The sequence below is a fragment of the Streptomyces sp. R44 genome (genome assembly GCF_041053105.1).
Classification (GTDB): Bacteria; Actinomycetota; Actinomycetes; order Streptomycetales; family Streptomycetaceae; genus Streptomyces.
The window spans coordinates 4,949,944-5,006,461 of record NZ_CP163444.1; the positions used below are offsets into that span (position 1 = coordinate 4,949,944).

The 56,518-nt window shown below is 72.3% G+C and carries 50 protein-coding genes (1 of these 50 cut by a window edge); 23 read left to right on the plus strand and 27 right to left on the minus strand.

What is annotated here, in order from left to right:
- From AB5J54_RS23110 to AB5J54_RS23120, 3 genes are all read left to right on the plus strand, one after another.
- A protein-coding gene (locus AB5J54_RS23110; protein WP_369145815.1) for an acyl-CoA dehydrogenase crosses the window boundary here: on the plus strand, positions 1–198 show its final stretch. It extends 936 nt beyond the left edge of the window; 198 of the gene's 1,134 nt are visible here — the last part of the coding sequence; its start codon lies off the left edge, out of view; the stop codon is at positions 196–198.
- 7 nt (positions 199–205) lie between these two features.
- Positions 206–1,105, plus strand: a complete 900-nt coding sequence (locus AB5J54_RS23115; RefSeq protein ID WP_369145816.1) for an acyl-CoA dehydrogenase family protein — start codon at positions 206–208, stop codon at positions 1,103–1,105.
- A gap of 352 nt (positions 1,106–1,457) precedes the next feature.
- Positions 1,458–1,901: an ATP-binding protein gene (locus AB5J54_RS23120; RefSeq protein WP_369145817.1), complete on the plus strand. Its 444-nt coding sequence runs from the start codon at positions 1,458–1,460 to the stop codon at positions 1,899–1,901.
- Between the two features lie 184 nt (positions 1,902–2,085).
- Here AB5J54_RS23120 and AB5J54_RS23125 read toward each other — a convergent pair whose 3' ends face one another.
- The gene (locus AB5J54_RS23125) at positions 2,086–3,012 is read right to left on the minus strand and encodes a cyclase family protein (protein ID WP_369145818.1); all 927 of its coding nucleotides are present in this window, start codon (positions 3,010–3,012) and stop codon (positions 2,086–2,088) included.
- A 101-nt stretch (positions 3,013–3,113) separates the two neighbouring features.
- Between AB5J54_RS23125 and AB5J54_RS23130 the strand changes: the two genes are divergently transcribed.
- The 3 genes from AB5J54_RS23130 to AB5J54_RS23140 all read left to right on the plus strand — a co-directional run bounded on the left by AB5J54_RS23130 (position 3,114) and on the right by AB5J54_RS23140 (position 6,612).
- Positions 3,114–4,046 (plus strand): SDR family NAD(P)-dependent oxidoreductase, encoded by a 933-nt coding sequence (locus tag AB5J54_RS23130; protein ID WP_369145819.1) that lies wholly within the window; start codon positions 3,114–3,116, stop codon positions 4,044–4,046.
- Positions 4,043–5,098, plus strand: coding sequence for a Zn-dependent alcohol dehydrogenase (locus tag AB5J54_RS23135; RefSeq protein WP_369145821.1), 1,056 nt, complete (start codon positions 4,043–4,045; stop codon positions 5,096–5,098). Before AB5J54_RS23130 ends, AB5J54_RS23135 begins: the two co-directional genes overlap by 4 nt.
- 293 nt (positions 5,099–5,391) lie before the next feature.
- Entirely contained in the window at positions 5,392–6,612 is a 1,221-nt protein-coding gene (locus AB5J54_RS23140; RefSeq protein WP_369145823.1) for an MFS transporter, read from the plus strand.
- On the opposite strand, the gene AB5J54_RS23145 is transcribed toward AB5J54_RS23140, so the two are convergent.
- Positions 6,564–7,553, minus strand: a complete 990-nt coding sequence (locus AB5J54_RS23145) for a GlxA family transcriptional regulator (RefSeq protein ID WP_369145825.1) — start codon at positions 7,551–7,553, stop codon at positions 6,564–6,566. The genes AB5J54_RS23140 and AB5J54_RS23145 overlap by 49 nt on opposite strands.
- A 57-nt stretch (positions 7,554–7,610) precedes the next feature.
- Here AB5J54_RS23145 and AB5J54_RS23150 point away from each other — a divergent pair, with 57 nt between their 5' ends.
- The 3 genes from AB5J54_RS23150 to AB5J54_RS23160 all read left to right on the plus strand — a co-directional run bounded on the left by AB5J54_RS23150 (position 7,611) and on the right by AB5J54_RS23160 (position 10,824).
- A complete protein-coding gene (locus tag AB5J54_RS23150; protein WP_369145826.1) occupies positions 7,611–8,882 on the plus strand; it encodes an MFS transporter in 1,272 nt (423 codons plus the stop codon).
- A gap of 104 nt (positions 8,883–8,986) precedes the next feature.
- Positions 8,987–10,291 (plus strand): MFS transporter, encoded by a 1,305-nt coding sequence (locus AB5J54_RS23155; RefSeq protein ID WP_369145827.1) that lies wholly within the window; start codon positions 8,987–8,989, stop codon positions 10,289–10,291.
- Positions 10,292–10,350: 59 nt separating this feature from the next.
- Positions 10,351–10,824 carry a hypothetical protein gene (locus AB5J54_RS23160; protein ID WP_369145829.1) on the plus strand — a complete coding sequence of 158 codons (474 nt, stop codon included), beginning with the start codon at positions 10,351–10,353 and terminating at the stop codon, positions 10,822–10,824.
- A 259-nt stretch (positions 10,825–11,083) separates the two neighbouring features.
- Here AB5J54_RS23160 and AB5J54_RS23165 read toward each other — a convergent pair whose 3' ends face one another.
- The 5 genes from AB5J54_RS23165 to AB5J54_RS23185 all read right to left on the minus strand — a co-directional run bounded on the left by AB5J54_RS23165 (position 11,084) and on the right by AB5J54_RS23185 (position 19,840).
- Complete coding sequence (locus AB5J54_RS23165; protein WP_369145830.1) at positions 11,084–11,680, minus strand: flavin reductase family protein; 597 nt, start codon at positions 11,678–11,680, stop codon at positions 11,084–11,086.
- A gap of 67 nt (positions 11,681–11,747) precedes the next feature.
- On the minus strand, positions 11,748–15,179 hold the full coding sequence (locus AB5J54_RS23170) for a hypothetical protein (RefSeq protein ID WP_369145831.1): 3,432 nt from the start codon (positions 15,177–15,179) through the stop codon (positions 11,748–11,750).
- A 261-nt stretch (positions 15,180–15,440) separates the two neighbouring features.
- Positions 15,441–16,265, minus strand: a complete 825-nt coding sequence (locus tag AB5J54_RS23175; protein ID WP_369145832.1) for an enoyl-CoA hydratase/isomerase family protein — start codon at positions 16,263–16,265, stop codon at positions 15,441–15,443.
- Positions 16,266–16,273: 8 nt separating this feature from the next.
- Positions 16,274–18,496, minus strand: a complete 2,223-nt coding sequence (locus AB5J54_RS23180; RefSeq protein WP_369145833.1) for an acetate--CoA ligase family protein — start codon at positions 18,494–18,496, stop codon at positions 16,274–16,276.
- A gap of 183 nt (positions 18,497–18,679) precedes the next feature.
- On the minus strand, positions 18,680–19,840 hold the full coding sequence (locus AB5J54_RS23185; RefSeq protein ID WP_369145834.1) for a flavin-containing monooxygenase: 1,161 nt from the start codon (positions 19,838–19,840) through the stop codon (positions 18,680–18,682).
- Between the two features lie 183 nt (positions 19,841–20,023).
- On the opposite strand from AB5J54_RS23185, the gene AB5J54_RS23190 reads away from it, so the two are divergent.
- On the plus strand, positions 20,024–20,473 hold the full coding sequence (locus AB5J54_RS23190; RefSeq protein WP_369145835.1) for a DoxX family membrane protein: 450 nt from the start codon (positions 20,024–20,026) through the stop codon (positions 20,471–20,473).
- Positions 20,473–20,862 carry a Zn-ribbon domain-containing OB-fold protein gene (locus tag AB5J54_RS23195; RefSeq protein WP_369145836.1) on the plus strand — a complete coding sequence of 130 codons (390 nt, stop codon included), beginning with the start codon at positions 20,473–20,475 and terminating at the stop codon, positions 20,860–20,862. The genes AB5J54_RS23190 and AB5J54_RS23195 overlap by 1 nt, the downstream gene beginning before the upstream one ends.
- Here the strand turns inward: AB5J54_RS23195 and AB5J54_RS23200 are convergent.
- The 5 genes from AB5J54_RS23200 to AB5J54_RS23220 all read right to left on the minus strand — a co-directional run bounded on the left by AB5J54_RS23200 (position 20,859) and on the right by AB5J54_RS23220 (position 29,248).
- Positions 20,859–22,832 carry a protein kinase gene (locus tag AB5J54_RS23200; protein ID WP_369145837.1) on the minus strand — a complete coding sequence of 658 codons (1,974 nt, stop codon included), beginning with the start codon at positions 22,830–22,832 and terminating at the stop codon, positions 20,859–20,861. The genes AB5J54_RS23195 and AB5J54_RS23200 overlap by 4 nt on opposite strands.
- Before the next feature lie 116 nt (positions 22,833–22,948).
- Positions 22,949–25,225 (minus strand): VCBS repeat-containing protein, encoded by a 2,277-nt coding sequence (locus AB5J54_RS23205; protein WP_369145838.1) that lies wholly within the window; start codon positions 25,223–25,225, stop codon positions 22,949–22,951.
- Positions 25,226–25,291: 66 nt separating this feature from the next.
- A complete protein-coding gene (locus AB5J54_RS23210; RefSeq protein WP_369145839.1) occupies positions 25,292–27,418 on the minus strand; it encodes an FG-GAP repeat domain-containing protein in 2,127 nt (708 codons plus the stop codon).
- Between the two features lie 155 nt (positions 27,419–27,573).
- Positions 27,574–28,137 carry a nitroreductase family protein gene (locus tag AB5J54_RS23215; protein ID WP_369145840.1) on the minus strand — a complete coding sequence of 188 codons (564 nt, stop codon included), beginning with the start codon at positions 28,135–28,137 and terminating at the stop codon, positions 27,574–27,576.
- 46 nt (positions 28,138–28,183) lie between these two features.
- On the minus strand, positions 28,184–29,248 hold the full coding sequence (locus AB5J54_RS23220) for an LUD domain-containing protein (RefSeq protein ID WP_369145841.1): 1,065 nt from the start codon (positions 29,246–29,248) through the stop codon (positions 28,184–28,186).
- A 152-nt stretch (positions 29,249–29,400) separates the two neighbouring features.
- On the opposite strand from AB5J54_RS23220, the gene sigJ reads away from it, so the two are divergent.
- Positions 29,401–30,285, plus strand: a complete 885-nt coding sequence (gene sigJ / locus AB5J54_RS23225) for an RNA polymerase sigma factor SigJ (protein WP_369145842.1) — start codon at positions 29,401–29,403, stop codon at positions 30,283–30,285.
- Here sigJ and AB5J54_RS23230 read toward each other — a convergent pair.
- From AB5J54_RS23230 to AB5J54_RS23240, 3 genes are read right to left on the minus strand one after another with little or no spacing between them, the layout of a single operon-like run.
- Complete coding sequence (locus tag AB5J54_RS23230; protein WP_369145843.1) at positions 30,278–30,901, minus strand: HAD family hydrolase; 624 nt, start codon at positions 30,899–30,901, stop codon at positions 30,278–30,280. The genes sigJ and AB5J54_RS23230 overlap by 8 nt on opposite strands.
- Complete coding sequence (locus AB5J54_RS23235) at positions 30,898–31,143, minus strand: DUF397 domain-containing protein (protein ID WP_369145844.1); 246 nt, start codon at positions 31,141–31,143, stop codon at positions 30,898–30,900. The genes AB5J54_RS23230 and AB5J54_RS23235 overlap by 4 nt, the downstream gene beginning before the upstream one ends.
- Positions 31,140–32,003 (minus strand): helix-turn-helix domain-containing protein, encoded by an 864-nt coding sequence (locus tag AB5J54_RS23240; RefSeq protein ID WP_369145845.1) that lies wholly within the window; start codon positions 32,001–32,003, stop codon positions 31,140–31,142. Before AB5J54_RS23240 ends, AB5J54_RS23235 begins: the two co-directional genes overlap by 4 nt.
- A 91-nt stretch (positions 32,004–32,094) precedes the next feature.
- Here AB5J54_RS23240 and AB5J54_RS23245 point away from each other — a divergent pair, with 91 nt between their 5' ends.
- On the plus strand, positions 32,095–32,538 hold the full coding sequence (locus AB5J54_RS23245; protein ID WP_369145846.1) for an ATP-binding protein: 444 nt from the start codon (positions 32,095–32,097) through the stop codon (positions 32,536–32,538).
- Here AB5J54_RS23245 and AB5J54_RS23250 read toward each other — a convergent pair.
- The 5 genes from AB5J54_RS23250 to AB5J54_RS23270 all read right to left on the minus strand — a co-directional run bounded on the left by AB5J54_RS23250 (position 32,499) and on the right by AB5J54_RS23270 (position 40,419).
- On the minus strand, positions 32,499–34,721 hold the full coding sequence (locus tag AB5J54_RS23250) for an FG-GAP repeat domain-containing protein (RefSeq protein ID WP_369145847.1): 2,223 nt from the start codon (positions 34,719–34,721) through the stop codon (positions 32,499–32,501). The genes AB5J54_RS23245 and AB5J54_RS23250 overlap by 40 nt on opposite strands.
- Before the next feature lie 37 nt (positions 34,722–34,758).
- Positions 34,759–36,993 carry an FG-GAP repeat domain-containing protein gene (locus tag AB5J54_RS23255; RefSeq protein ID WP_369145848.1) on the minus strand — a complete coding sequence of 745 codons (2,235 nt, stop codon included), beginning with the start codon at positions 36,991–36,993 and terminating at the stop codon, positions 34,759–34,761.
- 121 nt (positions 36,994–37,114) lie between these two features.
- Entirely contained in the window at positions 37,115–39,367 is a 2,253-nt protein-coding gene (locus tag AB5J54_RS23260; protein WP_369145849.1) for an FG-GAP repeat domain-containing protein, read from the minus strand.
- 107 nt (positions 39,368–39,474) lie between these two features.
- Positions 39,475–39,984 (minus strand): DUF664 domain-containing protein, encoded by a 510-nt coding sequence (locus tag AB5J54_RS23265; RefSeq protein WP_369145850.1) that lies wholly within the window; start codon positions 39,982–39,984, stop codon positions 39,475–39,477.
- Between the two features lie 36 nt (positions 39,985–40,020).
- Positions 40,021–40,419, minus strand: coding sequence for a DUF1992 domain-containing protein (locus AB5J54_RS23270; RefSeq protein WP_369145852.1), 399 nt, complete (start codon positions 40,417–40,419; stop codon positions 40,021–40,023).
- A 130-nt stretch (positions 40,420–40,549) separates the two neighbouring features.
- Between AB5J54_RS23270 and AB5J54_RS23275 the strand changes: the two genes are divergently transcribed.
- On the plus strand, positions 40,550–41,386 hold the full coding sequence (locus AB5J54_RS23275) for a M23 family metallopeptidase (RefSeq protein WP_369145853.1): 837 nt from the start codon (positions 40,550–40,552) through the stop codon (positions 41,384–41,386).
- A gap of 90 nt (positions 41,387–41,476) precedes the next feature.
- Here AB5J54_RS23275 and AB5J54_RS23280 read toward each other — a convergent pair whose 3' ends face one another.
- The gene (locus AB5J54_RS23280) at positions 41,477–41,680 is read right to left on the minus strand and encodes a cold-shock protein (RefSeq protein WP_030208785.1); all 204 of its coding nucleotides are present in this window, start codon (positions 41,678–41,680) and stop codon (positions 41,477–41,479) included.
- Positions 41,681–41,941: 261 nt separating this feature from the next.
- Between AB5J54_RS23280 and AB5J54_RS23285 the strand changes: the two genes are divergently transcribed.
- The 3 genes from AB5J54_RS23285 to AB5J54_RS23295 all read left to right on the plus strand — a co-directional run bounded on the left by AB5J54_RS23285 (position 41,942) and on the right by AB5J54_RS23295 (position 44,934).
- The gene (locus tag AB5J54_RS23285) at positions 41,942–42,814 is read left to right on the plus strand and encodes a menaquinone biosynthetic enzyme MqnA/MqnD family protein (protein WP_369145854.1); all 873 of its coding nucleotides are present in this window, start codon (positions 41,942–41,944) and stop codon (positions 42,812–42,814) included.
- 313 nt (positions 42,815–43,127) lie between these two features.
- Positions 43,128–44,327 (plus strand): cyclic dehypoxanthinyl futalosine synthase, encoded by a 1,200-nt coding sequence (mqnC, locus tag AB5J54_RS23290; RefSeq protein ID WP_369145855.1) that lies wholly within the window; start codon positions 43,128–43,130, stop codon positions 44,325–44,327.
- 7 nt (positions 44,328–44,334) lie between these two features.
- Positions 44,335–44,934, plus strand: a complete 600-nt coding sequence (locus AB5J54_RS23295; protein ID WP_369145856.1) for a hypothetical protein — start codon at positions 44,335–44,337, stop codon at positions 44,932–44,934.
- Positions 44,935–44,945: 11 nt separating this feature from the next.
- Here the strand turns inward: AB5J54_RS23295 and AB5J54_RS23300 are convergent, their stop codons facing one another.
- Positions 44,946–45,707 (minus strand): hypothetical protein, encoded by a 762-nt coding sequence (locus AB5J54_RS23300; protein ID WP_369145857.1) that lies wholly within the window; start codon positions 45,705–45,707, stop codon positions 44,946–44,948.
- 38 nt (positions 45,708–45,745) lie between these two features.
- A complete protein-coding gene (locus AB5J54_RS23305) occupies positions 45,746–46,288 on the minus strand; it encodes a SigE family RNA polymerase sigma factor (protein WP_369145858.1) in 543 nt (180 codons plus the stop codon).
- 136 nt (positions 46,289–46,424) lie between these two features.
- On the opposite strand from AB5J54_RS23305, the gene AB5J54_RS23310 reads away from it, so the two are divergent.
- Positions 46,425–47,117 (plus strand): demethylmenaquinone methyltransferase, encoded by a 693-nt coding sequence (locus tag AB5J54_RS23310; protein WP_369145859.1) that lies wholly within the window; start codon positions 46,425–46,427, stop codon positions 47,115–47,117.
- Positions 47,118–47,137: 20 nt separating this feature from the next.
- Positions 47,138–48,469, plus strand: coding sequence for a geranylgeranyl reductase family protein (locus AB5J54_RS23315; protein WP_369145860.1), 1,332 nt, complete (start codon positions 47,138–47,140; stop codon positions 48,467–48,469).
- Positions 48,470–48,475: 6 nt separating this feature from the next.
- Here AB5J54_RS23315 and AB5J54_RS23320 read toward each other — a convergent pair whose 3' ends face one another.
- The 3 genes from AB5J54_RS23320 to AB5J54_RS23330 all read right to left on the minus strand — a co-directional run bounded on the left by AB5J54_RS23320 (position 48,476) and on the right by AB5J54_RS23330 (position 50,599).
- Positions 48,476–48,874, minus strand: a complete 399-nt coding sequence (locus AB5J54_RS23320; protein WP_369145861.1) for a response regulator transcription factor — start codon at positions 48,872–48,874, stop codon at positions 48,476–48,478.
- Between the two features lie 221 nt (positions 48,875–49,095).
- Entirely contained in the window at positions 49,096–50,034 is a 939-nt protein-coding gene (locus AB5J54_RS23325; protein ID WP_369145862.1) for a hypothetical protein, read from the minus strand.
- A 151-nt stretch (positions 50,035–50,185) separates the two neighbouring features.
- Positions 50,186–50,599, minus strand: coding sequence for a hypothetical protein (locus AB5J54_RS23330; RefSeq protein ID WP_369145863.1), 414 nt, complete (start codon positions 50,597–50,599; stop codon positions 50,186–50,188).
- A 294-nt stretch (positions 50,600–50,893) separates the two neighbouring features.
- Here AB5J54_RS23330 and AB5J54_RS23335 point away from each other — a divergent pair, with 294 nt between their 5' ends.
- Genes AB5J54_RS23335 through AB5J54_RS23350 form a run of 4 tightly spaced genes read left to right on the plus strand, consistent with a single transcriptional unit; the run spans position 50,894 to position 54,939 of the window.
- Positions 50,894–51,424: a hypothetical protein gene (locus tag AB5J54_RS23335; protein WP_369145864.1), complete on the plus strand. Its 531-nt coding sequence runs from the start codon at positions 50,894–50,896 to the stop codon at positions 51,422–51,424.
- Positions 51,417–52,970: a peptidoglycan-binding protein gene (locus AB5J54_RS23340; protein WP_369145865.1), complete on the plus strand. Its 1,554-nt coding sequence runs from the start codon at positions 51,417–51,419 to the stop codon at positions 52,968–52,970. Before AB5J54_RS23335 ends, AB5J54_RS23340 begins: the two co-directional genes overlap by 8 nt.
- Entirely contained in the window at positions 52,967–53,668 is a 702-nt protein-coding gene (locus tag AB5J54_RS23345) for an ABC transporter ATP-binding protein (RefSeq protein WP_369145866.1), read from the plus strand. Before AB5J54_RS23340 ends, AB5J54_RS23345 begins: the two co-directional genes overlap by 4 nt.
- Before the next feature lie 56 nt (positions 53,669–53,724).
- On the plus strand, positions 53,725–54,939 hold the full coding sequence (locus tag AB5J54_RS23350) for an ABC transporter permease (RefSeq protein WP_369149432.1): 1,215 nt from the start codon (positions 53,725–53,727) through the stop codon (positions 54,937–54,939).
- 67 nt (positions 54,940–55,006) lie between these two features.
- On the opposite strand, the gene AB5J54_RS23355 is transcribed toward AB5J54_RS23350, so the two are convergent.
- Positions 55,007–55,864: a C40 family peptidase gene (locus AB5J54_RS23355; RefSeq protein WP_369145867.1), complete on the minus strand. Its 858-nt coding sequence runs from the start codon at positions 55,862–55,864 to the stop codon at positions 55,007–55,009.
- Positions 55,865–56,518 lie beyond the last annotated feature (654 nt).

The window sequence follows — 56,518 nt, forward strand, 5'->3', positions numbered from 1 at the left end:
AAACTGCACTACTCGCACGCCCGCCAGGAGCTGTACGACGCGGCCGCCGCCGTCCTCGGACCCGACGCGCTCGACCTCGGCCGCGACTGGACCCTCGACCGGCTGTCCTCGCTCTCGTACACGATCGCGGCCGGCACCTCCCAGATCCAGCGCAACATCGTCGCCGAGCGCATCCTCGGCCTGCCGAAGGGGCGGTGACTCTGTCGTGGACTTCCGACTCACGGAGGACCAGCGGGCGCTGCGGACGGGGGTGCGGGAGCTGCTCGCGCGGCTCTTCGACCGGGAGGCGCTGCGGAGCGCCGTCTCCGCCGGGCGGCTCGACCGGGACCTCTGGCGGGAGCTCGGCGACGCCGGGTTCTTCGCGCTGCGGCTCCCGGAGGCGGAGGGGGGCGTCGGGCTCGGGCTGCCCGAGGCGGTCCTCGTCTTCGAGGAGGCGGGGAGGGTGCTGCTGCCGGGGCCGGTGGTGGCGACGCACCTTGCGGCGGGTTCCGTGCCGGGGGCGGCGGAGGGGGCTGTCGTGGTGACCTCTGTGGACGAGGGGCTGGTCCCTTGGCTGGACGAGGCCGATGTGGTGGTGGGTGATGTCACGGGTGCGGTGTCCGTGCGGTCGGTCGATCCGCTGACGCCGCTCCATCGGGTGCCCGGCACCGGGGGTTGTGCCCACCCGTTCCGCCCTGCGGAACGCCTGCCCACAACGGGGGCGGCGGAGGCCACTCTCCTCACCGCCGCCGAACAAGTGGGCAGTGCGCAGGCCACCACCGACGCGGCGGTGGCGTACGCGCGGACGCGGGCGCAGTTCGGGCAGGTCATCGGGGGGTTTCAGGCCGTGAAGCATCTCTGCGCCGGGATGCTCGTGCGGGTCGAGCTCGCGCGGGCCGCCGTGTGGGCCGCCGCCGTCACCGGTGATCCCGTCGAGATCGCCGGGGCCAAGCTGCTCGCCGACGGCGCGGCGGTCCGCAACGCGCGGGACTGTCTTCAGGTGCACGGGGGGATGGGGTTCACCTGGGAGGCCGACGTCCACCTGCATCTGAAGCGGGCCTGGGTGCGGGCCGAGCTGGGGATGACCGCCGCCCGGGCCGAGGAGACGGTGGCCGCGGGACTGTAGCGCTGCGCGTGCGACGCGTCACGGAATGTTGATATCGGGTTGTGTCCTTCGGTGGGGCCGTCACGGCCCGGAGTCGGCCTCCGCCTCCGGTACGCTCCGTGGGATGCGAGTGCTCGTTGGCCCGGATCGTCCCGGTGTCGCCCCTGTGGTGGCTCCGCGGCCGGGAATGCCCGCCGCTCGCGCCCGGCGTTCGACTACCCGCAGCGTGCGTCGCACAGTATGGACCATGCGTACTCCTTCGCGCTGGAATATGCCCGAAGCGCTTGTTGCGGTGACTGTACGTCAACCATGCTGTCCCACAAGGGAATCACGTTCCGTAAAGGTGTGTCCGCCGGTTCGGATGGTGTGAGCGGTGCAGGTGCTTCAGGTTCAGTTGGAGGTCGGGCCGGACCCGGCAGAGGTGGGACGAGCCCGGAGGTGGGCCCGGTCGCGGCTCGCCGGGTCGGGCATAGGGGACGACGAGCCGCTCGCCGAGACGCTGGTGCTGCTCATCTCCGAGCTCGTGACCAACGCCGTGGTGCACACGGGCTGCCCGGCCGTGCTGCGGATGCTGTTCGCCGCGGAGGGCAGCGGGGTGCGGGTCGAGGTCGCCGACGCGAGCGACCGGCCGCCGCGGCCCCGGCATGCGGAGGGCGACGACACCAACGGACGCGGCCTGGAGCTCGTGGACGGGCTCGCGGACCGGTGGGGCTGGCAGCCGGAGGGCGCCGGCAAGAGCATCTGGTGCGAGGTGGACCGGGTCGCGCCCGTGCCGACGACGGTGTCGACGCTGTCGCCCGGCCGGGTGCGCTGTTGACGATTCGTTCCGTTTTGCCCACTCTGTTGTGAGCGATTCGTGGCGAGGGGAGCCGAGGGCCGTGTCCCTCGGCGTGTGCGGGTCGCGGCCGGGTGGCGGCGGGCCGTGCCGTGCTCGGGGCGCGTGCGAGCGCGCCGCCGCCCGAGGGGGATCGCGTGCGAGCGCGCCGCCGCCCCGCGAGGTCCTACAGGATGGCCACCGGGGCCACCGGTGTGCCCGTGCCGCCGACGAAGGGCTCGGGCATCGCGGAGAGCAGGAAGGCGTAGCGCCCTTCTTGTGCACAGGCTGTGGACAGAGCCTCCAGATTCCAGTTCTGCCCCTGGAGCATCCCCATCTCGACCAGGTCGAGGGCGTGCACGGGCAGCCAGAGGTCCTCGATCTCGGGCGGGAAGATCTCGAACGTGAGCGTGTCGTTGGCGACAGCGGCGACGTCATGGGCGTGGAACCACTCCGGCGTACGGACCGAGAGCCCCGGTGACGGGAACGCGTAGCCGTGCTTGTCCCCGGCCAGGTAGCTCTGGATCTGCCCGGTCCGTACGAGGACGACGTCCCCGGACCGTACGGTCACCCCGCCGAACTCCGCCGCCTCGTCGAGGTCCTCCGGGGTGACGGCGTGGTCGCCCGGCAGCCGGTCCACGCCCTTCGCGGCGGCCACGTCCAGGAGCACCCCGCGGCTGACGAGGTGGCGGGCCGTGTGGATGCCGCTGAACTCGGAGCGGCCGTGCGGGGTGATGGTCGCGGCGGGGCGGCCGTTGTAGATGCGGCCCGAGTGGGAGACGTGCGTCAGGGCGTCCCAGTGGGTGCCGGCCTGGAGCCCGAGGGTCACGGCGTCGTCGCTGGTGGCGACCGTGCCGGGGCCGAAGAGCTCCTGGTTGACCTGGACCATGACGTGGAGCGGGTTGACCCTGCCCGGGATCATGCCGGTCTGCACGCCGTCCTGCTTGAGGTCGAGGGCGAGCGGGACGCGGTGGCCGGTGCGGACGGTGGCGACGGCCTCGCGCACGACCTCGTCGGTGACGAGGTTGAGGGTGCCGATCTCGTCGTCCTGGCCCCAGCGGCCCCAGTTGTTGATGCGCTTGGCGATCTCGTGGAAGGCGGCGGGAAGAGACATCGGGGCCTCCGGGGTCTTGTTTTCCGGTATCTGACGGACCGTAGAATCCTGACGACGAACGAATCTAACGGACCGTCAGAAAGTGCGGGAAGGGGCCGGGCGTGGGGAACTTCTTGGCTGGCAAGGTCGTCGCCGTGACGGGAGCGGGGCGCGGCATCGGCCGCGCCGTCGCCCTCGCCTGCGCGGCGGAGGGCGCGAAGGTCGTCGTCAACGACTACGGGGTGTCGATCGAGGGCGGCGAGCCGACCTCGGAGGTCGCGACCTCGGTCGTGAAGGAGATCGAGGCGGCGGGCGGATCGGCGGTGGCCGTCGCCGACGACATCTCCACCATGGCGGGCGGACAGCGGATCGTCGACGTCGCCCTCGCCGAGTACGGGCGGATCGACGGGGTCGTGTGCGTCGCCGGCATCCTGCGCGAGCGGATGCTCTTCAACATGTCCGAGGAGGAGTGGGACCCCGTCGTCGCCACCCACCTGAAGGGCACCTTCACCGTCTTCCGGGCCGCGTCCGCCGTCATGCGCAAGCAGGGCGGCGGGACGCTCATCGGCTTCACCAGCGGCAACCACCAGGGCTCCGTCGCCCAGGCCAACTACTCGGCCGCGAAGGGCGGGATCATCTCGCTCGTCCGCAGCGCGGCCCTCGGCCTCCACAAGTACGGCGTCACCGCGAACGCCGTCGCGCCCGTGGCCCGCACCCGGATGTCCGCGAACGTCCCCATGGAGCTCAAGGAGATCGGAGAGCCGGAGGACGTCGCCGCGCTCGTCGTCTACCTGCTGAGCGAGCGGGCCCGCGAGGAGAGGATCACCGGCCAGGTGTACACGATCGCCGGACCCAAGATCGCGGTCTGGGCCCAGCCGAGGGAGCTGCGCGCCGGGTACGCGGAGGGCGGCGGCTGGACCCCCGAACGCATCGCGGACTTCCTGCCCGGGACGGTCGGGACGGACCCCATGCCGATGCTGGCGCAGCTGGAGGAGATGGCGAGGGCGGCGGCCGCCGGCGAGCGCCCCAACACGGGCAGGGGGAACGGATCATGAGAGGCGTCGTCTTCGACGGGAAGCAGGTCCAGGTCGTCGACGACCTGGAGGTACGGGACCCGGGGCCGGGGGAGGTGCTCGTCGGCATAGCCGCTGCCGGGCTCTGCCACAGCGACCTGTCCGTCATCGACGGGACCATCCCCTTCCCCCCGCCCGTCGTCCTCGGCCACGAGGGCGCCGGGGTCGTCGAGGCCGTGGGCCCGGGGGTCACGCACGTCGCCCCCGGCGACCACGTCGCCCTGTCCACGCTCGCGAACTGCGGCGCCTGCGCCGACTGCGACCGGGGCCGGCCGACCATGTGCCGGAAGGCGATCGGGATGCCGGGGCAGCCGTTCTCACGAGCGTCGACCGGGCAGCCGCTGTTCCAGTTCGCGTCCAACTCGTCCTTCGCCGAACGGACCGTCGTCAAGGCCGTCCAGGCCGTGAAGATCCCGCAGGACATCCCGCTGACCTCCGCCGCCCTCATGGGCTGCGGCGTCCTCACCGGCGTCGGGGCCGTACTCAACCGGGCGAAGGTCGGCCGCGGCGAGACCGTCGTCGTCATCGGCACCGGCGGCATCGGCCTCAACGTCCTCCAGGGCGCCCGGATCGCGGGCGCGCTGACGATCGTCGCCGTCGACACCAACCCGGAGAAGGAGGCGGTGGCCCGGCAGTTCGGGGCGACGCACTTCCTCGCCTCCACCGACGGGGTACGGGACATCCTGCCCACGGGCGCCGACCACGTCTTCGAGTGCGTCGGTCACACGGGGCTCGTCCGGACCGCGATCGACCTCCTCGACCGGCACGGCCAGGCGATCCTGCTCGGCATGACCGCGCCGAAGGCGGAGGCGAGCTTCCTGCCGGCCGCGATGTTCCTGGACAAGTCGATCCTGGGCTGCCGGTACGGCTCCTCACGCCCGCAGAAGGACATCGCCCTGTACGCGGAGCTCTACCGCTCGGGAACCCTGCTCCTGGACGAACTGGTCACGGCGACGTACCCGGTGGAGGACTTCGCCCGAGCGACGGAGGACGCGGAGCGGGGGAGGGTGGCGCGGGGGGTCCTCACGTTCTGAGCCCACCCCCCCCGTGTGGGCAATCGTCCCGCAGGGCGGGACGGGTGGGCACACGGGACGGCGCCCTCTCGCGGCGCCTCCGCGTTCCGCGCCCTGACCCGCACCCCGTGCACCGAGCTGGTGGTGCGGGTCGGGGCGCGGAAGCCTCTGGCGCCGGCAAGGGCGCCGTCCGTGTGCCCACCCTCCCCCAAGCTCTCGGCTTCGCTCGAGCAGGGGGGACCCCCACGCCCCTTGCGGAACGCATGCCCACAACGGGGTGGGCCCAGGGCCCGCGCGGCCGTTAGCGTCCCCGCATGTCCTACCGCGAGCTCGCCACCCGCCCCGTCCTCGTCTGGTCCGCCGTCATGGTCACCGGTCGGCTGCCCGTCGCCATGGCGCCGCTCGCGCTCGTGTTCCTCGTGCGGGAGCGGCCCGGGGGCTACACGCTCGGGGCCGTCCTCGCCGCCGCGTACGTCCTCGGGGAGATCGTCGCCGCGCCCGTCCTCGGCATGCGGCTCGACCCCGAACGGGCCCGGCCGCAGCTCGTCGTCGGGCTCGCGGCCGGTGCCGTCGGGTTCGCCGGGCTCGGGCTCGCGCCCGGCGCCCACCCCGTCGTCCTCGCCGCCCTCGCGCTGCTCGCGGGCGCCGGACCCGCCGCCGTGCCCGGCGCGCTGCGGGCGCTGCTCACCAGCCTCGTCCCGGAACGGGCCGTCACCCAGGCGATGAGCATGGAGTCGATGCTGACCTTCGGGATCTGGGCGGCCGCGCCCGCGCTCACCACGGGTCTGGCGCTCGGCGTCGCCCCCGCCGTACCGCTCCTTCTCCAGGGCTCCCTGATGGGGCTTTCCGTGGCCGGGCTGTGGCTGCTGCCGGCCGGCTGGGCCGCCGCCGCGCGGGAGGAGGGTGCCTCGATGCGGCGGGCGCTGCTGCGGGCCTGGCCGGTGTACGTCCTGGGTGCCGCCGGTCTCACCCTGCTCGCACTCGCCGAGCTGATCCTGCCCGCGCTCCTCGAACAGCGCGGGATCGACATCCGCTGGGCGGGTCCGCTGCTCGCCGGGTTCTCGATCGGCTCGGCGGTCGGCGCGTTCGTGTACGGCCTCCGGGGGAGCTGGCCCGGCCCCCTGGCCGTGCAGTCCCTGGTCCTGGTCCTCGCGGTGGCCGCGGGCGTCGCCCTGGTCGCCGTACTGCCCTGGACGACGGCCATCGCGGTCGCGCTCGTGGCCGCCGGGCTGCTCCAGGCGCCCGCGAGCCTCACCCGGAACCTGGCGCTGCGGCAGGTGCTCCCGCCGGGCGCGCTGGCCGCCGGGTACTCGCTCATGTACGCGGCGGTGGGCGCGGGTTACGCGGCCAGCGGCACCCTCGCGGGCGGGCTCCTGAAGGTGGTGGCGCCGTCGACGGCGATCCTCTGGGGGGTGGGCCTGACGGTGCTGCTCACGGCGGTCGGCGCGGCGGGGGAGTGGCGGCTCGCCGGGCTCGCCCCGGCGTCTCAGACGGAAGAGTCCGCGCCCGTCGAGGCGCGGAAGGTCCGCCGGTAGGACGTCGGCGTCACCCCGATCGCCGTCATCAGGTGCACGCGCAGCGACTGGGCCGTGCCGAAGCCCGCGTCCTGGGCGACCCGGTCGACGGGCAGGGCGGTGGACTCCAGGAGGTGCCGGGCGCGTTCGACGCGCTGCTGGGTGAGCCACTGGCCGGGGCTGATGCCGACCTCGTCGCGGAAACGGCGCGTGAACGTCCGTACGCTCATCGACTCCTTCTCCGCCAGGTCCCGCAGCTGGATCGGCTCGTGGAGGTGGGCGAGCGCCCAGGCCCGCGCGGCGGTCGTGGTGTGCGTGCCGGCCTCCGGCAGGGGCCGCTCGATGTACTGGGCCTGGCCGCCGTCCCGGTGCGGCGGGACGACGGTCCTGCGGGCGACGTCGTTGGCGACGGCCGTGCCGTGGTCGCGGCGCACGATGTGCAGGCACAGGTCGATCCCGGCGGCCACGCCGGCCGAGGTGAGGACGTCGCCGTCGTCGATGAACAGCACGTCCGCGTCGACCCGCACGCTCGGGAAGAGCCGCTGGAAGTGCTCGGCGGACGACCAGTGGGTGGTGGCCGGGCGCCCGTCGAGGAAACCGGCGGCGGCCAGGACGTACCCGCCGGTGCAGATGGAGACGAGACGGGTGCCGGGCCGGATCCGCGCGAGCGCCGCCGCCAGCTCCTCGGGGAGCCTGCCCTCGTCGTAGACCGGCCCGAGCTCGTACGAGGCGGGGACGACGACCGTGTCGGCGGTGGTGAGCGCCTCCGGGCCGTGCTCGACGTGGATCGAGAAGTCGGCGTCCGTCCGCACGGGACCGGCGGCCGGGGCGCAGGTGACGATCTCGTACAGCGGTCGGCCCTCGGAGTCCTTCGCGCGGCCGAAGATGCGGTGCGGGATGCCCAGCTCGAAGGGGAGGATGCCGGGCAGGGCGAGAACGGCGACGCGGTGCGGCTGCTGCACGGGCGGTACTCCCTCCGTAAATCGCTGGTGGTCCAGACCACCTGCTGGTAGCTCTACTTGTCCGTGACGGACAACACGTACAAGTCTGAGGCCGCCGGGCGGATTCCCGCCCCGGTCGAGCCGAACGCCCCGGTCGCGCCGCCCGCGCTGTGGAACCGTAACTTCCGGCTCTTCTTCGTCGCCCGGGGCGTCGCCGTCTTCGGCGAGGGCATGGTCCCGGTCGCCTTCGCCGCCGGACTCCTCGGCGCCGGCCACCCCGGCTCCACCGTCGGCTACGCGCTCGGCGGCTGGACCGCCGCCTTCGCGCTCTTCGTGCTCTTCGGTGGCGTCCTCGCCGACCGGTTCACCGCCCGCCGCATGATGATCCTCGCCGACCTGCTCCGGCTGCCCGGCGCGGTCGTCCTCGCCGTCTCCTTCACGCTCGGCAGCCCGCCGCTCTGGGCCGTGTACGCCCTGTCCGTGCTCAGCGGGATCGGCGCCGCGCTCTTCCAGCCGGGCGTCGCCTCCACCATCCCGCGCATCGCTCCCGACGTGCAGCGCGCCAACGCCGTCCTGCGGGTCGTCGAGGCCCTCATGACCATGGCGGGACCGGCCGCGGCGGGCCTGCTGGTCGCCCTGTGGAGCGCGGGCGCGGCCTTCGCCGTGAACGGCGTCACCTTCGCCGTCAGCGCCGTCTGCTTCCTGCTGATACGCCTCACGCCGATCCCGTCCGACACCGCCCGGCGCGACTCCCTCGGCGCCGAACTCGTCGGCGGCTGGCGGGAGTTCCGCTCCCGGAACTGGCTGTGGGGCGTCATCTCCATCTGGACGGTGTACGGACTGACCGTCGCCGGACCGATGGTGCCGCTCACCGCGAGCCTGGTCACCGAGGACCACGGCTCCGCGGCGTACGGCGTGCTCATGGCCGTCAACGGCGCCGGCAGCGCGGTCGGCGGCCTCCTCGCGATCCGGCTGCGCCCGGGCCGCCCCCTCGCGTCGGGCGCGGTGGCGCTCCTGGGTCTGCCGGTGAACCTGGCCCTGCTCGGCCTGGGCGCCCCGGTGGTCCTGCTGGGGGCGGGCCAGTTCGTCGGCGGGGCGGCCTTCGCCTTCTGGCTGGTGATGTGGTCCACCTCGGTCCAGACGCACGTGCCGCAGGAGGCCCTGAACCGGATGCACGCGTACGACGTGGCCGGCTCGCTCCTGATGATGGGCGTCGGCCGCACCCTGTCGGGGCCGGTGGCGGCGGTGGTCGGTGCGGAGCGGGTGCTGCTGACGGGGGCGGGGATCGCGGTGCTCGTGGTGGCGGCGCTGCTGGTGGTGAGACCGATCAGAACGCTGCCGCGCGTGTAAGTCCCCTGTCCCGCCCCGTGTCCCGATCCGTTGTCCCGATCCGTTGGAAACTTGTCATTCGGGCCAATGGCAGGGGGAGGGAGCGGCCCGGAATGCTCAATGGCATGGCCCAGACAACCGAGACGGTTACTCGTACACCCGCGGGACAGCCCCGTACCCCCCGCATCCACCGCGCCTGGTTCGTCGCGGCGGTCACCTTCGTCACGATCATCGGCGCCGCGGCCTTCGCCTCCCTGCCGGGCCTGCTGATCGAGCCGCTGCACGAGGAGTTCCACTGGTCGCGGGGGACGATCGGCTTCGCCGTCTCGGTGAACCTCGCCCTGTACGGCCTGACGGCGCCGTTCGCCGCCGCCCTGATGGACCGCTTCGGCATCCGCAGGGTCGTGGCGGTCGCCCTGACGATCATCTCGGCGGGCTCGCTCCTCACCGTCTGGATGACGGCGGCCTGGCAGCTGGTCCTCTTCTGGGGCATCCTCGTCGGCCTCGGCAGCGGCTCCATGGCCCTCGCCTTCGCGGCGACGGTCACGAACCGCTGGTTCGTGGCGCGGCGGGGACTGGTCACGGGCATCCTCACGGCGGCCGGCGCCTCGGGCCAGCTGATCTTCCTCCCCCTGCTCTCCTGGCTGGTGGAACAGCACGGCTGGCGCCCGGCCGCCGTCACGGTGTCCCTCGCGGCCCTCGCGGTGGTGCCCTTCGTCTGGCTGCTGCTCCGGGACCACCCGGCGGACGTCCGGCTGGCCCCGTACGGCGGGGAGTACGTCGAGAAGCCGGCCCCGGTCACGGGCGCGGCGCGGCGCGCGGTCACGGTCCTCCTCAAGGCTGCCAGCACGGGCCCGTTCTGGCTCCTCGCCGGCTCGTTCGCGATCTGCGGGGCCTCCACGAACGGCCTGGTCAAGACGCACTTCGTCCCGGCAGCGCACGACCACGGCATGCCGGTCACGGCGGCGGCGGGCCTCCTTGCGGTGATCGGCGTCTTCGACGTCGTGGGCACGGTCGCCTCGGGCTGGTTCACGGACCGCTTCTCGCCGCGGCGCCTGCTGGCCGTCTACTACGCCCTGCGCGGCATCTCGCTGCTGTTCCTCCCCATGCTCCTGGCGCCCTCGGTGCACCCGCCGATGCTCTTCTTCATCGTCTTCTACGGCCTGGACTGGGTCGCCACCGTGCCGCCGACGATCGCCCTGTGCCGCGAGCACTACGGCGAGGACTCGGCGATCGTCTTCGGCTGGGTCCTCGCCTCCCACCAGGTCGGCGCGGCGGCCGTCGCCTTCGCGGGCGGCGTGGCACGTGACGTCTTCGGCACGTACGACGTCGTCTGGTACGCCTCCGGCGCCCTGTGCGCGGCGGCGGCCCTGATGGCCCTGGTCATCAGCCGACCCCGGACGGAGCCGGTGTCCCTGGCAGGAGCATGATGACCGTCAGGGGGTGATCGCCGATGAGCGGTCCTGACGGCGGGCGGAGCTTTGCCCGGATGCTGAGGGTCTCGACGCTGGCCCTGTGCCTGGAGGCCGGGGTGGCCCTGGCGGCGCTGATGACGGTCGGCCTGAGCATGGAGCCGGATCCGGGGGAGGACACCGGCGGCGGCGGGATGCTCCTGATGGCGCTGCCGTTGCTGGCGGTGGCCGGAGTGCTCGCAGCCTTCGCGGTCTCCGCCGTCCTCGTCCTGCCCGTGGTGCTGCTCGGCGAGGACCTGGGGGGCAGGTTCGGAGGCCGCCCCGTTTGGTGGCAGCTGTCCCTGGCGGCCCTCGCCGGGACCCTCCTCGCGCCGGTCGGCGGCGTGTGGGGGTGGGTGGCGGGCGGTGCGGTGCTGGCCGTGGCGGCGCTCCTCACCCGCGCGGCGCGGCGGGGTTACTTCGTGGGGCTGCTTCTCTGGGGCACGTTGGCCGTCCTGACGGCCTTCCTGACGGGCGGTCTGATCGTGGACCTGAACCTCATCGACGCCTGACCCGCACGCCCCGTGTGGGCAATCGTCCCGCAGGGCGGGACGGGTGGGCACACGGGACGGCGCCCTTTCGCGGCGCCTCCGCGTTCCGCGCCCTGGCCCGCACCACCTTGCGCGGCGCACGACGTGGTGCGGGTTCAGGCGCGGGAGCCTAGGCCCGGCAAGGGGCGCCGTCCGTTGTGCCCACCCGTTCCGCCCCTGCGGAACGATTGCCCACAACGGGGTGGGCGCCGCCCCTTGCGGAACGCCTGCCCACAACGGGCTACGCGCTGAAGCGGCCGAAGCGGCCCCGGTGGAACAGCAGCGGCTCGGACTCCTCCTCCGCGCCCAGGCTCTCCACCCGCCCCACCACGATCAGGTGGTCGCCCCCCGTGTGCACCGCCGTGATCGTGCAGTCGATCCAGGCGGGCGCGCCCGCGAGCCGCGGGGAGCCCGTCGACGGGGCCGGCCCCCACTCCACGCCCGCGAACTTGTCGGCGCCGCTCACCGCGAAGGACCGGCACAGTTCGACCTGCCCCGCGCCGAGGACGTTGACGCAGAAGGAGCCCGCCGCCGCGATCCGGGGCCAGGTGGTCGACGTCCGGGCGACCATGAAGGCGACCAGGGGCGGGTCGAGGGAGAGGGAGGCGAAGGACTGGCAGGCGAAGCCCGCAGGACCGTCCGCGTCGAGGGCCGTCACGATCGTGACGCCGCTGGCGAAGTGCCCGAGGACGCGGCGGAACTCGGCCGCGTCGACGGGTGGCCGCTCGTCCTCCCGTACGGCGCGCAGCACCGGCCGGGGCAGTGGTTCCACGGCCGTCGGCGAACCGGCCGCTCTCAGGTGTCGGACGACGGTGGCCGCCATCCCCGCGTGTCCCATCACACCACTCATTGAAACTGACGGTGCGTCAGATGGGAAGCCCTCGGGGACGACGGCCACCGATCGCCTATCCGGCGACCGTCACCGTGGCCCGGGTCCAGGCGACACCCGCCGTGTGCCCGGTCCGGTAGGCCGTCACGCGGACGGTGATCTTCAGCCCGCGCTGGGCCTTCGTCAGCAGGAACGTCGTCTTCGTGGCCCCGCTGATCGCCCGCCCGTTCGCGTACCACTGGTACGCGTACGAGGTCGGCGCCGGCGTCCACGTACCCCGGTTCACGGTGAGCGTCCGCCCGACCCGGACCGTGCCCGTGACGTACGGAACGACCGTCGCCTTCGGCGCGAGACCCACGCCGACGGTGTACGCGCCCGTCGTGTACGCCCCGTTCAGGTGCCCGGTCCGCAGCGCCGTCACGGTCACCGTCAGCTTCTTGCCGAGGACGGACGCGGCGGGCACGTACGAGACCCCGGTCGCCCCCGCGATCGCGACGCCGTTCGCCCGCCACTGGTAGGCGTACGAGGTCGGCGTCGGCGACCAGGTGCCGACGACCGCGGTCACCTTGCTCCCGACCCGCACGGTCCCGGAGACGGACGGCACCTTGGTGGGCTGGGGCGCGAGGCCCTTCACCACCACGGCGGCACTCGTCGCCGTGACGACGGGATGCCCGGCCTTCCGCGCGGTCACGGCCACGGACAGCTGCTTGCCCTGGAGCGCGGCGGGGATCGTGTACGTGGACGCCGTGGCTCCGGCGATCGCGACCCCGTCGGCCCGCCACTGGTACGCGTACGACTCCGGCGCAGGCGACCAGGTCCCGGCGTTCGCCGTGACCTTCCCGCCGATCACGGCGGTGCCGGCGACGACGGGGGCGACCGTGGTGTGGAGGGGGGCGATGACGGTGACGGTGCCGAGGGAGTACCGCTCGCCGTCGTGCGTGAGCACGCTCAGGCTCAGCGCGGTGCGCGGGGCGCTCGTCAGGTCCAGGGAGACCTCCATGCCCCGCCGGTCGGGCGTGACGGAGACGGTCGTCGACCGGGCGCGGTAGGTGCCGCCGGCGACCTCGACCACGTCCTTCTCGTGCAGCGCGGCTCCGGTGACCTTCATCGTGATCGTCCCGGCGCCGACGGTGCCGGGGCCGACGGCGGTGACCGTGCGGGTCACGGTGCCGCAGCCGTACGGGCAGTACGCCGTGGCCTGTACGTCGGTCGGGGCCTGCGCGGGAATCGACGGCAGCCCGATCACGAGGGTCGTCGGCCGGGGGTCGCCGCCGTAACTGTCCTCGGACGGCACGCTGCAGCTGTAGTACCCGCTGCTGGTCCGGTCGCAGACGCTCTGGCCGGCCGTCCCGTCGTACAGCCACGGCGTCGGCGACTTCAAGCGTTCGAGCGCGGGCGCGAACGACAGCTTGAGCCAGTCGTACGACGCCGTCGGGAGCACCGCGCACAGCGCCGGCTTCTGCTCGCTCAGCGTTCCGGCGAGCGGCCCGAAGCCGTAGGTGACGTCCGGAACCCTGACGCACTCGGGTGCGGGCCCGGTGGCCGTGCCGATGCGGAGGGCGTCGAAGCGGTAGGCGGGGGCGGTGGTGTCACCCGTGCCGACCTCGACGATCGCCTGGTAGCCGGTGGACCCGGTGACGGCGCAGCCCGAAGCGAAGTCCTCGCACGCGGCCTCGCCGTTCGCGTCGTACACCCCGAATCCGGTCGCGCGCCCCGCCGCCGTGTACCGGACGTTCAGGTGCAGGGTGTCCCGCGCGTCGGCCGTGGTCACCCGGTGGCACAGGAGCGTGCCGGGCTCGGCCGGGACACCCTCCGGGGAGGGGGCGCCCACCGCCGTGGCGGGGGTCTCCACACAGCCGCGTGCGGTGCCGGTGACGTCCCGGCGGGTGAGGGTGTGCTCGGCGGGCCTGCCGTCGCCCTGGACGAGGACCGTGTACGAGAGGCCGGGGACCAGGACGCAGTCCAGCAGGTTCTCCCCGTACGCCTGGTCGGCGCAGGCCTGCTCGCCGTGCTCGTCGAGGACGCTGATGTCGAGGGCCCGGCTGGCACCCGACACGGGGGCGAGGGTCATCAGCTCGTGCGCGGAGTGGTCGTCCGCGGGGATCGTCAGGCAGTCGGCGAAGACGTCGACGCCGGTGCTCAGGGTCGCCCGGGCCGAGTCCGTGCCGAAGTCGCCCGCGGGGAAGGCCCGGCAGTCGCTCGGCGCGTCCGTGCGGCGGACGACGAGTGCGTAGGAGCCGGTGGCCGCGCTCACGTATCCCCTGTTCACGATGGCGCGGTAGGGGGCCGTGCCGCCGAGGACGCAGGTGCCCGCGGCCAGTACCGCATCGGACCAGCAGAGCGTGGTGCCGGTGGCGTCGAGGACCGTGAAGCCGCCGGGCTTCACGCCGTCGGCGGAGGTGGCTGCCAGGATCGCCACGTGGGCGCCCTGCGGCACGGGCAGGTTCACGCAGTCGACCTCGGCGGGCGCGGTGAAGGAGCCCTGATGGGGCCGGCCGAGCGACACGTCCTCGCAGCCCTCCGCGGCGGAGGTCCGGTCGAGGATCCGCACGGTGTCGCTGGTGACCAGGGTGTACGTGACGCCTGCGGTGAGCGTGCAGGAGACCAGATACTGGCAGATCCGTCCGTTCGGCCCGTAGATGCCGATCTCGCCGATGCCGCCGGACGCCGTGCGGCTCTCCAGCCCGTACGCGCTCGTCGCGGTCGGCGTGAAGGTCTTGCACTCGGCCGGGGGCGAGACCTCGGCGGGCGCGGAACCGTAGGGCGTCACGCCGACGACCGCGCATCCCGTCGGGTGGGAGAGCTGCCGGACCGTCAGGGTGTACGGGACGGGGTAGACGCCGGCGTTGGGGTCGAGGTGCGCGAGGACGCGGTAGCCGCCGACCCCGGCGGGCAGGACGCAGTCGTAGCCGACGCTGCAGAGCCACTTGCCCGTGTCGTCGGTGATCCACGCGCTGACGTTGGCGGAAGCGCGCGGCCCGAGGGCCGTCTTGACCAGCTCGCCCTGAGCGGCGGTGAAGGGGTGGCAGACCACGCCGAGGTCACCGGAGGAGGTCCCGGTCACCGGGGCCGTGCCGAAAGCGGTGTCGGCGGGGGCGGAGCAGCCGGGGCCCGCCATCAGCGGGACGACCGCGACCTGAGCGCTCGTCGAGCCACCACGGGTGAGGTCGAGCGTGTACGTGCCGGCGGCGAGCTCGCAGGGGCTGCTGGTCAGCTCGGGGCAGGCGACACGTGTTCCGCCGGAGAGGAACGTGATGTTCCCGATCCCGCCTTCCACGAGCACCCGGTGCAGGCCCGGCTTCTCCACGGTGACCGTGAAGCAGGCGTGGCCGTCCGGGCCCACCACGAACGGGCGGGACGCGTCGCCGGGGCCGTTCAGCGGGGCGAGGGGCAGGGCGGGGCAGGGATCGGCCGTCGGGGCCGGTGTCGGTTCGACCGTCGGTGTCGGTTCGACCGTCGGTGTCGGCGCGGGCGTCGGGTCCGTCGTGGGATCCGGCGTGGGCTCCATGGTGGGATCCGGCGTGGGATCCGTGGTGGGATCCGGCGTGGGCTCGGACACCACCGAGGGCGTCGACGACGCCGCCAGCGCCGTGCCCGTCGGGAGCAGGGGGCCCAGGAGGGCCGTCAGCAGGGCGGGAACCAGAAGAAGGGATCTTCCGGATCTTCGTGATCTTTTGCGCGAGCGCGCGGAGTTGGGCATTCCGTTCCCCCCGGAGCGGTGTGTGGCATATGCGGGCCACACTCTAGGGTTCCGGTACGACAGCCTCCGCTACCGCCCCTCGTACCGCGCCTCCCGCCGCTCCACGAAGCTCGCCACGCCCTCCTGGGCGTCCCTCGTCGTCATGTTGATCTCCTGGGCCGACGCCTCCGCCGCGAAGGCGACGGTGCGGTCCACGTCCAGGGAGGCGTTGACCAGTTGTTTCGTGAGGGTCAGGGCCCGTGTCGGGCCCTGGGCGAGGCGTTCGGCCCATTCCCGGGCCGTCTTCGGCAGCTCCTCGGCCGGGACGACCCGGTTCACCAGGCCCATGCCGAGCGCCTCCGTCGCCGACACCGCATCGCCGAAGAACATCAGCTCCTTCGCCCGCTGCGGCCCGATCAGCCGGGGGAGCAGGTACGCGCCGCCGCCGTCGGGGACCAGGCCCCGGCGGACGAACACCTCGATGAAGCGTGCCGAGTCCGCCGCGAGCACCAGGTCGCAGGCGAGGGCGAGGTGGGCCCCGATCCCGGCCGCCGTCCCGTTCACCGCCGCGATCACCGGCTTCTCGCAGTCCAGTACGGCGGAGATGAAGCGCTGCGCGCCGAGCCGGATCATCCGCGCCACGTCCCCGGCCACCCTCCCCCGGCCTCCGGCCGGGGGGACCCCCATCTCGCTTCGCTCGCCCGTCGACGGCGCGCCCCGCAGGTCCGCGCCCGCGCAGAAGCCGCGGCCGGTGGCCGTCACCACCACACAGCGCACCTCCGGGTCGGCGGAGGCGTCCGCGAGCAGGGCGATGATCCGCTCCCGCTGGTCCCAGGTGACCGCGTTCATCGCCTCGGGGCGGTTGAGCGTGATCCATGAGACGCCGTTCTCGACGGTGTGCAGGACGTCGGACACAGGAGCTCCTATCGGCAGACCGCGAGGGCGTCCAGGGCCACCGCCCCCTGCCCGCGCGGCAGCACCATCAGCGGGTTGATGTCCAGTTCGGCGAGGTCGCCGTCGAGTTCGAGGGCCATTCGCTGGACCCGGAGCACGACCTCGACGAGCGCGTCGACGTCGGCCGGCGGGGCGCCGCGTACGCCGTCGAGCAGGGCCCGGCCGCGCAGTTCGCCGAGCATCGAGCGGGCCTCGTGCTCCCCGAAGGGCGGGACGCGGACGGCGGTGTCGTTCAGGACCTCGACGAGGACGCCGCCGAGGCCCACGGTGACCGTCGGGCCGAAGAGTTCGTCGTGGGTCACGCCCACCACCATCTCGACCCCGCGCCCGACCATCTGGCAGACGAGGATGCCGTCGAGGTCCACCGACTCGTACCGGGCGATGTCCGTCAGCTCGCGGTAGGCGTCCCTCACCTGGCTCGCCGAGGTCAGGCCGACCTTCACCAGGCCCAGCTCCGTCTTGTGCGCGAGCTGGGCGCCCGAGGCCTTCATCACGACCGGGTAGCCGACGAGCCCGGCGGCCCGGACGGCCGCCGCGGCGCTCGTCACGAGCTGCTCGCGCGGCACCCGTATCCCGTACGCCCGGAGCAGCTGCTTCGCCGCGTGCTCGCTGAGCCGCCGGCCGGGGCGCAGGAGGGCCTGGGCCTTGCGCAGGGACGGGGAGGGGGTGCGGGGGGCCTCGTCGAAGGGGGAGCGGTAGGCGGCGGTGAAGCGGTGGTGGTCGAGATAGGCCTTCACGGCCCCGATGCAGTTGGAGAAGGTACGGAAGGTGGCGACGCGCGAGGAGCCGAGGAGGGTCGTGCGGTACGCCTCCTCCGTGCCGACGGGGGAGCCCCAGACCACGCACACCAGCTTGTCGGTGGCCTCGGCGGCGTCGACGAGGTCCTGGGCGAGCTTGTCGCTCATCGGGGGGAAGGGGCCGGTGATGGGACAGATCAGCACCCCGACCGACGGATCGGCGAGGATCGCGTCGATGATCTTCCGGCCGCGCCAGTCGCCCACCGGGTGCCCGCCGTTGTCGACGGGGTTGGCGACGTTCAGGTAGTCCGGGATCCACTGGTGGAGTTCGTCCTGCTTGGCCTGCGGGAGCACCGGCAGGGAGAGGCCGGCCGCCGTGGCCAGGTCGGCGAAGTGGGCTCCCGTACCGCCGGAGATGGAGTAGACGACGACGCCGTCGGCGACCGGCCGGCGCGCGCGGGCGAGGAGGGCCGAGGTGTCCTGGAGCTGGTCGAGCCCGTCGACCCGGATCACCCCGTACTGCCGCATGGCCGCGTCGACGACCCGGTCGGCGCCGGTGAGCTTCCCGGTGTGGGAGGCGGCGGTGCGGGCGCCGGTCTCGGTGCGGCCGACCTTCACGGCGACGACGGGGACGCCCTCGCGCGCGGCCCGGTCGGCGGCGAGGAGGAAGGAGCGGCCGTCCTTGAGCCCCTCGACGTAGCAGGCGATGGCCCCGACCTCGGGGCGTCCGGCGAAGTACGAGAGGAAGTCGGCGGTCTCCAGGTCGGCCTCGTTGCCGGTGGGCGCCCAGTGGGAGAGGCGGACGCCGAGCTCCTGGAGGGTGAAGACGGGCCGTCCCTGGTGGCCGGACTGGGTGATGAGGGCGACGGCGGGGCCTTCGAGGTCGTCGCGGAAGCGCTCGAAGGCGTTGAGGTTGGTGTTGGGGCCGAGGAGGCGGAGCCCGGAGCGGCGGACGGCGGCGGCGAGGCGTTCCTGTGCGGCGGCGCCGGTCTCGCCGGTCTCGGCGAAGCCGGAGGCGAAGGCGACGGCGAACTTCACCTTGGTCTCGGCGAGTTCCTCGATCACGGGGAGCGGGTCGGCGACGAGGAGGACGGCGAGGTCCACGGGTTCGGCGAGCGCGCCGACGGAGGGCACGCAGTCGATCCCGAAGACGCTCGTACGCGTCGGGTGGACGGGCACGAGCCGGGCGCCGACCCGTTCGGCCCAGGCGAGCAGCTGCCGGGTGATGCCGGTGTTGGGCCGTCCCTCGGCGTCGGAGGCGCCGATCACCGCGACGGACTCGGGCCGGAAGAACCGGTCGAGGTCGGGGACGGGCAGGTGCAGGGGCCGCCCGCTGACGTCCAGGTCGCCGGCGACGGCGGTGACGCCGTGCACGGCGTCCCTGGGTGTCTCTCCGCAGGCGACCACGCGGGCGCGGAGATCGGTGGTGAAGGTGCCGTGAGTCGATCCGAGCATCGTTCCGCTCCACCCTTCCGCCCAAGACAGATGACCTGACGTTCAGTCAGATTACAGAACTGACGGGTAGTCAGGAATAGGCGTGCGTGGAGGGGATTCACGGGCTCGCGCACCGGGACCGGCTCTCCGGCCACTGACCCGCCGGCCCTCCGGCTCCCCTCGGGGCGCCGGAGGGCCGGGCGCTCACCGTCCGGAGGGGCGGGTCCGCGCGATCCGTCGCGCGATCCGCTCCGCGTCCCGGGCCAGCTCGCGGAACATGCCGCTGATCGGGTTCGTGAAGCCCGTGAAGTACAGGCCGGGGGTCTCGCGCGGACTCCGCGGTCCGTGCGTCACCGGCAGCCCTCGGCCGTCGAGGACGTCGAGGTGGCCGAGGAGCGGTTCCAGGGCGCGACGGTAGCCGGTCGCCGCGATCACCGCGTCCGGGGTGATCCGGCTGCCGTCCGCCAGGACCACCTCGCCGTCCTCGAAGGCCTCCACCGCGGCGACGATCTCGACCTTCCCGGCCCGCACGGCGTCGATCAGGCCGACGTCCTGCACCGGGATCGCGCCCTCCCGCTGCCGGGTGGCGAGCCCCTTGTCCGGCCGGGGCAGCCCGTACGCCGTGAGGTCCGGCACGGCGAACCGGGCGGACAGCGCGCCCAGTCGGTCGACCAGTGCCACCGGCAGCCGCCGCACCAGGATCCCGGACCGCTGGGCCGGCCAGCCGAGGGTCGTGCGGCGCACGATGTGCGGGACCGTCCGCACCGCGAGCCGCACCCGGGCCGCGCCGCCCCCGGCGAGGTCGGCGGCTATCTCGGCGCCGGTGTTGCCGATGCCCACGACGAGGACGTCCTTCCCGGTGTACGGCTCCGGGTTGCGGTAGGTCCGGGCGTGGCTCAGCTCGCCCGCGTACGCGTCGCGGCCGGGCCACTCGGGCAGCCGCGGGGTGTGGTTGTACCCGGTGGCCACCACCACGGCGCGCCCGGTGAGCCGGCGCCCGCCGGTGGCGTGGAGGAGCCAGTCCTCGCCCGCCCGCTCGATCCGGTGGACCTCGACCCCGGTCACGACCTCCAGCTCGTGCTTCTCCGCGTACGTCTCCAGGTACCGCACGACGTCCGCGCGGGCGACCCAGCGGCCGAAGGAGCGGGGCATCTTCAGGCCGGGGAGGGCGGAGAGCCGCCGGGTGGTGTGCAGCCGCAGCCGGTCGTAGTGCGCGCGCCAGGAGGCGCCGACGGCGTCGGACTTCTCCAGGACGACGGCCCGCACGCCCCGCGCGCGCAGGGCGGCGGCGACGGCGAGCCCGCCGGGTCCGCCGCCGATGACGTACACGGGATGGACGGGAGGTGCGGGGGGTGTGGTGGCCATGAATGCAGAGCGTAATGACGTGTACACGCCGTGGGTCTCGGTCAAGAGGGGATTTCGGTTGCGAATCGGTCACGTGGAGAGCCCGCCGCCGTCCGCCCGCGTGCCCGCCCCTTGCGCCCGCCCGCCGCTCTGCGCTGAACTGACGTATCGTCAGATTCGCCTCGACGAGATCGCGAGGGCCCCATGCAGACCGTCTGGCTCACCGGCGCCGAATGGCTCGCCGTCCTCCGCATCGGCCTCGGCCTGTGGTGGCTGGAGAGCTGGCGCCACAAGGACAAGAAGGGCTGGTTCGAACGCGGCACCGGCATCGCCTGGGCCGCGGACGTGGCCGGCAGGCACAGGTGGCCGGCCGTGAAGAACGGCTTCGACACCGTCGTCGCCCCCCGCCCCAAGCTCATGGCGTACGTCGTCGTCTACGCCGAACTCGCCCTCGGCCTCGGCCTGATCACCGGCTTCCTCACCCCGATCGCCCTCGTCGGCGGCCTCCTCCTCAACCTCCTCTACCTCGTCCTGATGATCCACGACTGGGCCGAGCAGGGGCAGAACGCGATGATGGCGCTCATCTCCCTCGTCGCCCTCCTCGCCCTGTCCTGGCAGACCTGGTCCCTCGACTCCGCGATCGGACTCTTCTGATGACGGCCACACCGGACATCGACGCGTTCACCCGCCCCTACTGGGACGCCGCCGCCGAAGGACACCTGCTGCTTCGCCACTGCGCCGCCTGCGACCGCGCCCACCACTACCCGCGCGAGTTCTGCCCGTACTGCTGGAGCGAGGACGTCCGCTGGGAGCGGGCGAGCGGCCGCGCGACCCTCTACACCTGGTCCGTCGTCCACCGGAACGACCTCCCGCCCTTCGGCGGGCGCGTCCCGTACGTCGCGGCCGTCGTCGACCTCGCCGAGGGGCCGCGGATGATGACGGAGGTCGTGGGCGTGGCGGAGGGCGACCTGCGGATCGGGATGGAGCTGACCGTCACCTTCCGCGGGGAAGGTGACGTGACAGTTCCCGTCTTCGGGCTCTAGAGGGGGGAGATGTTCTTCCAGAGCTGACGGAGGTCGCCCGGGTTGCAGTCGGCCGACATCGTGAACGGGGGCCCGGCCACCAGGCACTGGCCGTTGCCCACGTTCTTGAGCGTCCGCCCGTTGGCCGTCGTGGCCTGGATGCGCCACGACTGCCCGCTGGAGCCGTCGCAGGGGGCGGTGGTGGCGCCGGGGTTCCCGTTCGGCTGGAGGCAGCGGCCGCTCTGCCGGTTGACCAGCCGGAAGGTGCCGTTCGCGCCGGGCGAGTACGTCCAGCTGTACCAGATGGGCTGGCCGGAGTTGTCCTTGGAGCCGCAGTCGTAGGCGTTGGCGAAGATGCCGAAGCCCGCGTTGTACTCGCCCAGACACTTGCCCTCGGACGCGTTCTTCAGGGAGTACGTCCCCGAGGGCGTCGAGCTCGACGGCGGTGGCGGGGCGGGCGCGTTCGTCGTCGGCTTCGGGGCCGGCCGGGTCGTGGTGCCGCCGGAGGGACCGGAGCCGGAGCCGCCCGAGGACGTGGAGGAGTTCGATCCGCCGCCCGTCACGGAGCCGCCGCCCGTCGCGGCCGCGCCCCCGCCGGAGCCGCCGGGGAGGGTGTCGGTGCCGCCCGCGCCGCCGCCGGCGGCGGCGTCCGGGGGCGGGGCCGTCGACCCGGCCGGCGGCTTCCCCGACGGCTTGGCGGACGGCTTCCCCGAGGGGTGCGCCGACGGCGTGCCCGACCCCGTCGACGGCGGTACGGAAGCGGGCTGCGAGGCCACCGTGGACGGCGACGCCTCCGGGGTCGCGCCGAGGCGGCCGACGTACGGGCTGAGGGCGACGGTCAGTGTGGTGCCGGTCGCCACGACGACGGGCACGGCGAACACGACGAACTTGTTGCGCCGCCACCGGGGCGTGGTCCCGGCGGCCTGACCGGTGACGGCCAGCGGGTCGGGCGCGGCGGTGGCCGGCTCCTTGGGGACCTGCGGGGTCAGCGAGGCCGTCGCCACGTCCCGGGTCGGGTCGGTCCGCTCCAGCTCCTCCAGCTGCTCGGCGGTCGGCGCCCCCGCGGCGAAGACGGCCCGCTCGGCGATCCGCTCGGCGACGGCCGCCGGCCAGACGGCGCCCGCCGCGTGCTCGTCGGCGAGCGCGACGAGCTCCTCGGCCGTCGGCCGGTCCGCCGGGTCCTTGGCGAGACACTTCCGGACGAGCTCCGCGAGCTCGGGGTCGCCCTCGGTGAGGCGCCCGAAGTCGGGCTCGCCGTGGACGACCCGGTAGAGCAGGTCGGGACCGGAACCGTCCCCGAACGGAGGCCGCCCGTTCGCCGCGTACAGCAGGAGGCTGCCGAGGCCGAACACATCGGCGGCGCCGGTCAGATCGCGGTCGGCGACGGCCTGCTCGGGCGCCATGTAGGCGGGGGTGCCGATGACCATGCCGGTCTTCGTCAGCCGGCTCTGATCGGCCGCGCGGGCCACGCCGAAGTCGATGAGAGAGAGGCCGCCGCCGGTCAGCATCACGTTCGACGGCTTGAGGTCGCGGTGCACCATGTCGGCGCCGTGCACCACCCGCAGCCCCGCCGCGGCCTCCCGGAGGAGCCGCCACAGGGCGCCGCCGGAGAGCGGGCCGCCGTTGAGGCGGATGGCCTCGTTGAGGGTGATCCCGGGGATGAACTCGGTCGCGAACCACGGCGGCTTCGCCGTGCGGTCGCTCGCGAGGAGCTTGGTGTTGGCGCCGGCGGGCAGCCGGGCCAGGTTGTCGAGCTCGTGTCCGAAGTGGCTGAGGAAGTCGGCGTCCTCGGCGAGCACGGGAAGGACCCGCTTCACCGCCGCGAACTTCCCGGGCACGGCGCCGAGATAGACCCGGCCCATGCCGCCGGACCCGAGCACGCCGAGGAGTCTGAAAGCCCCGATCTGCCGTGGGTCGCCCGCTTCGAGCGGCATCGCACCACTGCCGCTCAAACTGTCCGAAGTGGAGTGGTCCTCCGGTTCCCCCTGCATGCGGCACACAGTAGCCGAGCCCCCCTCATATCTGAACGTTGCTCAGGTTGCGGGGGCCCGGCGGTAACTCGACTGTGACGTAGCTCTGTTGGGGGTGGTCTGCGGAGCGCGTGCGCCTAGAAGACGGCGACGGTCGTCTTGTCGACGGGGACGTAGGCCTTCTTGCGGAGCTTGAAGGGGGCGTTCGCGTCACCGGTGCCCTCGTACAGGTAGCCGCCCGTACCCGAATAGGTGCTCGCGTCGGGGAAGGAGACGAACAGGTCGGGACGGCCGTCGCGGGTGGCGTCGCCGAAGCTGAAGAGCCGGGTGTAGCCGTTCCAGCCGCCGCCGACCCTCACGCGCGGACCGTAGGTGCCGTTGCCCTTGCCCGGGTACATCCACAGGACACCGGCGGCGTCACGGGCGAGGAGGTCCGCCGCCGGGGCGCCGCCGAGGTTGCCCGGCGCGATGATCTGGTTGTAGATGCCCCAGCCGGCGCCGATCTGCTTGCGGGCGCCGAGCGGGGCGTTGACGTTGCCGGTCCCGGGGTACAGCCAGAAGCCGCCGGACTTGTCGACGGCCAGGACGTCGGGCTTGCCGTCCCCGGTCATGTCCGCGGTGCCGTTGATCTTGTCGTACACCTGCCAGCCGGAGCCGATCTTGATCCGGGGGCTCAGGTTGGGCCAGGCACGGGAGTAGAGCCACAGGCCACCGCTCTTGTCCCGCGCGACGATCTCGGGGTCGGCGGTGCCGCCGAGATCGCCGGGGACCGTGAACCTGTCGTAGACGTTCCAGCCCGTCCCCCAGACGGGGCGGACGTCATCCCAGCTGACGAAATCGATGGAGGGGGAGTAGTCACCGTCGTACGACCCCATGCCGCCCGTGGGGCCCACCACGATCGGGTCCGGAGAGCCGTTGTCGCTGAAGTCGTGCGGGTGGGGCTTGTGGGTGACGGTGAACGTGCCGCGCTGCGACCACCCGGGCCCCACGTGGTCGAGCGGACTGACGGTGGCACACCACGTCCAGGTGCCGTTCGCCGCCTGGCCGTACGAGTTGAACTCCCCGTTGCGGTCGTGACGGCTGCCCTCCCAGGTGAGGCTGATGCTTCCGGGGCCGGACGGAGCGTCCTTGGCGGAGGCCTGCGCCCACCAGTCGTAGTTCCCCCAGGCGAACTCGCAATCCTGGTCGCCGTACGAGAGGGCGATGTCGGCGTAGACCCGGCCCCGGCTCACGTCGAACGTGAACGGGAACACGCCCCGGTTCTTGTCGAGGTCGATCACCTGCGGTATGCGCGGCGTCACCACGAGCTGCGTCGGCTCGCCGGTCGCGGCGACGAGCTGCCGGGTGATGGCGCCCTCGACGCCGGGGGCGACCCGGTACAGCCCCTCCTCGCCCGCGCCCTCCGTCAGGGAGCCGCCGCGCACCAGGAGGGCGCCGTCGGGGGCGGTGGCCAGACTGGTCGCGTGGGCGAGGAGCTGCTTCGCGGGCTCATCGTTCAGGGACTTGGCGTCGAAGGCCGTCTCGCCGTTCCGCATGGTCTCGTGGACCAGCCAGGAGCCCGTCAGGCCGAGCTCGACGTGCTTGTGGGCGCCGACGGGGAAACTGCGGGTCGCGCCGGTCTTCCGGTCGGTGACGACCACCACTCCGATGTCCTGGTTCGACGCGTCCTTCGTGTACTCGGTCCACGCGACGTGCGTGGCGGAGAGGGCGGCGAAGGGCGAGTCGGCGGCCGGATTCCGGTTCTCGTACGTCTTGGCGACCACTTCCGGGGCGGCCAGGTCGACCACGGCGAAGAGGGTCTTGCCGGCGGCCTGGAAGCCCACCATCGCGGTGCCGGAGATGGCCGCCCTGACCGTGAACGAACCGGCCCCGGCGGGCAGTCCGTAGACGGTGCGGTTGGTGATCATGCCGCTGACCGAGGCGCTGACCAGGTGGAGTTCGGTGGCGCCGGCGGGGGTCTTCACGCTGGTGAGGACGGTCGATCCGACCGCGCCGAAGGCGGTGTGGGTGCCGTCGGTCAGGGTCTTGAGGTCGATGTCGACCGGGGCCGCGCCGCCGGTCATGTCCTGGACGCGCAGGACGCGGTCGCCGACGGTGCTGACGAGGACGTCGGAGGCCGCGCCGAGGACGGCGGCCTGGGAGGCGACGACCGTCGAGGCGCCGCCTTCGTTCCGGGTCCAGCGGTACTCGCCGGAGGTGTTCCTGCTGAGGAAGCCCGTGGCGCCCGCGCTGACGATCTCGGAGGCGAGCGGGAACGGGGTCACCTCCCCGGCGGCGGCGGGCGCGGAGACGGCGGTGGTGGCGGCGAGCGCGGCGGGCGCCGTGGCCAGGGTGCCGGCGGTGACGGCGAGGGCGGCGGTGATCGCCGCGGTCAGGCGCCGGGACCGGGACGTCACACGAGAGGCGTGGGACAAGGTCGGTTCCTTCCGAGGAGCCCGGCGGCGCGAGGCCGCCGGGCCGGTGTGGAGCGGAGAAGAGAGTCAGGAGTAGTCGTTGAACGCGCCGGTCTCCCCCGCGTACAGCGCGGCGCGGTCGCGGTACGAGAACGGCCGGTTCCACGTGCCGATGGAGCGGTAGAGGTACGCGCCGGTCGGGCCGATCGCGAGGAGGTCGGGGCGGCCGTAGCGGTCCGCGTTCCCGACGGGGACGAGGTGCTGGTAGGCGTTCCAGCCGCCGCCGACCTTGACGCGCGGGGCGAAGGTGCCGTCGCCCTTGCCGAGGTACATCCACAGCACCCCGGCCCTGTCGCGGGCGAAGACGTCCCCGGCCGGCGCGCCGACGCTGTTCCCCGTGGCGACGACCAGGTCGTAGACGCCCCAGCTCGTGCCGATCTTCTTGCGGGCCCCGAGGGGGGTGTTGGCGTTTCCGGTGCCAGGGTAGAGCCAGAGGCCGCCGGACCTGTCGGTGGCGAGCACGTCGGCCCTGCCGTCTCCGGACACGTCGCTGCCTGCGGCGATCTTGTCGTAGATCTGCCAGTTGGTTCCGATCTTCACGCGGGGCGTGAACCCGCCGTCGCCCTTGCCCTGGTAGAGCCAGAGGCCGCCGTTCCGGTCCCGGGCGAGGAGGTCGTCCGTGTCGGAGCCGCCGAGGTTCCCGGCCGCCTCGATCCGGTCGTACGCCTGCCAGCCCCCGCCCAGCGAGGAACGGCCGGCCGAACGGAGCACGTTGTCGGGGTAGGTGGTGTCGTCGCGCCACAGCCGGCCGGCCGCGTCCCTCGCGAGGACGTCGGGCGTGCCGTTGCCCGTGTAGTCGTGCGCGGCGGTCACGCGGGCCACCGTGATCGCCCCCGAGGAGCGGACGGCCTCGCCGATGCCGTTGAGCGGAGTGGCCGTGAGCTCCCACGTGTAGGCGCCGCTGGGGATGGGCCTCTCCTCGTACAGGCCGCCCATGAAGTGGTTGATCGTGGTGGGAGGGTTGCTCCATGAGCCGTTGAACGTGTCGGTCACGGTCTTGCCGGTGGTGGTGTGGCGCAGGGTGAGTTCGCAGCGCACATTGGTCCGGGAGACGCCCCAGGAGAACAGAATGCCCTTGTTCCACGTGCTGAGCGTGACGGCCTCGGGCACGGTCGCCACCGGCACCCCGAGCTCGACGGACTCGCCGCTGCCCGCCAGGAACTCGGCGGTCGGGGTGCCGTCGGCGGCCGGCGAGATCCGGTAGAGGCCCTCGCCGTGCTCCTTCGTACCGCCGCGTGCAAGGAGGGAGCCGTCAGGGGCCACGGCCGAGGACGAGCGGTGGTCGAGCAGCCGTACGGTCCGGCCGTCCGCGTGGTGTGCGACCAGCGGGACCAGGTCCGGGTGCTCGGCCCTGGTCAGTCCCTGCCGGTCGGCGGTGAGGAACCAGTCCCCGAGTGCCTCCACCGACGCCTGGCGGCCCGTGCCCAGAGGCGTGACCGTGCGCGCGCCGGTGGCCCGGTCGAGAACGGTCAGATTGAGGGCGTAGTCCGGGGAGTCGTTCCACATGTGGTCGACCCACGCGAGGCGGGACTTCGTGGCGGTGAAGTCCGGAGACGGCACATCGGAGAACGCCTGGGTGACGGTGCCCGTGGCGATGTCCACGAAGGACAAGGGCCGTCCCGTGTCCCCCGGGTGGCTCACCGCGAATTCTCCGGACTGCGTGGGCACGACCTTGCGCGTATGCCAAGGCGCGACCACGTCGGGGACGGGCCGGTCCGTGATCCGGTCGCCCTCCTTGCTCACCAGGTGCAGCTGGTCGCCGGCCCACACGGCGAGCGTCGTGCCGCTGACCGCGGCGGCCTCGAACGTGAAGCCCCGGCCGCTCAGGTCGATCGTCACGGGCTCGGCGCCGGTGGCCATGTCGTAGAGCCGGAAGACGTTCGGCGCGGTCGTCACGCCGACGACGTCCGACCGGATCTCGCCGATCGGGGTCCCCGGGAGCTCGGTCGTCGAGCCGTCGGAGAAGCGGGTCCAGAGGAGCTTCTCGCCCTTGCTGAGGAAGCCGGTCGCTCCGGCGCCGACGATCTCGCTCCTGGCGGGGAAGGACAGCGCGGCCTGCTGCCCGGTGGCCGGGGCCGCGGGGCCGGCCGTGGTGGCGGCGGTCGCGGGGGCGGCGGCGAGCGCGCCGCCGGTCAGCGCGAGCACAGTGGCCACGCTGACCGCCAATGTGCGGGATGCGCGAAGCATGGTGATATCCCCCCGGTCAAGGCATTGGGGACGCTTCGTGCGCCCTCACCTCATGAGACCCACGAGTCGCCGGAGGGGTTGTACGGCAATCAACTTGAGTTCGAAGGTGGGGTGAACGGGCCCTACGCCGACGGCGCCCAAGGCCCCGACAGCAGCTCCTCGACACTGCGCCGGTCCCGGCCCTCCGGCGGCTCCCCGGCCGCCTTCCCCAGGGCGACCATCGAGACGACCGCCCATCCCGGGTTCGGGTCGAGCTCCTTGGTGAGGCCCTCCATGTCGAAGGCCCGGAACTGGTGCGACGCCAGACCCAGCGCCTCCGCCTGGAGGGTCATGTGGGCGATGGCCTGCCCCAGGTCGTAGTCCGCGAACTCCGAGTACAGCACCTCCGTGCCGTCCACATGGCGGCGCGTCAGCGTCACGACCAGCAGCCCCGCGTCCACCGCCCACCGGGCCGAGCTGGGCGCCAGGTGCCGGACCACCCGCTCGTGGTCCGGCTCACCCGGCCGGCTCACGAAGAAACCCCACGGCTGGGAGTTCCCGGCGGACGGCGCCCACCGCGCCGCTTCGAGCAGCAGGCGCAGGGACGCGTCGTCGACGACCGCCGACGGGTCGAAGCGGTACGGGCTGAACCGCCCGACCAGCAGGGGATGTATGCCGCCGCCGGACGGTTCCTGATCACGTCGCATGCTCGGGTCCAACCGGCCCCCGCGCAGCGCTATTCCGGCCGCCGTCCTAGTACCCGACGGCCTCCCGGAGCAGCAGCACCGTGCCGCGCCCCGGGTGCGGATCCGCGTGGAGGACGAGGAGGCGGTTGACCGCGCTGTCCTGCCCGTACACCGCCTGGCAGCGGGAGTTCTCCAACGGCAGGACGTGCTCCTCGACGCGCCGCAGGGCCGCGCCCAGGTCCGGCACCACCTTCTGCGCGCCCACGACCCACACCGCGTGCGCGGCGCCGCCCGCGTTGGCCGGGAGCTGGCTGCCGCTGCCCGAGGCGAGGACGAGCGAGCCGGTCTCGGTGACGGCGGCGACGCTGTTCACGACGTAGTCGGGGCAGGCGGCCAGCCTCCGGATCTCGTCGGCGCCGGTCGCCCGGTCGATCGACAGGATGCGCGGCCTGACGGCGTCGTACGCGCCGCCGGCGTTCAGGTCCTCGTCGATGCCGGAGAGCCGGAGGGTCTCGCTGGCCCCGGTGAACACGCTGGAGCCCTCGGGGATCAGCTCCTTGATCCGGGTCCGCGCCTCCGCGACGTCGTCGAGGATCTCGACGGCGAAGTTGTTGGCCCGCAGCGCGGCGGCCACCCGTTCGAGACGCTCGTCCGTCGCGGGGGCGGTGAAGGACGCGGCCGGGGCGGACCTGGCCGAGGCGGGCGCCGTACCCGCCAGCGGGGAGGTGTCGAGATACCTCACCTCGTACACCCGCTCCGCGAACCGCCAGCCTTCCTCCGTCCGCCGGTAGCGGTCGTGGTAGACCGCGTAGTTCTGGCCCTGCCGTCCGTCGAGGGTGCGCGCGATCTCCTGGATGTACGCGCGGCCGGTCGCCGTGTCGCCGTCGAGCTCGATCGTGCCGGGGTGGGTGTTCTGCACGAAGAAGTCCCACTGGGCCTGCAGCCGCTCGCCCCCGGCGATGATCTCCTCCCGGCCGATCTGCTCGACGGGGATGTTCGGCATGCGCAGGGCGCCGTCCGGGGTGAACAGCGCCGCCAGACGGGGCCGGTCGCGCATCATCACCGCGTCGGTGAACTCGCCGCGCAGCGCCTCGATCTCGACGCGGTCCGCGATGGCCTGGAAGTCGTTCATCGGGGTTCTCCTCTCGCTCCTGCTGACGTCTCCACCGAGAGGACAAGGCAGCCCTCCGGAATGTGAGGTGGCGCGACGGCCTGACATTCCGGAGGGCTGCCCTGTCCTATACGGGGAGAGGCACACACACGAGCGAGGGAGACGGCCGGACCATGACCACGGGAGCCGAGATCATGAGCGAGCGGCGTCGGCTGATCAACCTCGGCTATCGGCTCCTCGGCTCCCTCGCGGACGCCGAGGACGTCGTGCAGGAGACCTACGCCCGCTGGTACGCCCTGTCCGCCCGCGAGCAGCAGGCCATCGAGCAGCCCGGCGCCTGGCTGATGACCGTCGCCGGCCGCATCTGCCTGAACCTGCTCGGCTCGGCGCGGGCCCGGCGCGAGACGTACGTGGGCGACTGGATCCCGGAACCGCTGCCGGAACCCACCGAGGGCGACGGCGGGAGCGACCCCGCCGACCGGATCACCCTCGACGAATCCGTGACGATGGCCTTCCTCGTCGTCCTGGAGGCGATGACCCCCGCCGAGCGCGTCGCGTTCGTCCTGCACGACGTTTTCCGCTACCCCTTCGGCGAGGTCGCCGAGATCGTCGGCCGCACCCCGGCGGCCTGCCGCCAACTGGCCTCGTCGGCCCGCCGCCGCGTCCGTACGGCACAGAGCCCCGCGCGCCCGAGCGCGGGGCAGGCGGGCGTCGTGAGGAAGTTCAGGACGGCGTGGGAGGCCAAGGACATCGAGGCCCTGGTCGGCCTGCTCGACCCCGCCGCCGTCGCGACGGCCGACGGCGGCGGGCTCGCCGTCACCCACCTGCGCCCGCTCGTGGGCGCCGAGCGGATCGCGGAGGGCTATGCCGAGATCGCCCGTCTGTGGGACGGCCGGACGACGTTCCAGGAGCGCACGGTCAACGGCGTGCCCGGCCTGGTGGCCTGGCAGGACGGCGAGCTCGTGACCGTGTTCGCGTTCGAGATCGCGGACGACCGGATCAGGCACATCTGGGCGGTGCGGAACCCCGAGAAGCTCCGCCCCTGGAAGGTCAGCTGAGAGCGCCCAGAATCCGCGGCGCCGCCTCAGCGAGGGTCGGGAAGTGGCGGTGGGCGTCCGGGTGCGGGGCCGGGGTGTTGACGGTCCAGACCGTCATCCCGGCGTCGAGCCCGGAGCGGACCCCCGACGGCGCGTCCTCGATGACGAGGCACTCCGCCGGGTCGGCGCCCAGCTTCTCGGCGGCGGTGAGGTACGGGACGGGGGACGGCTTGCCCTCGGCCACGGAGGCCGCGTCGACGATGAGCCCGGGGAAGCGGAGGCCGGTCCGCTCGAACCGCCCCCGCACCCGGTGTTCGTAGTTCGACGTCACGAGCGCCCACCGGTCGGCGGGCAGCGCGCCGAGCAGCTCGACGGCCCCGTCGAAGGCCGAGTAGTCGCCCGTACGGACGTCCTCGTCCTCCAGCGCGTGCAGAAGGGCGAGGCACTCGTCCGGATCGGCGTCCGGCACGACGGCGGCGAAGGTCTCCACGGGCCGCGTCCGCAGGGCCGTGGCGTACACCTCGCCCCCGTCGAGCCCGTACCGCGCGGCCCACTCGTGCCAGACGCGGCGCTGGTTCTCGACGGCGTCCATGAGAGTGCCGTCGACGTCGAACAGAACGAACTTTATGGAGGTCACGCCCGGGATGCTACGTCCAGGAAGGCGGCCCAGGAGGCGGGCGAGACGGCGAGCTGGGGGCCGTGGGGGTTCTTGGAGTCGCGGATGTGGATGAGGGCGGGGTGGGCGGCGACTTCGATGCAGTTGCCGCCCTCGCCGCCGCTGTAGCTGGACTTCTGCCAGTCGTAGGCGACTTCGATGCAGTTTCCGCCCGAGGCGTCGCTGTAACTGCTCTTGAACCAGGCCAGATCAGCGGTGTTCATCGTTCTCCCAGCCGTTTCTCGATCCAATCCAGGGACTCCCGCTTGGTGAGTGCCTGTGATCGCAGGATCCCATAGCGCTCGGAGTAGTGCCGTACCTCTTCTGGGTCGACGATCAGTCGGGCATGGCCATAGATCTCGGTGTACGCGACCTCGCGTCGCCCCTTCGGGGTCAACAGCGTGAACGGACCTCCCAGGTACGGGTGTTCCGTGCCGTCCTGGGGAAGGATCTGCAGCTCCACCGTACGCCGCTGGGCCACCTCCAAGATGCGTAGTAGCTGCTCGCGGTGGACCTCGGGCCCGCCGAACGGTCGGAGCAGTACCGCTGCCTCCAGGACAAAGGTGATCGTCGGGATAGGCCACCGGTCGAAGATCGTCTGCCGCGAGATCCGGTCCGCCACTCGCTTCTCGACAGTCGCCTCGTCCAGCATCGGGCGGCTGCGCTCGAAGAGCGAGCGGGCATAGGCGGGCGTCTGGAGGAGGCCCGGGACCGCCTGCACCTCGTAGTAGTGGTTGGCCACCGCCTTCGCCTCCGCCTCCGCGAAGTCCTGGAACCAGTCCGGATGTCGGGTCCGCGCCCGGGCCAACGCCTCCCGCACGTCATCCACCGCCGCCACCAGCACACCCCCCGCCTTCACCGCAGGGTCCGCCCGCATCAGGAAGTCCGGCTGTGGGGTCCGTACGCCTCGCTCGATCGCGGAGACGAGGTCCTCGCTGCAATGCGTGATGTCCGCCAGGTCCGCCTGGCTCAGGCCCGCGTTCTTGCGCAGGACCTTGATGATCTTCCCGAGCGCACGGAACAGGTGCGCCGTGCCGTCCACCTCGGAGGGCCGTTCCGGCCGCTCCTCCTCGTTCCCCGACATCCGTACCGCCCTCTTGGCGTACCCGTACAGTTACCCAGCGTCGTCGCGTCGCTGCTGGTCAGCGTACGGCCGGGGGCCCAGGCTCGGGGGCATGAAATCCGAAACAGCCACCCCAACCAGTGAGTTCACGCTCCGGCTCTCGGCAACGCGCCGGGGCGCACGCCTGGCGCGGTTACTCGCTGTGCAGCAGCTCCGGGACTGGGGCCTGAGGGGCTCCGCCGCGGACTCCGTGGAGCTGGTCGTCGCCGAGCTCGCCAACAACGCGGTCCAGCACGGCTGGGTGCCGGGGCGGGACTTCGAGGTGCGGATGGAGCGCGGCGAGGACCACGTACGGGTCGAGCTGTCCGACGCGCGCGGCGAGCGGCGGCCGGTGCCGGCCCGGGAGCCGGACGAGGGCGGCTACGGGCTGCTGCTCGTCGCCGCCCTCGCCACGGCGTGGGGGGTGAAGGACCGGTCCGTCGGCAAGACGGTCTGGGCGACCGTCCCGCTGGCACGTCAGAACACGGTGGTGGGAGAGGAGTCCGGAGACACGTAGGTCCTCAGGTCGAGTTCCTGGAAGGGAGCCTTCCAGTCGCCGGTTCCCCTGGCGAGGTACACCCCACCCCCAGCGGCGTATCCCACCAGGTCCGGGCGTCCGTCGCGGTCGACGTCACCCACACCGACCGGCAGGAAGGGGCCCCAGTTGTCACCGACTCGGGTGCGGGCGGCGAAGGTGCCGTCGCCCTTGCCGAGGTAGAGCCAGAGGACGCCGGCCGTGTCGCGGGCGACGAGGTCGCCGGCGGGGCCGCCGCCGATGTTCCCGGTGGCGGTGATCGTGTTGTAGATGCCCCAGCCGCCGCCGAGCTTCACGCGGGTGGAGAAGGGGGTCGTGGCGGAGCCGGTGCCCTTGTAGAGCCAAAGGACGCCGGAGGTGTCGGTGGCGAGGAGGTCGGGGCGGCCGTCGCCGTTGAGGTCGCTGCCGGCGGTGAGCTTGTTGTAGACGCCCCAGCCGCCGCCGACCTTCACGCGGGGCGCGAGCGTGCGGCCGGCGCCCTGGTAGAGCCAGAGGACGCCGGTCTTGTCGCGGGCGACGACATCGGCGTACGAGGAGCCGGCGACGTCGCCCGGGGCGACGAGCTGGTCGTAGACGTTCCAGCCCGTGCCGATCCGTACGGGGTTCTTGTCCTGCCAGCTCGGTCCATAGCGGTTCGTGTACCCGTCGTGGACGAACAGCTCGCCGTTGCTGTTCCGTACGAGCAGGTCGGAGCTGCCGTTGTCGTCGAAGTCGTGCGAGGTGGACTGGCGGACGACCTTGAAGGTGCCGGAGACGACGAGGGCGGGGCCGATTCCGTTGTTGGGAGTCGCCGTCATCTTCCAGGTGTAGTCGCCGTTGTACGCGGTGACGGAGTCACTGAAGAGGCCGTCCCAATTCGCAGTCCGGGATCCGTTGGAATAATAGGCCTGGACGGTCGCTCGCTTTCCGGTCGCCTTGTGAACCAGTTCGACGCGCGCCGTGGCCCCGATCCGGCTCAGGGTCCAGGACAGGGGAACCGGGGCGGGGGTCCGGTCGAAGTCGATCGTCTCGGGGACGTCCTGCTTCACCAGCTCCAAGGTCGTGGGCTGGCCGGTGCTCGCCACGAGGCTGACCACCGGCCGGGCGCCGTCGGCGCCGGGGGCGATCCGGTAGAGGCCCTCGCCCTGGTCGAGCGTCCCGCCCCGCGCCATCTGGGCTCCGCCGGCGTCGGTGACGGAGCTCGTCGCGTGCTCCAGGAGCTTGACCGTCTCACCGGTCGTCAGGGAGCGGGCGAACAGCGCGAACAGGGCGTTCGGCTCTTGGATCGGTGCGTAGTTTCCGAACTGGCGGTACGTCACCCAGTCGCCGATCAGCTCGATGGCGACGGAGGCCGTGATGCCCAGGTCGTGACGCACGGTCTGGTCGGTGCCCCGCCGGGTCACGGCCACCTTTGTCGTGGAGTCCGCGGACTTCTCGACCCAGGCGATGTGAGTGGCCGACAGCGAGAGGCTCCCCGTCCCGCTCTCGGGCAGCTCGTACTCCTCGACGATCGTGTGGGTCGCGATGTCCACGACGGCCGCGCGGTTCCGCTTCACCCCGTCGACGGTGCCCGAGTACCGGACCACGGCGGTGTCGGGCGAATCCACGTCGATGTAGGTGATCACGGCGTCGGCCGGCAGGCCGGTCACCGTCTCGTCGACCAGGACACCCTGCGGCTTGCCGATGAGGTGGACGTCCGTGCCACCGGTCGCGTTGGCCTTCTTCATGACGAGCCTTGTGCCGGCGTACCTGGCGAAGGTGTAGCCGCCGCCGAGGGGGTTGATGTCGATCTCCAGCGGTTCGCCTCCCTTGCCCATGTCGTACAGGGTGAAGACACCGTCCTTCGAGCGCGCCGACACGATGTCCGACCCCTGGGCCGATGAGTACGCCCCCTCGGGGAGGACCGTCGTGACGCCGTCCGCGTACCGGGTCCACCGATAGGTCATGGGTGCGTTCAGGATGCTCTGGCCACTCAGGAAGCCTGTCGGGCCGGCGCCGAGGAGCCAGGCGTCGACCGGGAACGGCGCGACGTCCTGCTCCGCCGACTGCCCGGCGGCCGCCGTGACGGCCCCCGTCGTCGCGAAGGCCGCCGGTGCGGCCGTGGCCGTCGTGCCCGCCGTGACGGCGAGGGCGACGGCGACGGCGGCGGTGAGCCGGAGTCTGGTGTTCCGCGTGGGGAGGTTCAAGGCTCTGCTTTCTCTGTTCGGTCGGGCCAAGAGGGGGTCAGAACAGCGTGTGGCCCTGCCAGGTGAGCTCCGACGGCGTGAGGATGTTCATCCGGGCTCCGAAGGGCGCGTGCCAGTCGCCGGTGCCCGGATAGAAGGCGAGGCTGTCGTCGCGGCCGCCCATCAGGCCGTTGGCCAGGAGGTCCGGGCGGCCGTCGCGGTTCGCGTCGCCGATGGCGACGACGTCGGCGTACCGGTTCCAGCCGGAGCCGATGCGGGTGCGGGCGGCGAAGGTGCCGTCGCCCTTGCCGAGGTAGAGCCAGAGGACGCCGGCCGTGTCGCGGGCGACGAGGTCGCCGGCGGGGCCGCCGCCGATGTTCCCGGTGGCGACGATCTTGTTGTAGACGCCCCAGCCACCGCCGAGCTTCACGCGGGCGGAGAAGGGGGTCGTGGCGGAGCCGGTGCCCTTGTAGAGCCAGAGGACGCCGGTCCTGTCCGTGGCGAGGAGGTCGGGGCGGCCGTCGCCGTTGAGGTCGCTGCCGGCGGTGAGCTTGTTGTAGACGCCCCAGCCGCCGCCGACCTTCACGCGCGTGGCGAAGGGGGCGGTGGGCCTGCCGGTGCCCGCGTACGACCACAGCACGCCGGTCTTGTCCCGGGTGATCAGGTCGGCGTGCTCGGTGCTGCCGATGTTCCCGGGGGTGACGATCTGGTCGTACGCGTCCCAGCCGGACCCGATGGTCACCTCCGTCAGCGGGTTCCCCTGGCCGAAGCCGAACACCTGGCGGGCGTCGTACCGGTAGAGCCGGCCGCCGTACCGGTAGAGCAGGTCCGGAGAGCTGCTGTCGGAGAAGCTGTGCGGCGCCGGCTTGCCGACGACCTTGAGCGCGCCCGTCCTCTCGATGGTCGGGCCGATGCCGTTGGCGGGCTTGGCCGTCATCCGCCAGGTGTAGTCGCCGTTGTACGCGGAGATGCCGTGGTCGAACTCGCCGTTCCAGCCCAGCAGGACCCGACCGGTCTGGTCCGGGGAGGCGGAGAGGGTCTTGCTCCGCCCGGACGCGGTGTGCGTCAGCTCGACGGTGACCAGGGCGGAAGGGAGTCCCGAGAATCGCCACTCCAGCCGGACCGTACCGATCAGCCTGCTGACGTCGACGGTCTCGGGGACGCTCTGGTCGGTCACCGTGAGGACGAGGGAGCGGCCGGTGCTTGCGACGAGGGTGGCGGCGGGGGTGCCGTCCGGGCCGACCGCGATCCGGTAGACGCCCTCGCCGTGCTCGACCGTGGCGCCCTGCACGAACAGGCCGCCGTCGGAGTCGCCGCGGACGCGGTCCACGGTGTCGAGGAGCTTGACCGTGCGTCCGTCGGTCAGCGAGCGGGCCGTCAGGGCGTGGAGGGGATTGGAGGAGTACTGCTTCGTGCCCCCGGTCACGGAGTACGTCACCCAGTCGTCGCCCAGGAGATCGACCGTGAGCGGGGAGCCCCAGCCGAGGGGGACGCGCGTGCTCTCGTCCTGGCCCCGCCGGGCCACCCGGAGGGCCGCGGTGGTGGTGTCGTCCTTCTCCGCCCAGGCCAGACGGGTGGCGGAGGCGCTCGCTTCGGCGCCGTAGAGATTTCCCGTGAGGACCCGGTCCTCCAGGACCTTCGCGGTGGCGACGTCCACCAGGGCCACGCGCCGGGCGGAGGATCCGGCCGGCGCGTAGTGGAGGATCAGGGTGTCGGGCGAGGACAGGTCGTAATAGGTGAACGAGGCGGACGCGGGCACCCCGGAGACGGTGCGGTCCACGAGGGTGCCGTCGGGCTTGCTCACGAGGTGGATGTCGGTGCCGCCGTCGGGGCGCGGGACGCTGAGGACGAGGGTGGAGCCCGCCAGGCGTGCGAAGGTGAAGCCCGTGCCCAGGGCCTTGGTGTCGATCACGACGGGGTCGGCGCCCGTGGCCATGTCGTACAGCTCGTACCGGGTCCCCTCGTACCGCACGACGACGTCCGACCCCACGCTGCCCGCGTACGTGCCCGTGGGCAACAGCGTGGTCGTGACACCGTCCGCGTACCGCGTCCAGCGGTACTGCATCCCCTCGGCGGCCGTGTAGTGACGGGACAGGAAGCCCGACGGGCCGTTTCCGCCGATGAAGGAGTCGGGCAGCAGCGCGGGGACCTCCCCCTGCTGGGCCTCCGCGACGACGGCGGTCCCCGTGGACGCCACGGCAGCCGGTACGGCCGTGAGCGTGCCGACGGTGACGGCGAGGGCGACGGTGACGGCGGCGGTGAGGTGGCGCCGAGGCGCGCGGGCTCTGGACAAGGAGATTCCCCGTGGACGTGTGGGTGCGGTGTTCTCACCGCACCCACATGACTCACGGATGCATCGAAGAGTTGTACGTCGTGATCAGAAAAGTTCGATCACGCCGACACCCACACGTCGGCTAGACGACGCTGTTGAACTTGCCGCCCTCGCCCGCGTACAGCGACGTCGCCATCCGCGTGAACGGTGCCGTCGCCGAGCCCGTCGAGCGGTAGACGTACGTGCCGCCCGATCCGTACGCGATCAGGTCCGGGCGTCCGTCGGTGTCGACGTCGCCCGCGCCGACCAGCTGGGAGAAGGCGCCCCAGCCGGAGCCGACCTTCACGCGGGTGCCGAAGCCGCCGGTGCCGTTGCCCTGGTAGAGCCAGAGGACGCCGGAGGTGTCGCGGGCGACGAGGTCGCCGGCGGACGAGCCGGCGATGTTGCCGACGGCCGCGATCTGGTTGTAGACCCCCCAGCCGCCGCCGATCTTCACGCGGGTCGCGTAGGGGGCGGTGGCGGAGCCGGTGCCCCTGTAGAACCACAGCCCGCCCGCGGCGTCCGTGGCGAGGAGGTCGGAGCGGCCGTCCCCGTTGAGGTCCGAGCCTCCGGCGAGCTTGGTGTAACCGCCCCAGCCGGAGCCGACCTTCACGCGGGTCGCGAAGGTGCCGTCGCCCTGGCCCTGGTACTGCCACAGCACGCCCGTGCCGTCGAGGGCTATCAGGTCCCCGGCGGGCGAGCCCGCGATGGTGCCGACGGCCTCGATCTGCCGGTAGATCCCCCAGCCGGTGCCGACCTTCGTCCGCTTCGCGGTGTCGGCCCGGCCGCCCGTCGGCCAGTCGAACAGGTCGTCCCGCCACAGCACGCCGGAGGCGTCCCGGGCGAGGACGTCGGTCGAGCCGTTGTCGTTGACGTCGTGCGGGTTGGCCTTCCGGGTGACCGTGAAGCCGCCGGAGACGGTCGCCGGGGCGGTGCCGTCGCTCGGGGTCGCCTTCATGGACCAGGTGTAGGCGCCGTTCGGGGCGCTGATGCCGTCGAGGACGCCGTCCCAGGTCAGCCGGAAGGTGTTCCCGCTCACCGGGTTCACCAGGTGCGTGACGAACTTCCTGCCGGTGGCGGCGTGCCTGAGCGTGACCTCCACGTCGGCGTCGCCGCGGGACAGGGACCACTCCATCGGGACCGCGGTCGCCTTCTCCAGGTTCACCGAGGCGGGGACCGACGAGCCGGTCACCTTGACGCCCAGTTGCCGGCCGGTCTCTACGACGGTCGTCACGGCCGGCGTCCCGTTCGCGTCCGCGCCGATCCGGAACAGCCCGTCCACCGTGCTGCTCGCGCCGCGCACGAGCAGGCCGCCGTCGGGCGCGTGCGCCACGGAGGAGACGTTCTCCAGCACCTTGGACCCGGCTCCACCCGTGGTCACGTTCACCGCGTACAGCGGCGTCGGCACCTCAGGACCGGCGTTCGGGTCGCGCCGGGCCGCGTACAGGGCGGTGTCGCCGATGATCCCGGCGACGACCGGCTGCCCCGGGACGCCGGTGAGCGCGATGTCCTTGGAGAAGCCGCCGCCTTGGCCCCGCACCCGGAGCTGCGGGGCGCCCGCCACGTTCGTGATCCACGCCCGGTACTTCTCGGTGAGCGCGCCCGTCGCCCCGGCGTCCCAGTCCCCGGCGCCGTGGGTCCACTCCTGCTGGACGGGGGTCCCCGTGCTCACGGGGACCAGGGCCTCCAGGGCGTACGGGGTCGGCTCCCCGACGCCGGTGTCGCGCGTCCCCTTGATGAGGACGAGCACGGCCGGCCGGCCGTTCGCGTCCTTGCCCACGCCGACGACCTTGTGGGCGAACTCGGTGTAGCCGAAGATGTCGTTGTTGACGGAGTTGGTGATCTTCGTCTTGCGGACGAAGCCGTTCACGCTCTCCAGCTGCCACAGCTCGCGGCCCGCCGCGCCGGCCGGGGCGGGCGCGCTGACGTACAGGACGGGTCCGGCCGCGCCGAGCAGCTGGGCGTCGTAGCCGAACACGCCCATGTTGAGGCCGGCGTAGTCCGAGGTCGCCGGGTTGTACGCGGTGAACATGCTGCCGTCGCCCGTCAGCATGTAGTCGGAGCTGGAGTCGTAGCCGTTCGGCCCGGACAGCGTCGACACCGTGCCATCGGTGTGGTGCCACTCCAGCGCGGTGGAGCCGTTCTCGTCCGTGCAGGTCGTGACGTGGCCGTACGCGCCGGTGGAGACGATCTCGGCGCCGACGGGCAGCAGTCCGGCGGCGGTCGGCGCGCACCGGCCCTCGGCGGTGGCCGCCGCGAAGGCCGGCGCGGTGACGAGGGTCCCGGTCGCGGCCGTGACCGTGGACAGGGTGAGCAGAGCGGCGGCGAGCCGGCGCCCGGGCATGCGGTGCTGCAACGAAACCCCCAGTGAACGCGGGCACTTGGCATGCCCGTACCTGAGTCAGACTCTTGATCGAATCAGGGGGTTGTGCCGTCCCGCAGGGGATTTCCGCGAGGCGCGGCTCAGCCCCGCCGCTCCACCAGGCCCCGTACGTACGCCGCCTGCCCCGCGTGCTGGAGGTCGTCCGCGATCACCGACACCAGGCGGACGCCGAGGGTGACCGGCGGGTCCCAGGAGGTGTCGACGATCCGGTCCAGGTCGGAGTTGGTGACCGCGCGGATCAGTTCCTCGGTGCGGGCGTGCACGGCGTCGTGGTAGCCGAGCAGCAGCTCCGCCGGGGCGCGGACCGCGGCGACCTGCGCCCTCGTCTGCCCGTAGCCGGTGGCGCGCTTCGAGAACGGCAGGCCGAAGCGGTCGGCCCAGCCGTCCGAGGTCCACAGCTGGTCCGTGTCGAAGGCGTCCGCGAGATGGTCGTCCTGGATGCGGGTGAGGTGCCAGACGAGCCAGGCGACCGAGTTGGCGTCGGGATCGACCCGTACGGTGAGCTCCTCGTCCGTCAGACCCTCCACGGCTTCGTGGACGGCCTCACGGATCCGGCCGAACGAGTCGAGCAGCAGACCGGCGCTGTTCATGGGGGCTCCTCGGGGTCGGGGGACCTGCGGATCGAGCTACGGACGCTCCGCCCTCCACCGCTCCACCACGGCCTCCACGTCGAAGGGCCTCAGGTTCAGCGGGGGACCTGCCGGGGGCCGGGCGAGGGCTTCGGCGATCCTGGTGTTGATCTCGCCGAGGATGCGGCGGACCTGGCGCTCCGAGACGGCCGCGGCGACCGCCGTCTCCGCGTCCTCGGCCGCCTTGCGCAGGGCGAGGGAGGGCGGCAGGACGGACGCGCCCTCGCGGTGCATCTTCCCCTTGATCCACCACAGCTCGTCGTACGGCGCCGAGTCGTCGGGGAGGGGCATCCCGAAGCCGGACAGGCTCCGGAACTCGCCGCGCTCCGCGGCCTCGCGGATCTGTTTGTCGACGAACGACTCGAAGCTGACACCGGGCGGCTTGCGTTCGGTCATGTGTCCAGACTACGTAACCGCCGCGCTCCGGGTGTGGTTCTCGCGGACTACTGCGACCCGCGATCTTCCGGCACTCTGTGGTCCGTTCAACGCGCGTCGACCCCTGTCCATCCACCTCACCGGAGGACGCATGCGTGCACGGATCACCCCCCTCGGCACCCTCCTCGCGCTCGTCGCGGGCCTGCTCACCGCGCTCGTCACCGCCGGCCCCGCCCAGGCCGCGCCGCTCTTCAAGGCGCCGTTCCCCTGCGGGCAGACCTGGACCTACAGCCATCACTCGGCCGAGGTCCGCCAGGCGCTCGACTTCGTCCGCTCCGACGGCGGCACCACCGCCGGCACCCCGGTCCTCGCCTCGGCGTCCGGCACCGCCTACCGCTACTCCCAGCCGACCGGCGCCGGGAACTACATCGTGATCGACCACGGCGGCGGCTGGAAGACGTACTACTTCCACCTCAGCGCCTACTCCGTCGCCGACGGCGCCCAGGTCTCCCAGGGGCAGCAGATCGGCACCACCGGCTCGACCGGCAACAGCTCCGGCGCCCACATCCACTACGAGCAGCTCTACAACGGCGTCGGCCAGACCATCGTGATCAACGGCGTCTCCCTCGCCCCCTACCCCTCCTCCTACGGCTCCAAGTCCCTGACCAGCGACAACGGCTGCTCGGGCGGAGGAGGCGGAAAGTACTGGGTCGACACCTTCGCCCACGCCACCGGCTACGCCCAGGCGAACACGAACGACCCGCAGGGCGTCCTGAACGCGGGCACGAACTACGTGTACTGCAAGGTCTGGGGCGCGGAGGTCCGCGACGGCTCCGGGAACTACAACCACTGGTGGCTGCGGACCGACCTCGACACCGTCTACGCCGGGAAGAACGGCTACGGGGCGTACGTCTCCGCGTACTACCTGTCCCGCTGGGGCGACGACGAGGCCCGGGACAACAACGGGACCGTGATCCCCACCTGCTGAAAAGGGCAGGAGCCCCGCTCGTGCCGCGAGGCACGGAGCGGGGCTCCTTGGGTACTGCTCTAGTCGTGCGCGTTCGCCGACCCGGGCAACTTAGGCCGGGGTGACGTTCTCCGCCTGCGGGCCCTTCGGGCCCTGCGTGACGTCGAAGGTCACGAGCTGGTTCTCCTCGAGCGAGCGGAAGCCGTTCGCGTTGATCGCGGAGTAGTGGACGAAGACATCCGGGCCGCCGCCGTCCTGGGCGATGAAGCCGAAGCCCTTTTCAGCGTTGAACCACTTCACGGTTCCGGTAGCCATGAGCCCTCCTATGGGCCAAAGGGTCGCCCTGCTCCAGAACCTGCAAACAAGTCTGAAAACTACAAAAGCCTGCGGGTCACATGCTCCGCAGGCTCTGTACTGCAAGGGAAACCAAACTGCAACTTGCGTTGAGCGTAGCACGCAGGACGCTCGCGGCGGTAGAGGGAAAGATCACGTCACCCGCATGTTTGATTCCGCTCCGTGTGCTGACGCGCGTGCCCCGCCGATGCCCACACTGCGAGACGGGTCTAGCCTCGCGATGTGGACAAAGCAACCGACGACCAGCAGCGCAGCCGGCCCCGCGTCGGACACATCCAGTTCCTGAACTGCCTTCCCCTCTACTGGGGCCTGGCCAGGACCGGGACGCTCCTCGATCTCGAGCTCACCAAGGACACCCCGGAGAAGCTGAGCGAGCGCCTCGTCCGGGGCGACCTCGACATCGGGCCCATCACCCTCGTCGAATACCTCCGCAACGCCGAGGACCTGGTCGCGCTCCCCGACATCGCCGTCGGCTGCGACGGGCCCGTCATGTCCTGCGTGATCGTCTCCCAGCGGCCCCTGGGTGAGCTCGACCGCGCGCGCGTGGCCCTCGGCTCCACCTCCCGCACCTCGGTGCGCCTCGCCCAGCTGCTCCTCTCCGAGCAGTACGGGGTCGAGCCCGACTACTACACCTGCCCGCCGGACCTGGGCCTGATGATGCAGGAGGCGGAGGCCGCCGTCCTGATCGGCGACGCCGCGCTCAGGGCCTCCCTGCACGACGCGCCCCGGCTCGGCCTCCAGGTCCACGACCTGGGGCTGATGTGGAAGGAGTGGACGGGCCTGCCGTTCGTCTTCGCCGTGTGGGCGGCCCGCAAGGACTTCCTGGCGCGCGAGCCGGAGACCGTCCACGAGGTCCACCAGGCCTTCCTCGCCTCGCGCGACCTCTCCCTCGAAGAGGTCGCCAAGGTCGCCGAACAGGCCGCCCGCTGGGAGACCTTCGACGCCGAACTCCTGGAGCGGTACTTCCGCACCCTCGACTTCCGATTCGGTCCCGAGCAGCTCGCCGGCGTGCGGGAGTTCGCGCGCCGCACCGGCCCCACGACCGGCTTCCCGGCGGACGTCGCGGTGGAACTCCTGCCGCGTCCCGCGCGATAGCGGCGAAGCCGCGGGGAATGGGGCGGGAAAGAAATACCGGTGGGCCCTCCCGTGCGCCGGGCGGGCCTTTCCCGGCACCCCCCGGAATGCGGTCGCTCTCCCCGCGGCACCCGTAAATGCGCCACGCCGGTGGCACACCCGGAATTCACCGGATATTCGCCGGATTACCGCACACGCCGCACCGGCCGCATCCCCTCCCCGCACCCCCTCCCCGGACTCCCGCCGCCGCGGACCCACACCCTGCGGAAGCCGCGAAGAGCCCTGGCGTAGGCTGGCTCGGTCGATCAGAACCCCTCCGAAAGGGACGCACCCGGTGACCGAGAAGGCCGAACTCCAGTCTGTTCTCGACCGCGCCGCCGCGGGTGGCCGGATCACCCCCGAGGAGGCGCTCGACCTCTACCGCTCGGCGCCCCTGCACGCGCTGGGCGCCGCCGCCGACGCGGTGCGCCGCCGCCGGTACGCGGGGACCGAGCACATCGCGACGTACATCATCGAGCGGAACATCAACTACACGAACGTCTGTGTGACGGCGTGCAAGTTCTGCGCGTTCTACGCCGCCCCGAAGGACACCAAGAAGGGCTGGACCCGGGACCTCGACGACATCCTGCGCCGCTGCGCGGAGACCGTCGAGCTCGGCGGCACCCAGATCATGTTCCAGGGCGGCCACCACCCGGACTACGGCGTCGAGTACTACGAGAAGCACTTCGCCGCCATCAAGAAGGACTTCCCGCAGCTGGTCATCCACTCCCTCGGCGCCTCCGAGGTCGAGCACATGGCCCGCATCTCCGGCGTCTCCGTCGAGGAGGCGATCACCCGCATCCACGCCGCCGGGCTCGACTCCTTCGCGGGCGCCGGCGCCGAGCTGCTGCCCGAGCGGCCGCGCAAGGCGATCGCCCCGCTCAAGGAGAGCGGCGAGCGCTGGCTGGAGATCATGGAGATCGCCCACAAGCTGGGCGTCGAGTCCACCTCCACCATGCTGATGGGCACCGGCGAGACCAACGCCGAGCGGATCGAGCACCTGCGGATGATCCGTGACGTGCAGGACCGGACGGGCGGCTTCCGGGCCTTCATCCCGTACACGTACCAGCCCGAGAACAACCACCTCAAGGGCCGTACGCAGGCCACGCTCTTCGAGTACCTGCGGATGATCGCGATCGCCCGGCTCTTCCTCGACAACGTCGCCCACATCCAGGGCTCGTGGCTGACCACCGGCAAGGAGGTCGGCCAGCTCTCCCTGCACTACGGCGCCGACGACCTCGGCTCGATCATGCTGGAGGAGAACGTCGTCTCCTCCGCCGGTGCCAGGCACCGCTCCAACCGCCTGGAGATCATCGACCTCATCCGCAAGGCCGGCCGCGTCCCCGCGCAGCGCGCCACCACGTACGAGCACCTCGTCGTCCACGACGACCCGGCGAACGACCCGGTCGACGAGCGCGTCGCCTCGCACATCTCCTCCGTGGCGATCGAGGGTGGGACGGCCCACCCCGAGCTGAAGCTCCTCGACGCCAACTGACGCGCCGGTGCTGACCCTCCACGTCGCCGAGGCGACGCCCGAGAGCGCCGTCCTGGTGGACGGCGCCCTCGTCGCCGCCGTCGGCCCGTACGAGGACCTGGCCGAGCGGCACCGGAACGCCCGGCTGCGGCGGTGGCCCGGCATCCTCACGCCCGGACTCCTCAACCCGTACGGGCCGGAGCTCCTGGAGGAGACGTACCACCCGGACCCCCGGGAGGCAGCGGAGTTCGGCACCGAGCCGATCACGGGGGAGCGGGCGCGGGAGATCTTCCGGGCCGACCCCGCCCGGCGCGGCGCCTCCGCGCGCCGCGGTGTCCAGCGGCTCCTCGCCCACGGGACGGTCGCCGTCGCCGGTGAACTGCGCGGCCGGGCCGCCGTGGACGCCGTGCGCCGGGCCGGTCTGGCCGTCGGCCGCCGCCCGGAGCGGCTCCCGGGACCGCCGTCCCTCTCCCCGGCGCCGCTGGTGATGCTGCCCGGCCTGGTGCCGGGCGGCCCCGCCCGCTTCGCCGTCTTCGACGTCCCGGACCGGGCGGCGCTCGTCCGCCTCGGCGCGTCGACGTGTGTCGCGACCGTCGTCGAAGGCCGACTGGTGTTCCGGCGGCGCTAGGGCCCGTCGGCTCAGCCGCCCTCGACCGGGGTGCTCTTCTCCTGCACCGGGTACGCGTCCGCGTACGTCAGCAGATCGGTGAAGCGCGCGTCGCGTACGACGGTCAGCAGCTGGCCGGGTGACACGGGCGCCGAGGTGGTGTCCGAGGGGCTGACGGAGAGCAGCACATTGCTCCTGCCGTAGCGCGTGACGACCATCGACCCCAGGGTCTCGGGCCTGTTCGCGGCCAACGCGTACACCTGCGCGATCCGCCCCCCGCCCAGATCGGTCTTCTCGCACGTCATCCGCTTCGCCGGGATGTTCCGGCACTCCTGGAGGCGCTCGCCCTCCGCCGGCCGGATGGACAGCTTCACGGGGAAGGACCGGCCCCCCGCGGTGATCCGGTAGTCGGAGACCTCGTCCGCGACCGGCCGGATGTCCGTGACGGTCGCCGGGAGCAGCTCGTCGAGGAGGGCCGACACCTGCTGCTGGAACTGGGCGCGGCGGGCGCTCTCGGCGTCGGAGAGCTTCTCGGGCGGTGTCTGTCCCGGGGTCGGCTGTGCCTGGACGGGCGTGTGGTACGCCGAGGGGAAGGCGGCCGGCGGGGCCGCGGGCAGGGCGATGCCGGGGTCCGCGGCGGAGAACAGGGAGAGTCCCAGGGCGGCCGCGGTCACGGTCCCGAAGACGCCGCCGGCGACGGTGAGCCGGGCGCGTGCGCGGCGCCTGCGGCCCAGACGCATCGCGGAGGGAGCCAGGTCGGGAAGGGGCGGAAGGTCGAGTGCCGTGCGGTCCATGGCACGGCGGAGCATCGTTTCGTCGTCCACTCGGGGCCTCAGCTTCCGATGGTGTGGTGAAGGGGGTGGGGATCGGCGGTGTAGAGGTGTGCCTCGCCGAGGCGGTCCCGGAGCCTGGCCAGTGAGCGCGAGCACTGGCTTTTGACCGTCGCCTCGCTGCAGCGCAGGAGCGAGGCGACGGTCTCCACACTCAGGTCCTCCCAGTACCTCAGGACGACCATGGCGCGGGCTCTGGGCGGCAGCTCGGCGAGCGCGGCGAGCAGCGTGACCCGGAGGTCCGGCTGTTCGGTGGCCCGCGCCGGGCCGAGCCCGCCGGTCTTGGTGAAGGCGAGCAGATCGCGCAGTCTGCGCCGCCGTTCGGCGAGGAACGTACGGGTGAGCACCGTCTTGGCGTAGGCATGCGGATGCTCCGCCGATCCGGCCCGCCGCCAGTGCTGGAAGAGCTTGGCGAGGGTGGTCTGGGTGAGGTCGCGGGCGGTCTCCGCGTCCCCGCACAGGAGGTACGCGGTGCGGTACAGCCGCGTCTGCGCGGATCGGGCGAACTCCTCGAACCCGGCGTCCGAGCCAAGCGGTGACGGCATCTCGCTCCCTTCGTCAGCACTGTCACCCATCCTTGAGCGCGCTCGCCGGGAAAAGGTTGAAGGCGGATTCCGGGAAATCCTCCGGGGGCCGGGGCCGGTCCCCGCCCGCCCGGGGGGTGGCTGCCACAATGGCCGGGTGAGCCGAGCATCCCTGGACAAGCAGCCGCACGAAGTCGCCTCGATGTTCGACGACGTGGCGGCGAACTACGACCTGACCAACGACGTGCTCTCCCTCGGGCAGGACCGCCGCTGGCGCAAGGAGGTCGCGAAGGCGGTCGACGCCCGCCCCGCGCAGAAGGTCCTGGACCTGGCCGCCGGCACCGCCACCTCCTCGCAGCCGTTCGTGCGGGCGGGGGCGTACGTCGTGCCGTGCGACTTCTCCCTCGGCATGCTGCAGGTCGGCAAGAAGCGGCACCCGTGGATGCCGTTCACGGCCGGCGACGGCACGAAGCTGCCCTTCCGCGACGACGTGTTCGACGCGGTCACGATCTCCTTCGGGCTGCGGAACATCCAGGACACGGAGCGGGCGCTGCGCGAGCTGTACCGGGTGACGAAGCCCGGCGGCCGGGTCGTCATCTGCGAGTTCTCGCACGCCACCTGGGCGCCGTTCCGCACGGTGTACGAGGAGTACCTGATGCGCGCGCTGCCGCCGGTGGCCCGCGCCATCTCCTCCAACCCCGACGCGTACGTGTACCTGGCGGAGTCCATCCGGTCCTGGCCGGACCAGCCGACCCTGGCCGGGCTGCTCCAGAAGGCCGGCTGGTCGAAGGTGGCCTACCGGAACCTGTCGGGCGGCATCGTCGCCCTGCACCGCGGCTTCAAGGCCTGACTCCGCCCGGCCCCGCCGCCATGAAATTCCCCCATCCTTCCCTCGACCCCTCCGGGAGTTCCGCCGTGACCGAGCAGCCCCTCTCCGAGCACACCGCAGATGTGATCGTCGTCGGGGCAGGCCCGGCCGGCTCCACCACCGCCTACTACCTGGCCAAGGCCGGACTCGACGTCCTGCTCCTGGAGAAGACGGCGTTCCCGCGCGAGAAGGTCTGCGGCGACGGCCTCACCCCGCGCGCCACCAAGCAGCTCGTCTCCATGGGCATCGACATCTCCGAAGAGGCCGGCTGGCTGCGGAACAAGGGCCTGCGGATCATCGGCGGCGGCGTCCGGCTCGAACTGGACTGGCCGGAGCTCGCCTCGTACCCGGACTACGGACTCGTCCGCAAGCGCGACGACTTCGACGAGCAGCTCGCCCGCCAGGCGCAGAAGGCCGGTGCCCGGCTGTACGAGCGCTGCAACGTCGGCGCGCCGATCATCGACGACCGTACGGGCCGGATCACCGGCGTCCACGCGAAGCTGGGCGAGGAGAAGCGCGAAGTCACCTTCCACGCGCCGCTCGTCGTCGCCGCCGACGGCAACTCCACCCGGCTCTCCCTCGCCATGGGCCTGCACCGGCGCGAGGACCGGCCGATGGGCGTCGCCGTCCGCACGTACTTCACGACCCCCCGGCACGAGGACGACTACCTGGAGTCCTGGCTGGAGCTGTGGGACCGGCGCGGCCCGCAGGACCGGCTGCTCCCGGGCTACGGCTGGATCTTCGGCATGGGCGACGGCACGTCCAACGTCGGCCTGGGCATCCTCGACTCCTCCTCGGCGTTCCGGGAGCTGGACTGGCGCGAGGTCCTCAAGGCCTGGTGCGCGTCGATGCCGGAGGACTGGGGCTTCACCCCGGACAACATGACGACGACGATCCGCGGCGCCGCCCTGCCGATGGCCTTCAACCGTCAGCCGCACTACACGAAGGGCCTGCTGCTCGTCGGCGACGCGGGCGGCCTGGTCAACCCGTTCAACGGCGAGGGCATCGCGTACGCCATGGAGTCGGGCCAGATCGCGGCCGACGTCATCGTCCAGGCCCACGCGCGCGCGACCCCCGCCCAGCGCGAGCTGGCGCTGCGGAACTACCCGCAGATCCTCAAGGACACCTACGGCGGGTACTACACGCTGGGCCGCGCCTTCGTGAAGCTCATCGGAAACCCGAAGATCATGAAGATCGCGACCCAGCGTGGTCTGACGCACCCGCTCCTGATGAAGTTCACGCTGAAGATGCTGGCCAACCTCACCGACCCGACGGGCGGCGACGCCATGGACCGCATCATCAACGGTCTCTCGAAGGTGGCCCCGAAGGCCTGAGCGCCGTCAGGCGCAGCGGGTGAGCCCGGCGACCGGCCGGGTCAGCGGGGACCGGGGCACGACGGTGCGCAGCTCCGGGAGCCTGCCGGCGTACTCGTGACAGAGACGGGCCGGCCAGACCGCCTCCGTGAGCAGGGCGAGCAGATGGAGCTGGGCGCGCGACAGGCCGCCCAGCTTCTCCCGCATGTTGGTGACGTGGAACTTGACGGTGCGCTCGGTGATTCCGAGGTGTTCGGCGAGGTCCGTGTTGGACTCACCGCCGGGCATTGCGGACAGGACCTCGATCTCGCGGTCTGTCAGGGTGTCCAGGTGGCGTATGGCGGTGGTGACCGGGTTGATCCGGGCGGCTCTCGATCTGTTGACCTCGGCCGGCGCGGAAACGCAGTACTGGCACTGACGATGCATGTGTCTCCCCCCTGAGACGGCATTCGCTGGGCGCTGTGCGACGGGACCCATGGGCTGGTTCCCGGGGAACCGACGAGTTGGTTCCCGATGGGAACGGTAAACCCGATCGGGTCGCGATTCATGGCCCTTCCAGGCCTCCCGGGACGTCCCACCGGCCGGAAATCGCCCTCCCGACGTGCGGCTTCGCACGGCGGAGGGCCTTCCGGCCCGTGTCGCACGGCTCAGCCGGCCAGCGTGGCGGCGAGCTTCAACCGTTCGTTGAGCTCGGTCTTCGCCTGGTTCAGGGTCTCGGCGTTCTGCTCGATGTTCCGCTTCTGGTACGCGGTCTCGACGGTGAACCAGATGCCGACGAGGTTGGCCCTTTCCTTACAGGCGACGTCCTGCTTCGCGGCGGCGATCGCCCGGGGGCTGCCGTACGTGTTCGCGTCGAGCCCCAGGTCCTTCTGCGGGCTGACGGGCTCGTCCGCCTTGTAGCCCTTCTCGGCCATGCAGGAGGACCAGGCCTTCACGGCGGCGACGACCCGGGAGTCCTCGCGGGAGCGGGAGTAGGCGTCCATCCCCACGTTGGTGACGAACATGATGTCCACCGCGCCCTTCTTCGGCGCGTAGAGCGTGAGGAAGCCCTCCCGGAGGCAGCCTCCGACGGGCACCTTCTGCCCGTTCAGCGTCTTGCCGCTGTCCTTGGCCCTGGCCTCTTCCAGGCTCATCGGCTGGGGGCCCTTGTACTCCGGGCCGTTGAGCGCGAGCTCGCCGCTCGGGCCGAGGTCCGGACCGGTCGGCTTCGGCGGCCGCTGGGCGCCCCGGTTCGGGGTGTAGCCGTAGCGGGCCGCGACCGTGGCGTCGGTCAGGCCGTAGTGGGACGCGTCGGACCGGCCGCCGGTGACGGGGGACCGGGGCAGCTCGTACGTGAACCCGAAGCGCTTCATGCAGTCGCTGGTCACCCGGGACTGGGCCTGCTCCAGCTTGCGGCGCTGGTCGGCCGTGGTCTCGTAACCGTCCAGCGGGTACGAGAGGCTGGCCGTCGACAGCAGCCGGGGAACCGTCCCGATCGCGGGCTCGCGCGAGGAACCGTCGCCACCGCCGTCGGATCCGGCGGAGCAGGCGCTGAGGAGCGCGGCGCTCAGCAGGAGAACGGTCGCGCGAGCGGCGAGTGGACGCATGGGGCTGCTCCAGGGACGTGTGCGTGTCTACCATGGGAGCAGCCGTTGCTCTGCCCGCCTCTTTCGGGCGGAGCAACGGCTGCCGCGGTGGTGCGAGTTGCCGGAGGCTACTCCGGCGGATCAGCTGGGTGGCGCCTCAGGGGCCCGGTGATCAACGGCCCTTGTAGTAGTACGCCGAGGAGATCTGGTTCTTGAAGGTCGCGCTCGCGTTGCCGATGTAACCGGCCGGCAGGCTGCCCTCGTAGCCGCCCGCGCCGGCGTCGGTGTAGACCCACCACCGGTTCGAGTCGCGGTTGTTGTACGAGGCGGTGTTGTCGTTGACGAGCTCGTACGTGCCGTTGCCGGGGCCGGGGAACCGCTCGCCCCAGAAGTTCGGGTCCTCGACGAAGAGGTCCCAGACGGCTCCGCCCTGGTCGGAGTTGTAGTACAGGCCGAACTCGCCCGACTCCAGGCCGCCGTTCTTCCCGGCGGCCGAGGCCGTGCCGGCCGTGGCCAGCGCGCCGGCGCCGAGGGCGACGAGCGTGACGGCCGTGGCGGCGACGCGACGGAGTGCAGTGCGCTGCATGTCGTTGCCTTTCACGTAGCTGTGGTGGATGTGGTGACTGTGGCCCGGAGTGGGCCGGTGTCCATACGAACACCGGCAACTCGACGTCGTCCACTGTCCGTTGAGACAGTTACCGGCCGGGCTACCGCTGGCTATGCTCGGTCCTGTCGCGGTGCCGCAGGGCGCCGGACCCATCGCGCAGGGGCCTTGTACGTGGCGGAGCGCACCGCCGCGTCGGCCCCCTCCCGCGCGTTCCCATGACGCCCCGTAGACGGGGACTCCCCGTCGGAAGGACCGTTTCTGATGAGACGCCTCATGGCTGTTCCCGTACTGATCCTCGCCCTCGGGCTCGGGGGGTGTTCGAGCGACGGGGACGGCGCAGCCCGGTCGCAGCCGAGCACGGGAAGCTCCTCCGCCTCCGCCGCCCCCTCGTCCGCCACCCCCTCCTCGGGGGCATCGCAGGACGTCGCCGACTGGGCCGCCTACTACGACTGCCTCGGCGCCCAGGGGCTCACCCTCCAGGACACCGGCAGCGGGGAGAAGCGCGTCGACAAGGACGCCAACAAGCCCGAGGCGATCGCCGCGGCGGAGAAGGCGTGCGTCGGGAAGCAGCCCGGGAAGGGCCAGGTCGACCCGGCACGCCTCGACACGGCCAGGAAGCTGTCCGCCTGCATGCGCAAGGAAGGCATAGCCGACTACCCGGACCCCGATCCGGCGACCGGTGAGGCGCCGCTCGACGGCGACCTCGGCAAGCGGATGAAGAACGATCCGAAGGTCATCGAGGCACTGAAGGCCTGCCGGCCGACGGCCCCCGGCGCCGACGGCGGGACGGTCGAAGGTGGCTGACGACACCCCTCACGACACCCTGGACGACACGATCGCGCCCGGCGGGGAACCGCCGGGCGGGCTCGCGAACGGTACCCGGACCCCCGGCGGCGACGCCGGGGGCGCCCGGATGAACCGGCGCCGCTTCTGGGTCGCCGCCCTCGTGGCCGGGGCGGTCGCCCTGACCGGCGCCGGCGTCGCGGCCACCGCCCTGATCCGCTCGCCCGCACAGGTCGCGGCCGACGCCGAGCCGCCGCCGCAGGACGTGCTGGTAGCCCGGATCGAGAACCGCGTCCTCGCCGAGACGGTCGTCCTGCGCGGCACCGTCGTGGCCGGCCAGACCGTCCAGGTCGCGCCCGTCTCCGCGGGCGGAGAGGGCGGCACCTCCCCCGTGATCACCAAGGTGTCCGTGAAGAGCGGGGACGCGGTGCGCTCGGGCAAAGTGCTCCTGGAGGTCTCCGGCCGGCCCGTCTTCGTCCTGCGCGGCGGCCTGCCCGTGTACCGGGACCTCAAGCCCGGCGCCACCGGCGACGACGTGAAGCAGCTCCAGGACGCGCTCGCCGCGCTCGGCCACGGCCGCGGCGGCGACAGCAAAGGCACCTTCGGCCCCGGTACGAAGGATGCGGTCGAGGAGTTCTACTCCTCCATCGGCTACGACCCGAAGCCCGCCGTCGACGACGACGGCGCCGCCGTCGACGGCGCCGGGACGGCCGTGACCGGTGCCGAGCGGGCCGTCGTGGACGCCCGCGACGCGCTCGCGGCCAACAAGGACGCCACCCAGACGAAGTCCCTGAAGAAGGCCCGCGACCGGGCCGTCGAGGACCTGGCCGCCGCGCGCGAGACCCTCGCGAAGGCGGAGGCGGCCGCCGGACCGATGGTCCCGGCGGCCGAGGTCGTGTTCGTCCGGGCCTTCCCCGCGCGGGTCGCCACGATCACGGCCCGGCCGGGAGCGCAGGTCTCCGGCACCGCCATGACCCTCTCCTCCGGCAAGCTCATGGCACAGGGCTACCTCCAGGACCACCAGAAGGGCCTGGTCCGCGCCGGGCAGAAGGTACGGATCCTCGCCGAGACCACCGGGCAGGAGACCGCCGGCACGGTGGTGTCGGTGGCGGACACCCCCTCTCAGCAGGACCAGCAGTCCGGCCCGCAGGGGACGGGCTCCGGCGGGAACAGCGGCAGCGGCACCGGCAACGGCGGGGGAGGGGGAGGGGACGGCACCCAGGGCAACGGCGCCGTCGGCTATCTCTTCACCGTCGACCCCGCCCGCGAACTGCCCTCCGGCCTCGCAGGCCAGGAGGTGCGCCTCACCATCGAGGCCGCCTCCACCGACGGCAAGGCCCTCGTCGTCCCGGTCACCGCCGTCTCCGCGGGCGTGGACGGCAAGACCGTCGTCACCACCGTCGACGGCACCGGCCGGCAGGAGCGGATCGAGGTACGGACCGGCACCACCGGTGACGGCTACGTGGAGATCGTCCCGCTCACCGCCGGCGCGCTCCAGGAAGGCGACGAGGTGGTCACCGGGGTCAACCCGGGCGCCGCCTCGGGCAGCGCCGAGGGGTCGCCGTGAGCGAGGAGGACGTCCCGGTCATCGCGTTCCGCGCGGTGGCCCTGACCTACCCGGGACCGCCGCCCGTCGCCGCCCTGCGCCCCTGTGAACTCACGGTGCGGCGAGGCGAGTTCATCACGGTCGTCGGCCCGTCCGGCTCGGGCAAGTCGACCTTCCTGAACGTCGCGGGACTGCTCGACGCGCCCACCGCCGGCACGTACCTCCTGGACGGCATCGACACGGCGGCGCTGCGCGACGGGGAGCGCACGGCCCTGCGCGGGCGGCGGATCGGCTTCGTCTTCCAGTCCTTCCACCTGCTGCCGCACCGCAGCGCCACGGAGAACGTCATGCTCTCGATGGTGTACTCGGCGGTGCCCCGCGCCGAGCGCCGCACCCGCGCCCGTACCGCCCTCGAACGGGTGGGACTCGGCCACCGGGCCGAGGCGCTGCCCGGCCGGCTCTCCGGCGGCGAACGCCAGCGGGTGGCCATCGCCCGGGCCCTGGCCGGCCGCCCTTCCCTGCTCCTCTGCGACGAACCGACCGGCAACCTCGACTCGGACAACGCCGCGTCCGTCCTCGACCTCCTGGGCGAACTGCACGCCTCCGGGATGACGATCGTCGTCATCACCCATGACGCGGAGGTGGCGGCGCGCGGCGAGCGCACGGTGACGATCCGCGACGGGGTGCTCAGCGAGCCGGCGCGGGGGAGGCGGACGTGAGGCGAACCCCGAAAGGCTCCCCGAAGGTCGAAAGCCCGCGTACGAAGCGGGAGCGGGTGGTCGAACCCTCCCGGCTCGCCGCCCGCGACGTCCTCGCCGAGGCCGTCGCCGGAATGCTCCAGCGCCCCGGACGCTCGGTCCTCACCGCGCTCGGCACCGTCCTCGGCGTCGGCACGTTCGTGGCGATCCTCGGGCTGACCGCGACCACGTCCTCGCAGATCGACTCGCGGTTCAACCTGCTCACGGCCACCGAGGTGACCGTCGAGGACGTCGCCCGCGACCAGAACGAGTTCGCCGACCCCGCCTTCCCGGCCGACGCGGACGCCCGGATCGGACGCCTCGGCGGCGTCGAGGACGCAGGCGTGTACTGGCCCGTCCGACTGTCGCCCGGCACGGCCGTCCGCTCCGCGCCGGTCGGCGACGCCACGGGCAGCGAGCGGATCGACGTCGTCGCCGCGTCCCCCGGGGCGCTGCGGGCGGCGGCGCCGACCCTCCGGCAGGGCCGTCTGTACGACGAGTTCACCTCCCGGTCCGCGCAGTCGGTCGCGGTGCTCGGCAAGTCGGTCGCGGACCGGCTCGGCATCACGACCCTGGAGACCCGGCCGGCGGTGTTCATCGGCGACGAGCCCTTCACGGTCGCCGGGATCATCGACGACGTGCAGCGCAGGGCCGACGTCCTGATGTCGGTCACCGTGCCCCGGACGACCGCCGAGAAGCTCTGGGGGCCGCCGCAGCAGGGCGACGCGAAGATGCTCATCACGACGGCGACGGGCGCGGCGAACCAGATCGCGCGGGAGGCGCCGGTCGCGCTGCGCCCGGACCACCCGGAGTACCTGAAGGCGGTCCCCCCGCCGGACCCCCGGACCCTGCGCGCGGGCGTGACCGACGACCTGGACCAGCTCTTCCTGCTCCTCGCCGGGGTCTCCTTGGTGATCGGCGCGGTCGGGATCGCCAACACCACCCTCGTCGCGGTCCTGGAGCGGACCGGCGAGATCGGCCTGAGACGTGCCCTCGGGGCCCGGGGACGGCACATCACCGTCCAGTTCCTCACGGAATCGGGTGCCCTGGGCGCGATGGGCGGGCTCGTCGGTACGGCGCTGGGGGTGTCCACGGTGATCGTGGTGGCGCTGGTACGGGACTGGACGCCGGTGATGCACACGGCGACGGTCGTCGCGGCCCCGGCCGTCGGCCTGGTCACGGGCGTCGTCGCCGGTCTCTACCCGGCCTGGCGGGCCTCCCGCATCGAACCGGCCGAGGCGCTGCGCCGCTGAGACGGTACGACGAAGGGCCGTCTCTCCCCCGAGGAGTGACGGCCCTTCGTCGTACGAGCGGGGTGGATCAGAGGATGCGGACCGCGCCCGAGGGGGTGTCCCAGTCCATGGTGTGCTCGACGACGCCGCTGGACGGGTTCTGCGCACCGACGTACTTGCCGCCGCCGACGTAGATGGCGACGTGGTACGAGCCGCTGCGGCTGCCCCAGTACAGGATGTCGCCCGGCTGGAGGTTGCTCAGGGAGACGGAGGTGCCCATGCTCGACTGCTCGTACGAGATACGGGGCAGGTCGATGCCGGCCGCGCGGTAGGCGGCCTGGACGAGGCCGGAGCAGTCCCAGGAGTTGGGGCCGGTGCCGCCGGAGACGTACGCGTCGCCGATCTGGGCGCGGGCGAAGGCCACGATCGCGGCGGCGGAGCCGGTGGGGGCCTGCGTCTGGCCGCCGTCGTCCGAGGCGGTGGAGCCGCTGTCGTTCGACGCGCTCGTGCTGGAGAGCTGGGTGCGCGCGCTGTCGCGGGAGGCGCGCTCCGCGGCCTCCTTGCGCTCCTGCTCGGCCTTGAGGCGGGCCTCCTCGGCGCGCTCGGCCGCGGCCTTGCGGTCGGCCTGGGCCTTGGCCGTCTTGGCCTCCTTGGCGGCCTTCAGCAGCGCCGCGTCCTCCTGCGTCCGGAGGTTCTGGTCGAGGGCCTCCTGCTGGGAGGCCTCGGCGGAGGCGGCGACGGCACTGGCGAGGCCGGTGCCGGCGTCGAGGGAGCCCAGGGTGGGCATTTCGATGGTCTCGGTCACCGGCTCGGCATTCGCCGGCCCGGCAGCACCGGCCACCGCGATGGTGCCGAGGACGCCACCGGCAACTCCGGCGCGGAGCGCGAGCTTCGAGGCGCTGCGGCGGGGCTTCCGGTGGCTGGGTATGTGAGCGGTGTGGGACATGGGTACAACCGCTATCAGGGCTTCACGGTTCCCTTCAAGAAACGTGGGTTGCGCCACAGTTGCGTTTGGAATCTGTGAATCCGCCTCCGTGCCAGCCTTATTGACGCCGTAACGGGCAAATCGGGCAGGGCTCATCTGGCCCTTGATCACGGGTTTTCAATGAAACGCCCGAATTGCCCGACGCTTACCACCTCTTGACGCCGATGGCCAAGCCCTCTTCTTTTTGAGGTTCCTGTGACGTGACGCAGGTCACAGGAAGCCTCGCGGGCGCTCGTGAACGCGTGCACGCGTCCACCTCCGTACGCCCGACCCCCCGACCGGGCGACGGCCGGTTCCTTTATCACCAGGACGCGTTCCATCGCCAATTTGCCTGTAGTGGCCATCACTTGATAGTGCGGCACCCCTTCCGAGCAGCGATTTCCGGTACGGATGTCACATCTGGTGATCACCTGGGCGCTTCGCGCAACAAGATCACCGCTCATCCGACTTCATGATCCTTCGTCAGGTGGTGGAGATCACAAAGTCGTTGCTGTACCCCGTGTCGCAGATCACAGAGGGGCGGGCATAAGATGCGGGGCAGCCGGGCTTGTGAACTGCCTCACATGGGGGTGATCTTTCACGGCCGGCGGTGCGGTCCAACGGTCAAGGACGACT

Bases quoted from the DNA above. Each gene is read 5' to 3' on its own strand.
- AB5J54_RS23125 (WP_369145818.1), bottom strand. From the start codon at position 3,012: ATGTCTCTTCCCGCCGCCTTCCACGAGATCGCCAAGCGCATCAACAAC.
- AB5J54_RS23135 (WP_369145821.1), top strand. From the start codon at position 4,043: ATGAGAGGCGTCGTCTTCGACGGGAAGCAGGTCCAGGTCGTCGACGAC.
- AB5J54_RS23140 (WP_369145823.1), top strand. From the start codon at position 5,392: ATGTCCTACCGCGAGCTCGCCACCCGCCCCGTCCTCGTCTGGTCCGCC.
- AB5J54_RS23155 (WP_369145827.1), top strand. From the start codon at position 8,987: ATGGCCCAGACAACCGAGACGGTTACTCGTACACCCGCGGGACAGCCC.
- AB5J54_RS23160 (WP_369145829.1), top strand. From the start codon at position 10,351: ATGCTGAGGGTCTCGACGCTGGCCCTGTGCCTGGAGGCCGGGGTGGCC.
- AB5J54_RS23165 (WP_369145830.1), bottom strand. From the start codon at position 11,680: ATGGGACACGCGGGGATGGCGGCCACCGTCGTCCGACACCTGAGAGCG.
- AB5J54_RS23170 (WP_369145831.1), bottom strand. From the start codon at position 15,179: ATGGAGCCCACGCCGGATCCCACGACGGACCCGACGCCCGCGCCGACA.
- AB5J54_RS23180 (WP_369145833.1), bottom strand. From the start codon at position 18,496: ATGCTCGGATCGACTCACGGCACCTTCACCACCGATCTCCGCGCCCGC.
- AB5J54_RS23185 (WP_369145834.1), bottom strand. From the start codon at position 19,840: ATGGCCACCACACCCCCCGCACCTCCCGTCCATCCCGTGTACGTCATC.
- AB5J54_RS23190 (WP_369145835.1), top strand. From the start codon at position 20,024: ATGCAGACCGTCTGGCTCACCGGCGCCGAATGGCTCGCCGTCCTCCGC.
- AB5J54_RS23195 (WP_369145836.1), top strand. From the start codon at position 20,473: ATGACGGCCACACCGGACATCGACGCGTTCACCCGCCCCTACTGGGAC.
- AB5J54_RS23200 (WP_369145837.1), bottom strand. From the start codon at position 22,832: ATGCAGGGGGAACCGGAGGACCACTCCACTTCGGACAGTTTGAGCGGC.
- AB5J54_RS23215 (WP_369145840.1), bottom strand. From the start codon at position 28,137: ATGCGACGTGATCAGGAACCGTCCGGCGGCGGCATACATCCCCTGCTG.
- AB5J54_RS23220 (WP_369145841.1), bottom strand. From the start codon at position 29,248: ATGAACGACTTCCAGGCCATCGCGGACCGCGTCGAGATCGAGGCGCTG.
- sigJ (WP_369145842.1), top strand. From the start codon at position 29,401: ATGACCACGGGAGCCGAGATCATGAGCGAGCGGCGTCGGCTGATCAAC.
- AB5J54_RS23235 (WP_369145844.1), bottom strand. From the start codon at position 31,143: ATGAACACCGCTGATCTGGCCTGGTTCAAGAGCAGTTACAGCGACGCC.
- AB5J54_RS23240 (WP_369145845.1), bottom strand. From the start codon at position 32,003: ATGTCGGGGAACGAGGAGGAGCGGCCGGAACGGCCCTCCGAGGTGGAC.
- AB5J54_RS23245 (WP_369145846.1), top strand. From the start codon at position 32,095: ATGAAATCCGAAACAGCCACCCCAACCAGTGAGTTCACGCTCCGGCTC.
- AB5J54_RS23265 (WP_369145850.1), bottom strand. From the start codon at position 39,984: ATGAACAGCGCCGGTCTGCTGCTCGACTCGTTCGGCCGGATCCGTGAG.
- AB5J54_RS23270 (WP_369145852.1), bottom strand. From the start codon at position 40,419: ATGACCGAACGCAAGCCGCCCGGTGTCAGCTTCGAGTCGTTCGTCGAC.
- AB5J54_RS23275 (WP_369145853.1), top strand. From the start codon at position 40,550: ATGCGTGCACGGATCACCCCCCTCGGCACCCTCCTCGCGCTCGTCGCG.
- AB5J54_RS23280 (WP_030208785.1), bottom strand. From the start codon at position 41,680: ATGGCTACCGGAACCGTGAAGTGGTTCAACGCTGAAAAGGGCTTCGGC.
- AB5J54_RS23300 (WP_369145857.1), bottom strand. From the start codon at position 45,707: ATGGACCGCACGGCACTCGACCTTCCGCCCCTTCCCGACCTGGCTCCC.
- AB5J54_RS23305 (WP_369145858.1), bottom strand. From the start codon at position 46,288: ATGCCGTCACCGCTTGGCTCGGACGCCGGGTTCGAGGAGTTCGCCCGA.
- AB5J54_RS23315 (WP_369145860.1), top strand. From the start codon at position 47,138: ATGAAATTCCCCCATCCTTCCCTCGACCCCTCCGGGAGTTCCGCCGTG.
- AB5J54_RS23320 (WP_369145861.1), bottom strand. From the start codon at position 48,874: ATGCATCGTCAGTGCCAGTACTGCGTTTCCGCGCCGGCCGAGGTCAAC.
- AB5J54_RS23325 (WP_369145862.1), bottom strand. From the start codon at position 50,034: ATGCGTCCACTCGCCGCTCGCGCGACCGTTCTCCTGCTGAGCGCCGCG.
- AB5J54_RS23330 (WP_369145863.1), bottom strand. From the start codon at position 50,599: ATGCAGCGCACTGCACTCCGTCGCGTCGCCGCCACGGCCGTCACGCTC.
- AB5J54_RS23335 (WP_369145864.1), top strand. From the start codon at position 50,894: ATGGCTGTTCCCGTACTGATCCTCGCCCTCGGGCTCGGGGGGTGTTCG.
- AB5J54_RS23355 (WP_369145867.1), bottom strand. From the start codon at position 55,864: ATGTCCCACACCGCTCACATACCCAGCCACCGGAAGCCCCGCCGCAGC.